We start from the raw sequence: 57,671 nt of genomic DNA on the forward strand, positions 1-57,671 counted from the left end.
CAAGAAGATCTACGACTCGATCGCCACCTTGCAGACGGACCTTGATGCGTGGCTCGACCAGTACAACAATGAACGAGAGCATCAGGGGCGCTGGTGTTACGGCAAGACGCCGATGCGCACTTTCCTCGATTCGCTCGATCTCGCCAAGGAGAAACTCATCCCCCATTGACGACTCGTACTTTGTCGGCCCGACTACCTGTCAGATCAAGTCCCGGCTAATACATTTGCAAGCAATTCGGCATGAGATAGGGTTTGCATCCGGATCTCCATTGAACGGGGCAAATAAAAACGAGTCATGCAGGAACGGTTTCCAGCACGTATTGCGTCCTGATCGCGTCCATCGAAGCCAGCACCTGCGCTTCGTTGCGGCCCTCGACGAGAAAGCGCCCGCCTTGCAGGTGCGTATAGCCGCCTCCGGTATCGGTCAACATCTCGCCCGCCGCGGGAACCAGCTCTCGATACAGCCCCGGCACGCGCCCGACGAGCGAGCGGGCAATCACCACTTTGCGCGGCAGCGGCGCTGGCCGCGGAATCGTCAGCCAGCCGCCGCTCGTCGCAACGTCTTGCCGCGGCGGCGGCGGATTGCCCAGCACGACGTCGACCCACAGCCGGAACAGATTCACGCCAAACACGCGGTGCACGACGTATGGCACGTCGGCGCCCGGCACGCGCGCACCGACTTCGAGAAATATCAATTCGCCATCCCGTTCGAACAATTCGAGATGAAATGCCGAGCCGCGCAGCCCGAGCGCTCGCACGCATGCCGCCGCGAACGCCCGGCACGCGGCCGTCACCGGCGATTCGGTCTGGATGACCGAGCCGAGCGGCACGCCGGATTCGAATTCGAGACACGACGAGATATAACGGCTCACCGACATGAACACGCTCTGCCCGAATGCATCGACCACGCCGTCCACGTGCAGAATGTCGCCGTCGATGTACTCCTCGATCTCGAATCCTCGAAGGTCGCGCGTCTGCACAACACGGCGCCACGCATCGATCGACTCCACTTTCAGCACGCCTTTACTCGATGCACCCCGCACGGGCTTCAAAATCAGCGGAAATCCCAATTCGAGCGCGCGCGCATCGTTATCGGTTGCGCCATCCGCGTCGCATGCAAACCACGCCGGCACGCGAATGCCCGCCGCTTGCAGCAGGCGCTTCATTTCGGTTTTGTCGCGAAACCGGTCGACGTCGCCGGGACGATGGCCCGGAATCTCGAAATGCGCTCTAGCGGCCGCCGCCACATCGAGCAAATACTCCGAGAATGCGAGCACGTGCGTAACCGGCCCGTGCAGGCTGATTACGCGTGCCACCTGTGCGATCACCTCGCCGATATCGTCGAAGCTCGCGACGGCATGCACGCGCCGCGCATCAGCCGTAGCCGGCACGCCGGTGCGGCCCTCGTCGTCGCACAAATAGCTGACGTCGCAATTCGGCGGAATGATCTCGTCGTATCGGCAAAGCTCGTGATCCCATTGCCGGGCGTTGCGGTACTGCGGCCATCGGTTCATCACCAGGACGTGAGGCTTCATCGCATCCTCGTCACATTTTTTCCGTGGTCGGAGCGTGCGTGGCGTATCCGCTCGAGCGCGTGTGCAGCTCGCCGGCAAGCAGATGCTCGCCTTGCTGAAGCGCATAGAGCGAGTTGAAAGCCTTCTGCGTGACCGGCATCGGGTAGACGCCCGCTTCGCAAAGCGCGACCGCATGGCGTTGCCCGCGCAGCAGATAAGTTCCCGCTTCGTTGTGCGCGGCATGCGGCCCGTAGTAGATGGGCAGCGCGTCGGCAGCGCGATAAGCGGGAATGAAGCAGCGGCGATACCGTGCCGAGCGGTTCGGATCGGACCGGTGCAGCACTTTGCAATGCAGAAATACGACCGTGCCCGCACCGCCGGCCGCCGTCATCTCCGGGTATTGCGCCGGCAAATGCGCCGGGTCGACCTTGCCGCGAAAATGGCCGTTTTCCGTGTGGTCGTAGATCGACGCGCGATGCGAGCCGGCCAGCACCCGCAGACACGCGTTATCCTCGGACGCGTCGTCCAGATAAATCAGGCACGCGATCAGCTTCGAATTCGTATGCGGGTAATAAGAAAAATCCTGATGCCATTCGACCGGCGAGCCGACGCGCGGCCCCTTCATGTTGAGCTTGCTGTGATGGAAGACGATATCGGGCCCAATCAGCGATTCGAGCCGATCGACGAGGCGCGGGTCTTCCTGTATCGCACGGAAAGCGTGATGCCGCTTGGATGGCTGCCAGATGCGCCGGATGACGGTCGGATCGCTGGGCTCCAGCTCCGCGACCTCGCGCAGATCGCTGGCGGAGCCGATAATCTCGTCGATCGCTGAACGCATCGAGGCGATTGCTTCGGCGTCCAACAAATCTCGAACGACGAGGAAACCGTTCTCGCCGAATGCGGCCACTTCTTCATCGGAAAGGTGAAAGGACATGTCAGCCCTCGCTGGGTAATCGAATTTGCCGGCGAATTTGCCGGTCTCTGCGGCGCATTGCTTGTTTGCCGGAACCCATCGTATAGCCGCGCCAATCGGGTAGACAGCTAGACAAAGGTATAGCGTGCCGCCCAGCGAGCGTGGGGCAACGCGCGTTGTCGTGCGTTGCCCGAGGCCCTCATCGTCCGAATCCTCTCCTCTTCATCTTCCCCGTTACCGCCCGGCCATCGCCCCCATCACGCCATCCCGACGAATCAGTCCGTGATAGAGCGCCGCCGCGAAATGCGCGACGAACGTCACGAAAAACAGATAGGCGAGCCATCGATGCGCGAGCCGCAGCCACGCGAACCACACGGGATCGGCCGGCACGATCGCCGGCAAACGCATGCCTTCGCCGAGCGTGACCGGATATCCGCCCGCCGACAGCATCGCCCAGCCGATCATCGGCATCGCGATCATCAGCGCGTACAGCACGAGATGCGACCCGTGTGCGGCGAACCTCTGCCACGCGGGCAAGTCAGCCGGCAATGCGGGCGGCCGCCTGCGCAACCGCACGGCGACGCGCATGCATGCGAGCACCAGCACCGCGATCCCGAGCGGCCGATGCAGCGCAACCAACGCCGCATACCGGTGCGACACCGACGCCACCATCCCCACGCCGATAAACAGCATCGCGACGATCATCGCGGCCATCACCCAATGCAGCAGGCGTGCGAGCGGACTGAACACAGGTTTCATCATCGTTTCTCCGGAAGGGGGCGCGCAGCGCCGGGCACTCCGGCTTGCTCGCCGGTGCGGCGCAAATAGGAATCCGCATACGCGGCCGAACGCGCGGCGAGCAGCGGATCGCCCGATACGCGGATACCATCGGGCAGGATCGTCGGGTCGTAATTGACGTCGCGGCACGGCCCGCTGTCCTGCGCCTGCGCGCGCTCGATCACGAGCGTGCCCGCGTCGATCGTCGCGCGCTCGTCGGGCCACGCGCGCGTCGCGTCGTCGACCGGATCGCCGGGCGCCGCCAGCGTGATCAGCAAACGCCAGCGCTGCGGGCCCGACGCCAGGCGTTGCAGCAGATCCCGCCGCAGTATGTCCGGATCGCCCGCGCGCACCGTATCGTCCGGCGCGCTCGGGCGGCGCGCATTGCCGCCGCCCTTATTGGCCATGCCGCCCGTATCGCCCGTGCCACCCGTATCGCTCGCGCCTGCCATCCGCTCCGGCACGACGCGCCAGCGCGCCGCATGCCGGCTGCCGTTTGCATCGATGAGATAAAACGCGTTCAGGCTGTAATACGTCTCGGTGATATAGCTCGCGCCCGGCCGCGCGCGCTTCACTCACGCACGGAACGCGGCCGTCTCCGGGTGCACGGCGAAGAATGCCGAGAGTTTCGCGGGATCGGGCTTGCCGGTGCGCGGATCGGGGCGGCTCGCGATCGTCTGCTCGTAGAATGCCTGCGGCGTCGCGACCGGGAACACCGGCATGCTGTTCATCCCAGTGCGCCACTGCTCGCCGTCCGGCGCGCTCAGGCGCAGCGCGAGGCTGCGAATCGGCACACTGCTGTCCGGCGCGTAGGGATTGCCGCCCGGCAGCGCGAAACGGCCAACGACAGGCGTGCGCACCGCCGCGAAAAACGGCGCTATCGAATACGCGCTCGCCGCGCCGTTGCCTTCAAAATAACCCGTCACGCATACGCCTTTCGCATGATTGCGCCGATACCCCGGGTGCAGGCCGCCATTGCGCTGCAACGCGTCCACGAGCCGCGCGGACGTGAGCCGCTGCGGCGCGAGCCAGCCGCCGACGTAGCCGAACGCCGCCACGCACGCCGTCACCGCGCCGCCGATCAGCATCCAGCGCCATCGGCCGCGCGCCGGCGCGCGCCGTGACGAAGAAGACGAGGAAGAATCCGTCATCGCATACGCTCCCGACCGCCAGGTCATGTGTCGAATGCGCGTAAGACGTCGCGCCGCCCGGTCTATTCCATCGAAATTTTTTTGTCAGGCAGCGGGAATAAACTGCGCCGGCCGGCGTCATACGCGACGAATCCACGCCCGAGCCGGCTTTTCGCCCGCCTGCCGCCTACCATGCCGCCTGCCGCCGACCTAGACGAACAACTGCGCGAACTCCTGCCGAGATTGCGCCGCTTCGCGCTCTGGCTGACCCGCGACGTCCACAGCGCCGACGATCTCGTGCAAGCCTCGCTCGAGCGCGCGCTGTCGCGCTGGTCGCAGCGCCGTGACGATACGGCACTGCGTAGCTGGCTCTTCACGATCCTGTACCGGCAATTTCTCGACGCGCGGCGCCGCGCGAAACGGCACGCGTGGCTGCTCGGCCGTCTCCATGAGGACGACGAACCGCAATGGCCGTCCGCCGAGCGCGAGGCAAGCGCCCGCGCGATGCTCACGGCCTTCGGCCGCCTCAGCGACGAGCAGCGCAGCCTGCTGCTGCTCGTCGCGGTCGAAGGCTTCAGCTACCAGGAAGTCGCCGATCTGCTCGGCGTGCCGATCGGCACCGTGATGTCGCGCCTGTCCCGAGCGCGCCAGGCGCTGCGCGGCCTGTGCGACGGCGAGCCCTCCGCTCCTTCGCTGCGATTGATGAAATGAAGCTCCCTCCCGACGAATACGACTTGCATGCCTATGTCGACGGCCGGCTCGACGAAGCCGAGCGCGCCGCCGTCGAGCGCTGTCTCGCGCGCGACCCGGAGCGCGCGGCGCAAGTGCGCCGCTGGCAACAGGACGCGCAGCGGCTGCGCGCGGCGCTCGCGGGTCTGCCGCCGCCGCCCGCGAACCCGGCGCTCGACCCCGCGGCGCTGCGCGCGCGCCGCGCCGAGCGCGCGCGGGCGCGCTTCGCGCTGGCGGCGTCGCTCGTGCTCTGCGTGGGGATCGGCACGCTCGGCGGCTGGCACGCGCATCGCTTGACGGGCACGCCCGCCGCGCCGATGAGCGATGCGCTCGAGGCTTACAAGCTGATGGTAGTCGAGCGCAGCGCGCGGATCGACTTCCCTTCACGCCGGCCGGCCGATCTGCAAGCGTGGCTCGAAGCGCACGTGGGCTCGGCCGTGAAACTGCCCGATCTGAGCGGCGCGGGTTTCCGGCCGGTCGGCGGCCGCCTGTTCGCGACCGAGCGCGGCGCGGCGGCGATGGTGCTGTACGAGGATGCGGACGGCCGAACGCTAAGCTTCTACGTGCGCCCGCCCGAATCGGCGCACCGGCTGCTCGCGGCCGGCCAGCGCATCGACGGCGGGCTGCTGGCGCGCTACGGATCGTCGCACGGTTTCAACTACGCGATCGTCGGGCGCGCGGGCAGCCTCGACGAAACCGCCGTGGCGCGCGCGCTCGACGCGCAGATCTGACCCGAAACCGCCCGCCGGCGCCCGTGCGCGCCGCCCGGCGATCATCGACAACCGGTACGGCATGGAGGACGTCGCCATTTCATTCGCCTTGAAATATTACACATAATGAAATATAAATAGATTTTGTGTAATCACCTTTTCACCTTTTTCGTTCCCGCGGCCACGCGGCAACCTGGCGCCCAATGCTGCAACCTCCCGCGAAACACCTGATCCTCGATTTACTCGTCGCGAAAAACGGCGAACCGCTGCAAGTGCGCGAGGCGATCATCGCGTGCCGGTTGTTCGGCCTGACCGAGAACAGCGTGCGCGTCGCGCTGGCGCGGCTCGCGGCCGAATCGCTGGTCGAAAGCACCGAGCGCGGCAGCTACCGGATCGGCTCGTCAGCCGCCGAGCTATCCGAGGAGCTGACCGCGTGGCGCACGGTCGAAACGCGGCTGCGGCGCTGGAGCGGCGCGTATCTGATGGTGTCGTGCCTGCCGCTCGGCCGCGTCGATCGCACCGCGCTCGCGCGCCGCGAGCGCGCGTTGCGCATGCTCGGCTTTCGCGAATGGGACCGCAGCCTCTATGTGCGTCCGGACAACATTGAAGCGAACGTCGATGCGGTGCGGCGGCGTCTCGTGAAGCTCGGCATGGAGACGTCGGCGGCCGTGTTCGTCGCGGGCGGGTTCGACGCCGAGCAGGAAGCGCGCATCCGCGCGCTCTGGGATGGCCACACGCTGACCGACACGTACCGCACGCTCGGCCAGCAGCTCAACGATTGGCTCGCGCGCGCGCCGGGGCTGGATCTCGATATCGCCGCGCGCGAAGCGTTCCTGCTCGGCGGCAGGGCCATCCGGCAGGTCGTGTTCGATCCGCTGCTGCCCGAGCCGTTCGTCGATTGCGACGCGCGCAGCGCGTTCATCGCCTGTACGCGCCGCTACGTTGCGACGGGACATCGAATCTGGCGGGCGCTGTTCGACAGCGAACGGCTGGAGCCGGCCGCGCCGCGCGATGCGCCGGCGCGCACCACGGCCGATGCGTTGTCCTAGCGCGCCACGCGCGAGGAGCCGCTGAAATGACAGACAAAACCCGTGCCCGCGAAGTCTTCAGCCACGAAGAGATCCGCTCGCTGACCGCCCGCTCGGATTGGCGCGGCGCATGGGCCGTCGGCTCGACGTGGGGCGTGATCGCGCTCGCTTTCGCTGGCCTCGCCTATGCGCGCGCGCATTTTGCGCCGTGGGGCTTCGCGCTCGCACTGGCGGCCGGCGTGACCGTCATCGCCGGACGCCAGCTTTGCCTGGGCATCCTGCAACACGACGCAGCACACGGCACGCTGTTCAGGACGCGCTGGGCCAACGACGTGCTCGCCGATTGGCTATGCGCACGCCCGGTGTGGAACGAACTGCGCAAATACCGTCCTTACCACCTGATGCATCACGCGGCCACGTCGTCGCGCGCCGATCCGGATCTGTCGTTGATCGCCGGCCTGCCGACGACGCGTGCATCGCTCGCGCGCAAGTTTTTGCGCGATATCTCCGGTGTCTCGGGCATCAAGTTCATGGCCGGGCGCGTGCTGATGGACGCGGGCGTGCTCAAGTGGTCGCTGACAAACGACGTCGAGCGTCTGCCGCAAGCGGGCCGGCGCGTGCGGGATTATCCGCTCGCGTTCGTCACGAACGCGGCCGGCATGCTCGCGACCAACGGCATCCTGTTCGGCGTGTTGTGGGCATGCGCTCATCCGTGGCTGTACGGTGTATGGGCGCTGTCGTACCTGACGCCGTTTCCGCTTTTCATCCGAATCCGCTCGATGGCCGAGCATGCGTGCGTCGAAACCTGCGACGATCCGCTGCGCAACACCCGCACGACCCGCGCCGGCTGGCTCGCACGCCTGACGGTCGCGCCGCTGCACGTGAATTACCATGCCGAACATCACTTGATGGCGTCCGTCCCATATTTTCGGCTCGCGCGCATGCATCGGCTGCTGCGCGAACGCGGCCGCGCCGCTCAGCCACCGTCGTACTGGCAAGTATTGAAGACGGTCAGCGCGAAGACCGCGCCGGTTTGACCCTCGGCCCCGTCCGGCGCGCCGCCCCGCCCGATTCGCCGCGTGCCAATGCAGTTTGAATTGATCCACAGCGCACTTCCTGTTCCGCGTCGGACAATTTCCGTCATAGTGAAATCCTGACCTCTTATTCGAGCAACCGATATGTCCGAGGAAAATCGCAACGGCCAGGTGGCCGAATTCGATTACATCGTGATCGGCGGCGGGTCGGCCGGTTGCGTCGTCACGCACCGGCTCGTCCATGCCGGGCATCGCGTCCTGCTGCTCGAGGCCGGCCCGCCCGACAATTCGTTCTTCGTCCAAACGCCCGCCACCTTTGTACGCGTGATCGGCACGAAACGAACCTGGGTCTACGAAACCGAGCCGCAACCGCACGCGGCCGGCCGCCGGATGTACGTGCCGCAGGGCCGCACGCTGGGCGGCGGCAGTTCGGTCAACGCAATGGTCTACATTCGCGGCACGCCCGCCGATTACGACGCGTGGCGCGACGCCGGCTGCGACGGCTGGGGCTGGGACGACGTCCTGCCGTTCTTTCGCCGCGCCGAACGCAACCAGCGGCTCGCGGGGCCGCTGCATGGCGTCGACGGCCCGCTGCACGTCAGCGACACGCGCTTTCGCCATCCGCTCAGCCTCGCATTCGTCAAGGGCGCGCAGGAATTCGGACTGCCCTACAACGACGATTTCAACGGCGCGTCCCAGGCAGGCGTGGGCTTTTATCAAACGACCACCTTCGACGGCCGGCGCGGCAGCACCGCGGCGACGTACCTTGCCGCCGTCAAGCACAGCCCGCGTCTGACGATCGAAACCGAAGCGTTCGTCACGCAAATCGTGTTCGACAGCGGCGCGGCGGCAGGCGTGCGCTACGTCGCGCACGATGGCAAAAAGCGGCTCGCCCGCGCGCGCGCGGAAATCGTGCTCAGCGCGGGCGCGCTCGCGAGCCCGAAGCTTCTGATGCTCTCCGGCATCGGCCCGGCCAGCCAGTTGCGGCAGCACGGCATTGCAGTCGTGCACGACGCCCCGCAGGTTGGGCTCAATTTCCAGGATCATCTCGAATTGTCGCTGTACGGCCGCACGCGCGAGCCCATCAGCCTCGCCGGTCAGGATCGCGGGCTCAACGCACTGCGTCACGGCCTTCAGTACACGTTGTTCCATACCGGCTTGCTGACGTCGAATGTCGTCGAAAGCGGCGGGTTCGCCGATACGGCGGGCAGCGGGCGCCCCGACGTGCAATTCCATGTGTTGCCTGTGCTTGTCGGCGATGTGGGACGCGAACCGCTTGCCGGGCATGGCATCTCGATCAATCCGTGCTTTCTGCGGCCCAAGTCGCGCGGCACCGTGCGGCTGCGCAGCGCCGATCCGCATGCGCCGATCCTGTTCGACGGCAATTTCCTCAGTCATCCGGACGATTATTCGACGCTGGTGCGCGGCTTCGAGATGGCGCGGGACATTCTGCGCATGCCGTCGATGACGAAAGTGATCGCGGGCGAGATGCTGCCAAGCCATGGCGGCCGCTTCGATCTCGACACCTATGTCCGCTCGCACGCAAAAACCGTCTATCACCCGTCCGGCACATGCCGCATGGGTGGCGATTCCGAATCGGTCGTCGATCCGCAACTGCGCGTGCGCGGCGTGCGCGGGCTGCGGATTTGCGACGCGTCGGTCATGCCGGCGCTGGTGTCCGGCAACACGAACGCGCCGACCATCATGATCGCCGAGCGCTGCGCGCAATTCATGCTCTCGCCCGCCGATACAGCGGCATCCGCGGGCGCGGGCCGCTCGGCGAGCCGACCTCCAAGCGAGGCGCACAGCGCCCCGATCGAGAACCAGCCGGCCGATTCGCTGCTTCGCGACCGGTCCCGCGCGCCATCCCACGGCCTATCGCAGACCGTCCGCCCGGACGATGCGCAACCCATTTGAGGAATCCCGCATGCGTACTCCCTATCAAATCGTCGCCGACCACTACGCCGCGTCCGACCGGCGCGATCCCGCCGGCATGATGGCCGACATCGCGCCAACGATCGCATGGACCGAGATGGCCGGCTTCCCTTGCGCAGGCACTTACCACAGCAGGGAAGAAATCGTGCGCAACGTGTTCGAGCGTCTCGGCAACGATTGGGATAACTACACGTTCAAGCTCGACGCGCTTCACGACGCCGGCGACACCGTGATCGGCATCGGCCGTTATTCGGGCATCTACAAGCAGACCGGTAAATCGTTCGAATGCCGCGTGGCGCACGTGTGGCGCGTCGAGGCCGGGCAGATCGTGGGCTTCGAGCAATTCACCGACACGCTGCTCGTCGCACAGGCAATGCAGCGCTGAGCGCGCCGCCACGCCGTTCGATTCGACATGAGGCTTTCATGAATCTGTCCGACCTTTCCACCCAATATCAACGTCGATCGGATTTTCTCGCGCGCCGCACGTTCGGCAACTGGATCGACGGCCGCTCCTCCGAGCCGCGCTCGGGCCGCTATCTGAGCGTCGTCGATCCCGCAACCGAGAAGACGATCGCACAGGCCGCCGCAAGCGATGCGCGCGACATCGACGCGGCCGTTGCCGCCGCGCGCCTTGCATTCGATTCGGGCGACTGGCCGCGGATGCGCCCCGCGAACCGCGAAAAGCTGCTATATCAATTCGCTGAACTGATCGAGCGCCATGCGGACGAACTCGCCGCAATCGAGACGCTCGAAACCGGCAAGCTGTTCGGCATCGCGCGCGCGATCGACGTGCAAGGTGGCGCCGAATTCGTCCGCTACATGGCGGGCTGGGCGACGAAGATCGAAGGCTCGACCCTCGACACGTCGATCGCCGTGCCGGCCGGCACCGAGTATTTCGCGTACACGCGGCGCGAAGCGCTTGGCGTCGTCGGCGCGATCGTGCCGTGGAATTTTCCGCTCGCCATCGCGCTGTGGAAAGTGGCGACAGCGCTCGCATGCGGCTGCACGGTCGTGCTCAAACCGTCGGAGGAAACGCCGCTCACCGCGCTGTACGCCGCCGAACTCGCGCAGCAGGCCGGCCTGCCGGCGGGCGTACTGAACGTCGTGACGGGCACGGGCGCGGATGCGGGCGCCGCGCTCGTCGCACATCCCGGCGTCGACAAAATCACGTTCACGGGATCGGTCGACGTCGGCAAGACCATCGGCCATGCGGCAGTCGACCGGCTGGCCCGCTTTACGCTGGAGCTGGGCGGCAAATCCCCGTTGATCGTTCTTGATGACGCGGACCCCGATGCCGCCGCGCGCGGCGCCGCACAAGGCATCTTCTTCAACCAGGGGCAAGTCTGCACGGCCGGCTCGCGCGTCTATGTGCAGAAGCGGCTCTACGAGCGCGTGGTCGCCGGCATCGCGGCCGCGGCCGAATCGATGAAGATCGGCTCGGGCTTCGATCCGGACGTGCAGATCGGCGCGCTCGTATCGAAACCGCACTTCGAGCGCGTGCTCGCTCACGTCGACGCGGCCCGCGAAGAAGGCGCAACGCTCGTCACGGGCGGCACGCGCGCGCTCGACAGCGGCTATTTCGTCAAGCCGACGGTGTTCGTCAATGCAACGCCATCGATGCGGATCGTGCGCGACGAAGTGTTCGGCCCGGTGGTGACCATCACGCCGTTCGATACTGTCGACGAAGCGCTGCGGCTCGCGAACGACACCGATTTCGGACTCGCGGCGAGCGTGTGGTCGCAAAACCTGTCGCTCGTGCATCGTATCGTGCCGCGCCTGAAGGCAGGCATCGTATGGGTCAACGCGCACAACATGCTCGACAGCAACCTGCCGTTCGGCGGCTTCAAGCAATCGGGCTACGGCCGCGAACTCGGCCGCGCGGCGCTTGAGCAGTTCACCGAACTGAAATCAGTGTGCATCGCGCATTGAGGCACCGCAACCGCGCGGCGCCAGCCTGCGCCGCGCGGTTGCCGAAACCCATCAGGCCGGCGCACGCTGCCGCACGAACTCGCGCGGCGTCATCCCGTAACGCTGCTTGAAACTGCGGCAGAAATGCGCACCGCTGCTGAAGCCCCAGCTAAGCGCGATCTCCAGGATCGCCGGCTTCGCCGTGCGTGTGGCGGCCAGCATTTCCCGGCAGCGTTCGAGCCGGCTCGACCAGATATAACGGTCGATCGTCACGCCTTCTTCCTCGAAGATCCGATGCAGATATCGCTTCGAGCAGCGCAGTTCGCGTGCGATCCGCTCGATCGACAAGTCGGCGTCGGCAAGGTGCCCGTGGATGTATTGCTTGACGCGCATGCGCAGCACGGCGGGCAGCGTCACGTGCGCGCCGTGCGCGTCGCGCTGCGCGGCGAGCGCCGAAACTAGGAGCCCCAGAATCGTTTCGGATAGCGCAATGCCTGTCGTTCCCGGCAGCGCAGGCAACTGCTCGGACAGCGACACGAGAAACGACGACAGCAGCGAAAACAGCCCTTTCAACTCGAACTCGTGCACGTTGGACGTGTGCAGGCCGGTGGGCGCGACGCCGCTCAACTGCTTGCGCGGAATCTGGATCACGAGTTGCTCGACGTGCGTGAGATTCGACAGACAATACGGCATGCGCGGATCGTACAAGCTCCAATCGCCTTCGCACAGCCGGACGAGCTTGCCGTGCTGCTCGATCTCGCTGGCGCCGCTCAATTGCAACAGCAGCTTGAAGTAGTCCGAACCATGATCGTGCAACGCCCCGGCGGGACGCACGATCCGGTGCGCGGGCGCGGAAATCCGGAACACGCGCATCGAGCCGACTTCGTATTGGCGAAGCTGCGCGTCGAACACGTCGTCGTCACAACATGCATCGAGTCCGCCGAAATAATGCGTGACGACCCGTCCCCAAGCCGGACCACGCGACGCGGGCACCTCGCCCGACGTCGTGAAGAATCTGCCATTCACTATGCGCTCCTTGTGGGAACGCGTGCAGCCATGCGGCAACCGGCGCCTGCGCCTTCCCGAATATAGTTAGCATATTAAATATATGCGGGCGGCAGCATCCGGTTTACTCCGGAATACGGCACCGGTTAATTGCGCTCGATTGCGCACCGGTTTGCGGCCACGCCTGGCCGGCTTAAAAGCGTGTCAACATGCCGATACGCGCGAGAAATTGTGAATGCGTGCTCGATTGCGCATCCGGCCCCATCACGCCGTTGATCCACGCATACGCGCCGGCGCCGCCGCCCGCATACTGATAAACGCCTTCGACATAGGCAGACGTGCGCTTGGACAACGCATACTGGACAGCCGTCGTGACCTGGTGGGCATAGTTGCGCTCGAGCTGCGCGTTGCCCTTCATGTACTCATAATTCGCGCCGATCGTCCATGGCGCGGCGACATAGCTCGCGCCGGCCTGGATCGCGTCAATCGCTGCGCCCGTCAACGTGTTGCGCGTATTCGTATAGAGCAGGTTCAGATCGAGCGACGACATCGTGTAGCGCGCCCCGAGCCCCCAGTTGCGAAGCCCGTCATGTCCATTGTTCATTTGAGGATATTTCACCTCGACATAGGCCGCGCCGAGCGATACCGCGCCCGCCTCGTACCGGATGCCCGCGCTTACCGTGCTGTTCGCCGACAATCCGCCGCCCGCCTGGTTGCCGAACCCGTACAGCGCACCGAACACGAGGCCGCCGAGGTTCGCGCTCGTGTACTTGACGGCGTTCGGTACACGAACCGAGCCCGCCATCCGGTCGAAGTCGAACGAGCCAGTCGGGTTATCAGGAATCCCAAGCTTGGCGAACGGCCCCTGGCGGAAGTTGTAGAGGCCACCGTAGCGGAACGCGCCGTCGAACGAGCCGAAGGTTAGCGTATCGGTCATGAAATCGTACTGCTGACCGAACGTGACGCTGCCGAGCCGATCGCTTTTCAAACCCACGAGCGCGGTGCGCGAAAACATCGAACCGGCCGCGGGCAACGCCGCACCGTTGCCGAGCATGTATTGCGATGTCAGCTCAAAGACTGCCGTCACGCCGCCGCCGAGCGCCCCGGTCCCCCTCAGGCTCCATAAATTCGGCACCGCGATGCCATCGTCGAAATACAGGCTGCGCTTGCCGGCCTTGTCCGATATAAAAGATACGCCCGCATCGACGAGGCCGGACAGCGTCACGCCGCCGCCGGATGCGTGCGCGCTCGTCATGACGGCCAGGCTGGCCGCCGTCATCGCATACTTTTTCATCGCCGTCTCCACCAGAAATATTGTTATGGGCCTCGCGCGGACGCTGCGGCGCCGATAGCCCGCGACGAGTGTGTGGCAGCAGGCGGCGCGCATCTTTTCCGAACGCGCACAAAAACTAGCCCGACGATGCACTCAATCGTCTGCTATACGCTCTGGAGAACGAATCGAGGAAAACGGGCGTGATATCGCACGATGCGGCAAAAGCCGCCCCACCGCCGCGCCAGCGGCGACGGTGCAACGGGATGACGGGTGGGATACCGGCGGGGACGGCGCGCGCCTCACGCTTGGCGCGTGACGTCCCGCATGCGGAACACCGAGCGATGCAGCGGTGCCGCGCGCGCGGCTAAAACGGCAACGTGCGAATGAAACGGCTGAAGTGCTTATGAGACGCCGTGTTCGTCCATCGCCGCGGACCAAAGATCGTCAACGGTGCGCACCCGCAGGTAGCGCACCGGATTCCCGGCCTGCTCCAGTGCCCGGAAATGCGCGGCGGCGCATTGGATCTTGCGCCGCTCGTTCGTATGCAAATCGCCGTCGGCAAGGCTGCCCTTCGTGTCCACCACGAAATAGAGCCGCGATGCCTCGCCGTCGCCGTCGCCGCCGGCCGCCGCCACTACCACCGCCCAATCTGGGTGATAGTTGCCAAGCGGCGTCGGGATCTTGAACCAGCCGGGCAGCTTCGCATACAGCTCGACTGCGCCGTCGCGTTCGAGCGCGTCGACGAATGCGAACTCGGCTGCCGAATCGCATCGCACGTCGGCGTGGATCGATTTCGCCACGTCGCATCGCAGGTCCTTCAGATAACCGGTCAACGGCTCGTCCTCGAACAGCGATAGCGCGTGCACGTGCCGCTCGCCGAGCAATTTATATTCGATACCGTCGACGAGCGCATCGCGCTTGCAACGCTCCAGCGTATCGGCAACGAGTTCGATGAAGCGCTGCGGATTGCGCGGAAATTCATCGAGCCTGCCGCTTTCGATCAACACCGCCGCAATCGTGCGTCGCGTGAGCTGCGTGCGGTCCTGCAGCTCCGTCAGCAGATCCGGCAGGGCGATGTCGCCCTCGTCGATCAAGATCGCGCCCGCATTCTCCGTCTCGATCGCCTCGATGCCCGCCGCCTCGATCGCAATATCGGCCTTGCGCCATTGCAGCCGCGCGCGTGCAACGCCGGGCGCGGCCCGCAGCGCGGCGACGCAACGTTCGATCAAGCGCGCGTTGTCGAAATTCACGCGGTAAGTCGTCCGGTATTGAATCCGCGCCCACAGTGCGCGAAACGCTTCCCCAAGATAAACGGCCTTGCCGTTTTGATCGCGACGCAACGCGATATCGCGACGCTCGTCGGCATTGCGCACGTCGAGCCGGCCCGCGAGCTTGCGCAGCATATCGACGATGAGCGTGCGCTGCGCGTCGAATTCGTCCGGCAGCGGCAATGCGCGCAGCTTGAGCGCGGCCCGCAACGTATCCTGCACCCTGCCGCGCGCATCGAGATAGCCCGCGCCCGCCAGATATGTCCACAGTGCGTTCGAGCGCTCGCTGCCGAGCGGCTGCACGCTGCCGTCCTCGGCCACCGCGGGCAGCGCGGCGAACTGATTCACGTCGACGATACCGAAACGAATGCCCGTATCGGCTTCGATTTCCTTTTGCAAATGCTCGGCAAACTGCTCGTAGCTTTCGCCCGCGATCACCGTCAGCGTATTGATGCCGAAGCCGCGCACCCGCTCGCCGCGCTGATTGACGGCCAGGCGCAGCCCGCGCCCGATCGTCTGCCGCCGTTCGCGCTCGCTGTGGATGTCGCGTAGCGTGCAGATCTGAAAGACGTTCGGATTATCCCAGCCCTCTTTGAGTGCCGAATGCGAGAAGATGAACTTCAGCGGCGTATCGAATGACAGCAGCCGCTCCTTGTCCTTCATGATGAGACCGTATGCGCGCTCGGCGTTCTCGCGGCTGCTGGCGGTCTTGTCGTTGGTATCGGTCCAGCCGCCCTTTTTGTCGATCGAGAAATAGCCGTCGTGCACGGCTTCGGCGGCGCTTGCGGGATCGATGCCGTCGAAGAGCGAGCGATACGCGGGCATTTGTGCCGCGCGGCGATACTCGTCTTCGAAAATCAGCGCGTAATCGCCCTTCTCTGGCTGGCCGTTCGCGTCGTACTTGCGATAGTTGGCCACCGAGTCGACAAAGAACAGCGACAGCACTTTCACGCCGAGCGGCCTCAAGCGCAGTTCCTTGTCGAGATGCTCGCGAATCGTGCGGCGGATCATCTCGCGCTGGATCGCCAGCGCCTGGACGTCGCCATATGAGTCACCGACCGACAAAAACGCCGTGCCGCCCGGATAGCGCAGCTCCAGATATTCGGCGCCTCTGGCAGCATGAATCTCGCCGATTCTGAAATTCGCGTAGACCGCGCGCCTCGCGGCCCGTTCGAGATCGTCGCCGTCGACGAGGGTGAGCGTCTGCCGCCGCACGCCGCCATCGGGCGTGGCTACATCGAGTTCGGCGCGCGCGGTGATCGCACCGCGCCGGTTGCTGATCGACAGCACGCGCACGAACGGCTTGTTGTGCGCGTCCTCCACGCTCGCCGACGCGATCTCGATCTGCTTGACGAGCCGGCGCTCGTAAGCGTCGATCGCATCGAGCCGGTACACCATCTGATACTTGTCGGCGTGCGTGGCCGAATAGCGCAGCGTGCAAAGCGGCTGCATCGCATCCAGCGCTTCCTTGCCGCGCCCCTCCAGGCCGCCGTCGACGCTTTGCGGCTCATCGACGATCACGATCGGCCGCGTCGCGCGAATCAGGTCGATCGGCTTTTCTCCGCCGGTCTTTTCGCTTTCCTTATAAAGTACGTTGACGTCCTTCTTGTTGATCGCGGCAACCGTGACGATCATGATCTGCACCGTTGACTTCGATGCGAAGCTGCGCACATCACCGAGCCTGGTCGAATCGTAGACGAAATAGTCAAACGGCACGCCGGCATACAGGCCGCTGAAATGCCGCTCGGTCATCTCGAGCGTCTTGTGCACGCCCTCCTTGATCGCCACCGACGGCACGACGATCACGAATTTCGTGAAATCGTAGCGCCGGTGCAGTTCGAAGATCGTGCGCAAGTAAACATAGGTCTTGCCCGTGCCCGTCTCCATTTCGACGGTGAAATCGTTCGAGCGCGGCGCACCGGACGGCGGCAAACCGTTGCGCGCCTGCACGTGCGCGAGATTGTCGGCCAGCGCGCGCGCATCGAGCGTCAAACGATTGCCCACACCGAGCGCCGACTCGGTCATCCCGAGCGACATTTGCAGCGTCGCGCGCCGCGGCGCGCGCGCCGCCGCCGTCACGCTGAACGCCGCATCGCACACTTGCTGGCCGCGAAACAGGCCGCATACCGCTTCGACCGCTTCGAGCTGATAGTCGAGATCCGACTCGAAATGCAACTGCATAATCAACCTTCGTGTTGTACGTCGTGGCCGCGTGCCTGTATCAGAGGCTGCGGATGCGTTTCACGCCATGCTGTTCGAGGATTGCCGACAGGTTCACCTTCGCGACATCGTCGACGAAGCTGCTGTCGCGAAACACGCAGGTCACGTCGCGGGCAAACAACGGGCCCGCGTCCATCGCGCCGATCAGCTCGCCGATGCCTTCGCCGAGCGCGTCGGTATCCGCGCGGGAAATCGGCGCGTCGAAGCACGCAACGACCGCATCGTCGATCAGATGAACCGTCTTGCCGGCGATCGTCCGCGTGTCGATGCGCGCGCACAGGTCCAGGCCGAGTTTCAGCATCAGTTCGGCCAGCAAATCTTCATCGGAGCGGTTCGGCTTCACATGCTCGACCGCCGCGAGCAGCGATTGCTGCACATCGTCGCTGTACGGGTCCCATTCGGCGACGTTCGTCGAATCCAGCTTGAACACGCGAAAGCCGAGATCGGCGCGCCTGCCCGGATATTCGGCCGCGATCAGCTTTGCCGCGCGCCGTATCCGCTCCTTGGTCAGCTCGGCAAGGTTCAGCGGCACGCCAAGCGCCGTGCAGAAATCGGCCGCGGCCTTTTGATCTTTGTTATCGGCATCGAGCGGCTCCGGCAACTGCACGAGCAGATAGCGGCGCTGGCCGCCGTCGGCCGCGTTGAGCGCCATCACCGCATGCGCCGTCGTGCCGGAGCCGCCGAAGAAGTCGACGATCAGATCGTCGCGCTGCGCGAACCAGTCGATGATCGACGCGGCGAATTCGACCGGCTTGGGCAAATCGAACGGAATCCCAAGCGATTTGAGCAACATGTCGTCCGAGCCGCCGAACGGCAGGATCGACGGCACGTTCTCGTGCATGTTCTCGTCGAGAAAATAAATTCGCTGCGGCTGCGTGGTTTCGTCGGTGCCGAATTCGATGAGCCCGTTGTCGAGCAGCGTCTGCATCGTCGCGGGCGGATTGCGCCAGCCGCGCTCGGGCACCGCGCACGGCTTGCCCGTGACCGGGTGCACGAGCGGCACGAAGTATTCGTCGGGGGCCTTCTTCTTGTTTGGCCACGCCATCGACACGAGCCGGTACACGCGGCCGTCCGCCGAGATCCGGTCATACATCGCCTCGCCGCCGGACAATGCCGTCTGCGACCTTACCCAGTTCCGGTACGCCGCGTTCGCGTCGTACCGGCTCGCCGCGCTCGCCACCGCGCCCGCCGCCGCGTCCAACATGCGCTGCGCGTTGCGCTTGGGCCGCTTGAGCGGCGAGCGGGCGAACAGCAACTGCGCGTTGCGAGCGAACAGCACGATCGATTCATGCTGGTACGCAATTCCGCGCGCATCGCCCTTCGGATTGCGTTTGTCCCACACCGCAACGCCCAGTTCGTTCTCCTCGCCGAAAATCTCGCGCATCACGAGCACAAGCGCGTGCAGCTCATGCTCGTCGATATGCACGACGATCGCGCCGTCTTCCGCCAGCAAATCGCGCGCTAGCTTCAGGCGCGGGTAGATCATGTTCAGCCAGTCGGTATGGAAACGGCCGTTCGCCTCGGTGTTGCTGCTGATCTTCGCGCCGCCCGTCGTCTGGCCGGTCAATTCGAGATAGTGGCGCAGGCTGTCGGCGAAATGGTCCGAATAGACGAAGTCCTTGCCCGTGTTGTACGGCGGATCGATATAGATCAGCTTGACCTTGCCTGCATAGCTCTTTTGCAGCAGCTTCAATACTTCGAGGTTGTCGCCCTCGATCATCAGATTGCGCGTCGAGGCCCAATCGACGCTTTCGCGCGGGCTGGGGCGCAGCGTGCCCGTCGAAGGCGTAAGCGCGAGCCGGCGAGCGCGGCGCTTGCCGTGCCAGTTCAGCCCGTATTTCTCGTCCGCGTCGCTCAGCGCGGGCGCGCCAACCAGCGCCGCGAGCGCGTCGAGATCGACCGCCGCGCCATCCGGCCCCTCGGTGACCACGTCCGGAAACAGCGCCTTCAGCCGCTCGACGTTTGCGGACACGAGATCCGCGGATTGCGCCTCCGGGCTCGCCGCATCGAGTTTTTGCATCGTCCTTCCCATCAATTGCTCGTCTTCGTGCCAGCGCGGCGGACGCGCGGCAAACAAAGAGCCCGGCTCGAGCCGGGCTGCCAAAGGCCGCATTATCTCGCAGGAGAACGAGCGGACGGAACAGGCGGGATGAAACGGATGGCGCTCGGGCGCGTCCGCGCATGCTTCGGAACGAATCAGAACCGAGTGCGGATGCCCGAGGTCAGCGCGATTGGATGGCGCGCGCCATGCGTCGGCGCGACGGAGTGCGGCCGCCGTGCAAGCGCAGGCAGTCGACCGCGAGATACACCTCGGTACGCTTGGACAAGCGATAGAACACCGCTCCGGACAACGTTGCCTTGTAGCCGCCGACGTCCCGCGTCACGCTGAAATCGCCGTGATTCGCATTCGGAATGTCACCGCCGCGGTGGAATACGGTGGGTGCCCGCGCATCTGCCGATGAGCGGCTTCGAAGCCAAGCGGCCGCTTGGCCGCGAGCGTGAGCGACACGGCTCACGCGCGATCCTGGCGCTAGCCGAGCGCACCATGATGGCCGCGATAGCGGATGCAGGCCGCGCGCATACGCCGCTCACGCACCCGCACCCGCATGCGGCCTGCACGCCGCGCGCTTCAAAAAAAACGCGCGGGCGCGTCACCACGCCCCGCGCGTTTCATGCTCGCGATGCTTACTTCATCGACGCCACGGAGGTCTTCACCGCCTTGTCGTAGAAAGTGGACAGCGCATTACGCAGCAACTTCCGGGTCGGATCGTCCGCATAACCCATATGGCCGGCCGGATAGAGAATCCGCGTATACATCTGGGCCATCTGCTGCGTCGGAACCGCCTGCGCGACCGATTGCATGTCCCAATCGACCTGGGCCGCCGGCACGACGGAATCGTAATAGCCCGCCGACGTCAGCACCTGCATGTGCGGGTTGATCATCATTTCGTCCGCGATGAAGATCGTCGCGTCCGGGAACGCCAGCTTCGAGCCGTCCGGATAGACCGTATTGTGATCCCACGCATCGGCGATCGTGCCCGTCAGGCCGTGGTATAGCGACGGCGTCTGATACTTCAGCGTGTTATACGCATACGACGCGAAGATCGGAGTGTACGCGGCCAGATCGTCCAGCGACGGATCGTAGGTCAAATAGCTGTCCGGCATGGGGAAGACCTTCGCGAGATTGCCCGCCAGCTGTTTGCGCAGATCGTAGTATCCCAACGTTTGGCCGGCAATCATGCCGGTGGCATCCAGCCAGCCGGTAACCGCCGCGAGCACGTCGGTAGCCGAGCTGACTGGCGTGTCGCCCTGGGTCGCGTTGTTGTAGATGACAGGCGTGTTGCCCGTCAGCGCCTGCAAGCGTGCGACCAGCGTGCCCGCCTTCGCGTACTGCGCGGCAGTGGGCACCGAGTTGTACGGATTGGGCGTGACCGAGCGCAGATCGTTGAACGTGAAGTTCTCGGATGCCTGGAACAGATCGGCCTCACTGAGCTGCGCCAGCGAAGGATCGGTGATCTTGCCGTAGTACTTGGCCGCCATCGTGATCGTCGGCAGCAAGAACGGCGGCAGCGGATCGCGGCGAGCCGGCTCGCCTTCATAGAAATTCAGCGCCGGCGCCTGCATCATCAGCCCGCTCAACTTGATTCCGTACTGATCCTGCAATGCATACGACAAAATGCCCGCGCGCGGGCCGCCGTAAGATTCGCCGTACACCATCAGCGGCGAGTTGCCCCGGTTGTTCGTGATCATGTAGCGGTTGATGAAGCCCGCCATGATATTGACGTCCGGGTTGACGCCCCAGAAATCCTGGTTCTTGCTGGGCGCGATGGCCTCCGAATAGCCCGTGCCGACCGGATCGACGAAGATCAGATCGCTCTTGTCCAGCAAGGTCTGCGGATTTTCGCCGAGCGTCACGTCGTTCGGCCCCGATACTTTCGAACCCTGCGCCGTGAAGACGCGCATCGGGCCGAACGAACCCATGTGCAGGAACGACGAAGGTGAGCCGGGGCCGCCGTTGAAAAACACCGTCACCGGCCGGCGCGCCGTGTTCTGGTTGTCGAGCGTGTACGCGGTATAGAAGATCGACGCCTGCGCGGCGTTGGTATTCGGGTCGCGCACGATCAAGTGGCCCGCCGTCGCGGTATAGGTCGTGTTGACGCCGTTGAGCTTGATGCGATGATGCGTGACCGCAGCGGCCTCGGTGGCCGTGGGCAGCGACGCGGTTGGGCTCGCGTCGTAAAGCGTGTTGTCGACGTAAGGCTGATCGGCGGGAAGCGGCGTCAGCGCCTGCTGCGTTGCCTGGCTGCCTTGGTTACCCTGATTGCCTTGGCTGTTCTGGTCGACCTGAACCGTGGCCGACGTAACCTCCGGCGCGATAGGCTTGGGCGCGGACGACGTGCCGGACGACGTGGCGGAACTGGTCACGCCCGCCGACGAGCCAGGCGACGAACCGTCTCCGCCGCACGCGCTCAATAGGAAGAGGGCCGCAACCGAGGACAGCACCGCCGCGCGCCCCGGCAAGGCAAATGGCGCATTCCGTCGTTTTGACGTACCGATCGATACAAACGATGTCATTTTCGAATACCCCTGTATAAAAACAACTCACAGGCAGCGCTCCGCCGAGGGCGGATTGCCCCAAGCCGAATGACTGGCCTGCCGTCGAGTTGTCAGCTTTTGACTGAAACAATTGGTTCGAATTAATTCGAAACATTCATCTATATTGAGATTTTCCGCCTCCTCCTATTTTTAAATCATTCATGAATAGCCGAGTGCCTGAAATCGAGAAGCCGTTATCCCGATATCCATTCTCGATCTTCAAATTGATTTCGCTTTAATAGGCATCGCACAAATCGATTTGCTGGCTTTTTCTTTCATTACGCATACGGCCAAACGCAACGTCTGGCAGGCTCGCTGGTGCATTGACCGTGGATTGGATTCCGAAAAACCTGCAATTCATTCAACCGAATTCGACTCAACCCCATCTCGAATCAATTTAGATGGCGCAGAGCCGGTTTCTTTGCAATATAGCGTAATGAAGCGTAAAGAGGCGCAAACCGGCACGCAAGCGATATCCAACATACTCAATATGTGAGATTTCCAACAATTTTTTTGAGATTTCTTAAAAATGCCCTGTAAATTTTATCGTCGATCTGCGTATATCGGCGGCGTTTGCAATAACGATTTACCCGCGTCGCGAATATGAAAGGCAATCAGCCGTGCATAGGCTGGATATTGTCGAAACGACGAAGCCGGAAAAACTAAACATTCCGATGGCTTTCTTTATTATTTCTTTTTCCTATCGATTTTCGGGCATGCCGGAAGGCGGCGCCCATCAGCCGCGCCGCGCCAGCTTGCCGATCGACGCTAACAAATCTGCCGCTATTCCAATACACGCATCGCGCAGCCGGTCAAATAAAAGCCGACACCCAAAACGCCATGCGTCATGAGGCTGTGCAAGCGCGCCAGCGGCGGGCGGCTCGCGGCAACGCCCGCGCCCATGCCCGGCTGCATCACGAAAAATGGTGCGGCGATGCTGCCGATGCCGACGATCAGCGCTGGCGCGAGCGTCGGCCGGCAAACCCAGTCTGGCCCCCCAGCCAACCAGCAGCACGGCCGCGACCCCGATGCCGATCAGATAATGGGCGAGCCAGCCGATCGCCCGCTCGCGCCGCACGCGCGGCGACAAGGCAATCGCATCATGAAAGAAGCGGCCGCGCGCCACATGCGCGAGCCAGCGGCCCACCAGGCCGTAATCCAATGGCGCCACGCCGAACCATCGCTGGCGCACGATGGCCCACAGGTCCGTTACCGCCGTCGCGCCGGCGCCAATCAGCAGCGCGCCGGCCGAATAAGCCGCGATATCAGACAGCGCGCACATCGGCCGCCTCCTGCGCCTGCGTCGACGTGGGCGCCGCCCGTGCGCTGACCAGCCAGCACGCGGCGGTAAAACGAACCTCGGCTTGATGGACGAACGGTTCGAACGCATCGCGAACGGCGGCGGCAACCCGCGTGCGCGTCAGTTCGTCCGCATCTTTCAGCGCGTGGGCAACCGGCCCGATCCGGCTCAGATAATCGACGAGATCTTTTTCGGCAAACGAACAGCCGGCATCGAGCGGCCGCACGTCGATCAAGGTCCAGCCGCCCGCTTTCAGCGTCGACGCAATCAGGCCGGAGTCGGCAAAGAGGAACGGCCCCGGCACGCCCGGCCGGCGTACCGGTAAATTGGGCAGCAGCGCGGCGGCGGCCCGTTCCGTCATGAACGGATTGTCGGCGGGATCGCGCCACGCCACGAACCAAAGCACGGCATCGTCCGTTGCCGCACGCCGGAGATTCGCGAACGCCTGCGCCGGATCGTCGAAAAACATCACGCCAAAGCGCGAAATGACCGTGTCGAAGCGGGCAGGTGCGAACGCATGGGTTTGCGCATCGGCGCAAACGAAGCTCGCGCGCGAGCCTTCGCGCTTGGCGCGGGCACAGGCGGCAACGATCATCGGCACCGACACGTCGATGCCAACGCAGCTCCCCGCGTCGCCCAACCGGCGCGCAACGGCGAGCGTCGTGCCACCGGTGCCACAGCCGACGTCGAGCACCCGGCGTGCGCCACTCACGCGCACTGCGTCGACAAGCAACGCCTCGAGCGGCGCGAACATCTGGTCGAGCACCGCCTGTGTCGACCCACGCGCGTCCGGTGCGGCCGTTCCAGAGCACGCGTTGCCCGTTTGGCCGCGAAGCGGCCGATTGCGTGACAGTCATGATGCTTTCACGCGCACCGTGCCAGGCGCCGTGCGGGCGCAACGCTCAGCGCAACCCCGCCGCCACCCGCCCGGCCACATCGATTCCCATATCGAACACCCGCCCGACGAACGGAATCAGATTCGGCGCCATCAGTTGCACGAGCAGCAGCCCAACCAGCATCGTCACCGGAAAGCCGACCTGGAACACACCGATCTGCGGCGCCGCGCGATTGAGGATGCCGAGCGCCAGGTTCGCGATCAGCAGCGCCGCGACGACGGGCAGGGCGAGCAGCAGCCCCATCTCGAAGATCGCCGCGCCGGACGCGGCGAGCGTTCGCCAGCCGGGCGCGCGCAGCAAATCGGCCGACACCGGCACGAGCCGGAATGAATCGACGAGCACCGCGAACACCTGCAGATGCCCGTCGAGCGCGACGAACGCGAGCATTGCGATCGCGCTCAGAAAACGCCCCACGACGGGCGTCGCGCCGCTCGCGTGCGGATCGAAGAACGTCGCGAAGCCGAGCCCCATCGACAGGCCGATGAAGTCGCCCGCCGCCTCGATCGCCGCGAACACGACCTGCATCGCAAAACCGAGCGCCACGCCGATCAGAAACTGATTGACGATGATTCCCACGCCCTGCGCGGAAAACAGGGTAACGGCCGGCATCGGCCCGAGCGTGGGCGAGATGGCCAGCGCGATGAAAGCCGCCAGCCCGATCTTCACGCGTGCAGGCGTCGCGCGATGGCCCGTGAGCGGCGCCGTCGCGACGAGCGCAAGCAGCCGCGCGAATGGCCACAGAAACGCCGTGAGCCAGCCGTTCAATTGCGCGTAAGTGACGGAAAACATCGGTCGGGATCACAACCGCGGGCAGCCGCGGCACCTTTAAAAAAGCGAAACGGACAAAGCGGACGCAAGCGCGCGGCGCCGGCGTCAATTCGCGCCGAGCGTCGCCACGCGCAGCAGAACCTCACGCAGATAATCGAGCATCGTCGACAGCATCCACGGGCCTGCGATCACCATCGTCGCCGCAACCGCGAGCAGCTTCGGGATAAACGACAGCGTCGCCTCGTTGATCTGCGTCGCGGCCTGGAACAAACTCACGACGAGGCCCACCGCGAGCGCGACGAGCAACAGCGGCGCGGCGAGCAAAAGGCCGACGTACATCGCTTGATGCGCGAGCGTCATCACGTTTTCCGGAGTCATCTCGATACGCCTCGCACGGTCACGCAAAACTCTGGGCAAGCGAGCCGATCAGCAGCTGCCAGCCGTCGACGAGCACGAACAGCATCAGCTTGAACGGCAGCGACACCGTCGCGGGCGACACCATCATCATCCCCATCGACATCAGCACGCTCGCCACGACCATATCGATGATGAGAAACGGAATGAAGATCGTGAAGCCGATTTGAAACCCCGTCTTCAACTCGCTCGTGACGAACGCGGGCACGAGCAGCGACAGCGGCACGTCTTGCGGACCTTGCATCGGCGCGGCTTTCGCAAGCTTCGCAAACAACGCGAGATCGGTCTCGCGCGTCTGCTTCAGCATGAACGTCTTGAACGGCGCCACGCCGCCGCGCACCGCCTGGTCCATCGGCAGCGTGCCTTCTGAGAACGGCTTATAGCCGTCGGCATAAGCCTTGTCGAGCACGGGCGACATCACGAACAGCGTCAGAAACAAAGCGAGGCCGACGAGCACCTGGTTCGGCGGCGTCGTCGCCGTGCCGAGCGCCTGCCGCAACAGCGACAGCACGATGATGATTCGCGTGAAGCTCGTCATCATCAGCAGCATCGCCGGCAGGAACGACAGCATCGTGAGCAGCAGCATCGTCTGCACGCTCAGCGAATAGGTGGTGCCGCCGTTCGGGCCGGGCGCCGCGTTGAACGCAGGCAGGCCCGCCGCCTGCGCGCAGGCGAGCGCGGGCGCGAGACCGATCGCGAGCGCGGGCAACCAGCGCGCGGCAGCGCGCAACAGATGGGTTTTCATCGGGTAATGGCGAAAATGTCGAAAAGCGCGGGGCGCGCGGCGCAACGAAAATGCGGCATCCCGGCAAACGCCGGGCCGCCGCGAATGTGCTGGCGCAAGCGTTCACACCGTGAAGGCAATCTCGTTGACAAAGAAAGCAGTAAACCGGATGAACGCCGGGAATGGTCGGCCCCGGCATGCGCCCGGCGACGCCAAGCGCGCCGGCGCTGGCGTTCGCTTCGCAAAGGAAGCGCCATGGGCAAAAGGAATTGCGTATGCGGTAAATACATCATCTTCAGCGGCTCCCGCCGCCCATCCGGAAACGCTTCTCGGCAACCTGCAGCAGCGCGTCGCGAAAACGCTGGCCGGATGCGCCGGCAAGGGGAGGGCAGTGCGGGGAGACGGATGCCGGGCTGACGGCGCTTCCGGCACTTCCATCCGAATCGGCCGATTCAACGCACGAGGCCGCGCCGAACGAAGACATGCCGGCAGCATCCACCGTGCGATCAGCCGCTCCACCGGCCGCCACGCCGCCAATTGCCGCGCCAGCCAGGTTCGCCGGCTGCGCGACGCCCGCCGGGCCCACTGCCGGCGCGGACAACGCATGCAAAAGCCGCACGTTGCCCGGCGCGACACCCAGCACGAGCGACGTATCGCCGATCGCGACGATCGTCACGCGCTCCTTGCCGCCAACCGCGACGCTCGCGACGATCTTCAACGCAGCGTCGCCACCGCGTGCCGGCTGAAAGCCGAAGCGGCGCGCGAGCCACGCGCAGCCGAACACGGCGCCGATCACCAGCGCGAGCGCAACGAGCGTTTGCAGCACCGCGCCGACGCCAAGCGACGGCGCAGCCGAACCCGCGACGACGCTCGAAGCGAACGGCGATGCATGATTCACCGCGTCGGGACCGGCGGCAAATGCGCGCGGTACGGTCGCGCCGAATATGCCGAATATGCCGAATATGCGTGCCGCAACGCGCGCAGCCGCGCGAGCGCAACGCCTCGCGAACGACGCGCGCCGAATGCGTGCACCGTCGGCCCATGCGTGCGTGCCGCCGTGCAATACTGCCCGCCGCCGTTGCGCCGCACAGGGTGCAACGGCGCTCACGGCGGCAAACGCAGCCATGTTCCGGCGCTTTCCGCCGCGCCATCGCAGCCCGGCGCCCGGTTTCACCGATTGAGCTTCCGGATGCGTTCGGATGGCGTGATGATATCGGTGAGCCGAATCCCGAACTTGTCGTTGACCACCACCACCTCGCCCTGCGCGATCAGGCAGCCGTTGACCAGCACATCCATCGGCTCGCCAGCGAGCCCGTCCAGTTCGACGACCGAGCCCTGTGCAAGCTGCAGCAGGTTGCGAATCGCAATCTTCGTGCGGCCGAGTTCGACCGTCATCTTGACCGGAATATCGAGAATCAGATCGATATCGTTGTGCGTCGGCGCCGCGCCCGCCTTCGACAGCGGCCGGAACACGCCCGCGCCGGTCGCACCGGCCCCGATCGGCTGCTGGTTCTGCTCGGCGAGCGCAGCCGCCCAGTCATCCATGCCGGCGTCCTCTTGCGGCGCATCCGCCACCGGCTCGCCGCCCGCTGTCGCCGCGGGCGGCGCGAACGCGTCGTCGTCCGCGCCGCCCGCCTCGGGCGTGGAGTTCAGCTCAGTCATATCCACCTTCCTTCATCGTATCGCTCGCGCCGATCATCTTCTGCACGCGCAGCGCGTATTGGCCATTGAAAATGCCGTACCCGCACTCCATCACCGGCACGCCGTCCACTCTCGCGGTGATCGTGTCCGCGATGTCGAGCGGCAGCACGTCGCCCGCACGCAGGTTGAGAATCTGCTCGAAGGTCGTCGGAATCTCGGCGAGATCCGCGCTCAGCTCGACCTCAGCCGCCTGCACCTGCTGCGACAGCACGCGCACCCAGCGGCGGTCCACCTCCAGCGCCTCGCCCTGGATCGGCGACGAAAGCACGTCGCGGATCGGCTCGATCATCGAGTACGGCATGCAGATGTGCAGCGTGCCGCCCGTCGGCCCGAATTCGATCGAGAACTGCGTGACGATCACGATCTCGTTGGGCGTCGCGACGTTCGCGAACTGCGTATGCATCTCCGAGCGCACGAATTCGAACTGCAGCGGCCGCACGCTCTTCCACGCGCTCGTGTAGTGCTCGAACACGAGATTCAGCAGCTTGCCGATGATTCGCTGCTCGGTTGCCGTGAAATCGCGGCCCTCGACGCGCGTGTGAAAACGCCCGTCGCCGCCGAACAGGTTGTCGACGACGAAGAACACCAGGTTCGGATCGAACACGAACAGCGACGTGCCGCGCAGCGGCTTCACGTGCACGAGGTTCAGGTTGGTCGGAATCGGCAGGTTGCGGGTGAATTCGCTGTACTTTTGCACTTTCACCTGGCTCACCGAGATCTCCGCGGTGCGCCGCATGAAATTGAAGATGCCGATGCGCAAAAGGCGCGCGAATCGATCGTTGATGATTTCGAGGCCGGGCATCCGGCCGCGCACGATCCGCTCCTGCGTCGCGATGTTGTACGGACGGATGCCCGACGTGTCCGCGGGCTCGTCGGCCGATTCGTCCTCGCCCGTCACGCCCTTCAAGAGTGCATCGACTTCATCCTGGGACATGAACTCTTCGTGGCCCATACGCGCTCCTTCGCCCGCGGCGTTACTGGACGACGAATTCGGTGAACAGCACGTCGTCGACGTGCACGCTCTGGTTACCCGGCTGGGTCGGCTGCTCGATCACGGTCTTCAGCTCGTCGGCGAGCGCGCGTTTGCCGGCGAGCGTCGCAAGCTCGTCCGGACGCTTGTTCGACAACGCGAGCAGGATCCGGCTGCGCAGCTCGGGCATGTGCCGGCTCAGGTGCTCCTGCGCCTTCGGATCGGTGAGCTTCAGCGACAAACCGACGCGCAGATAATGCTGGATGCCGTCGTCCGACTGCAGGTTCACGGTGAGCGGCTCGAGCGCGAAAAAGACCGGCACGGCAAGCGGCGCGGGCGCGCCGGGCCTGTCGTGGCGCACGCCGCCGTCCATCAGCACGAAATACGTGCCGGCCGCGGCCACCGCCGCCGCGCCGAATCCGATCAGCATGAGCAGCGCCACTCGCTTGAGCTTGCCGGACGAAGCCGGTTTGTCGGCGGACAGGTTTGCGGTCGTGATAGCCATGGCATGCGGGAAGACTTTAGGTAGCCTGCATTGTTCGGCATCGGCGGCCGGCGCGATGGGCGGAATAGAAGGGGGATTTGCGGTTATCTCGGCCGTTTGTCCGGCGAGAGGACGGCCGCGGCGTTCGCCAACGCGCACAGCCGAAACGGCGGGTGGCCGGGTGGCCGGGTGGCCGGGTGGCCGGGTGGTCAGGTGGTCAGGTGGTCAGGTGGTCAGGTGGTCAGGTGGTCAGGTGGTCAGGTGACCGAGTGACCGGGTGGGGCGGACGTGGCCGGCGTGACGGGCTCGGCTCAGATCGGCAAGTACGTCAGCAATGGCGCGATCAGCACCATCGCGACGCCCGCGATCATCATCGTGAGGCTCGACACGACGCCTTCCTCGCTGCCGATCTCGCGCGCCTTCGCCGTGCCGACCGCATGGGCGGCCGCGCCGAACAACGCACCGCGCGCGAGCCTGGAGCGCAGCGGCATGAGCGCGAGCACCAGCTCGCCGACGAGCATCCCGCAAATGCCGGTGGCGATCACGAAAAGCGCGCTCAGATCGCGCGGCGCGTGAATCCGGTCGGACACCGCAAGCGCGAACGGCGTCGATATCGAACGCGTGACGAGGCTGCGCTGCAACTCGGGCGACAGATGCAGCGCCTTCGCGAGCAGCAGCGAGCCGCACACCGCGGCAACAATGCCCACCACGACGCCGACCGACAGCGACAACCAGTGCCGCCGCATCAGCTCGCGGTATTCGTAGATCGGCACGGCGAATGCGATCGTCGCCGGGCCGAGCAGCCACATCAGCCAGCGCGTATCGCGCAAATAGACCGCGTAGGGAATGCCCGTCAGCGCGACGAACGCAACGAGCAACGCCGGCACGAACACGAGCGGTGAGAAAAACAAGGTCTTGCGATACGCATAAAGGCGCTTCGAGGCGAAATAAAGCGCGACCGTCAGCACGAAGCAACCGGCGGAAATCGCCGTGTTCGCGGGCTCGGCGAGCAGCGCGCAGGCGGGTGTCGTCATGATGTCGTCGAATGAAATGGAGCGCCGGACAACGGGCAGGGCGCTCAGCACCCCGCGCACGAGCGCGCGCGGCGGCGTTCGGCCCGCGTGCGCGAAAGCGCGAGCCGCCGCTCGAAGCCCGCCGCGATATCGACCGCGACAGCAACCGAGCCCATCACGAACACCGTGCCCGCGACGACGACGAGCGCCAGCCGCCAGCCGTCGTCGCGAAACAACCCGCCATATTGGACCGCCGCGACAGTCGCCGGGATAAAGAACAGCAGCATGTCGGACAGCAGCCAGTTCGCGCCGTCCTTCACCCAGCCGGGCGCGATACCGCCCGACAGCAGCAGGACGAGCAGCACCGCGAGCCCGACCACGCCTGACGGCACGGGCACGCCGAGCTTGCGGACGGCCCAGTCAGTCGCAGCCCACAACGCAGCGAGCGCGACGGTCTGCAGCACGATGCGCGCCGTGCGTTGCAGGCCCGCTGCGCGCGGCGCTGTCGCGGCCGGGCGTTTCGTCATGACGTCCTCCTGATCCCTTGCATTACCAAACGGAGTCAGTATAGGATTCACGCAGCCATAAATAAAATGACTTGATCTTATAAAAATCATTCCATTTCGGAATTCTTTGCCGAATTCCTTATCGAACTCGTGACTCGTGACGGCCCGTTCGCCGAAGGAGATATCGATGGAGCTGCGCGCGCTGCGTTATTTCATCGAGGTGGTCAGACAGCAGAGTTTCACGGTTGCGGCCGAGCAGATGCACGTCACCCAACCGACGATCAGCAAGATGGTGAAATCGCTCGAAGACGAGATCGGCTCGCCGCTGCTGCTGCGCGACGGCCGCCAGATGGTGCTGACCGATGCCGGCCGCATCGTGTTCCAGCGCGGCCAGGACGTGCTCGCCGCGCATGCGCAGCTGCAGGCCGAGCTGAACGACCTGGGCACGCTTGGGCGCGGCGAGCTGACGATCGGCATTCCGCCGCTGGGCGGCACGCTGTTCACACCGGCAATCGCCGAGTTCCGCGAACGCTATCCGAAGATCGAGCTGAAGCTGTTCGAGCAAGGCGCGCGGATGATCGAAGCCGCGCTCGTGTCGGGTGAGCTGGAGCTGGGCGGGGTGCTTGAGCCAGTCGATCCGGCCGTGTTCGACGTGCTGCCGATGGTGCGCGCGCCGCTATGGCTCGTCGCGCGCCGCGGCGCCCGCTGGGACGCCGCCGCGACAGTGCCGCTCGCCGATCTGGCAGGCGAGCCGTTCGTGTTCTACGCGGAAAGTCTCGCGCTGCACGACGCCGTGCTCGACGCATGCCGGCAGGCCGGCTTCGCACCGCAGGTCGTGAGCCGCAGCGGGCATTGGGATTTCATGGCCGCACTCGTGCAGGCGGGCGTCGGCATCGCGCTGCTGCCCGCACCATACTGCCGTCGGCTCGACGCCGCGCAGTTCACGTGCCGGCCGATCGTCGAGCCGGAAATCACCTGGGCGATCGCGATCGGCTGGCTGAAGAAAGGCTACTTGTCGCACGCGGCGCGCGCATGGCTGGACGTCGCGCGCGAGACGCTGCCCATCGATCCGGGCGACGATCTCGCGTTCGGCGGCTTGCGCATGCATCCGCGTTGAGATGCGCGGTGCGCGGTGCGGTGCGCGCTACACAGCGGCCGCCCGCGCCGGCGCGCCGCGTCAATGCCCCATCGCCACGCCCGCGCCCTTTTTCGGCTTGGTCACCCAGACGAGCGCGGCCAGCGCGACGAACGCAAGCGTCGACAGAAAAAAGAAATCGTTCGTCGCCATCATATAGCCCTGCTGCGTGACGATCTGGTTGATCTGCGCCGACGACACCTGGCCGGCGATACCGAGCTGCGCGAGCGCATCCTGATACGCCTGCGTGTTCTGCGCATAGACACTCACCGCCTCCGACAGCCTCGCGTGGTGATAAATCGCGTCGTTTTCCCAAAACGTCGTGCTGATCGCCGTGCCGATCGCGCCAGACAGCGTGCGCAGAAAATTCGACAACCCCGACGCGCTCGCGAGCCGCTCGTCGGGAATGCTCGACAGCGTGATCGTCGTCATCGGCACGAAGAAGCACGCGACGCCGATCCCCTGGACAAGCCGCGGCATGATCACCTGGCCGAACGACACGTCGAGCGTAAACGTCGCGTTCCAATACGACACGCCCGCGAACACGACGAACGCGAAGCACGCGATTATCCGCGCGTCGAGCCGCTGGATGTTGCGGCCGATGATCGGCGAGAGCACCAGCGCGAGCACCCCGACGGGCGCCGTGGCCAGGCCGGCGAGCCCGGCCGTGTAGCCCATCACGGTCTGCAGCCACAGCGGGAAGATCACGACGATGCCGAAGAACGTCATGAAGCCGAACGCGATGATCAGCACGCCGAGCGCGAAGTTGCGGTCCTTGAACAGCGACAGATCGACGACGGGCTCCTTTTCGGTCACCTCCCAAACGATCATGAACGCGAGCGAAATCACGGCAATCAGCGCGAGCGTCGTGATGAACGTCGAGTTGAACCAGTCGCGGTCCTTGCCGAGATCAAGCATCATCTGCAGGCTCCCGACGCCGAGCACGAGAAAGGTCAGCCCGATCCCGTCGATGCGCTGCTTGCTCGTCTTCGTTTCGCGGCCGCGAAGCAGGAAATACGCGCACGCGGCCGAGAACAAGCCGATCGGCAGGTTGATGTAGAAGATCCACGGCCACGTGTAGTTGTCGGTGATCCAGCCGCCCATCACCGGACCGAAGATCGGCGCGACAACCACCGTCATCGCCCATAAGCCGAGCGCGAGCCCGCGCTTCGCGCTCGGATAACTGCGCATCAGGATGGTCTGCGACAACGGCACCATCGGGCCGGACACCAGGCCCTGCAGCAGCCGGAATGCAATCAGCGATTCGAAATTCTCGGCGAAGCCGCACAGCGCCGAGGCGATCGTAAATGCCAGCACCGACAGCGTGAAGAGCCGCACCTCGCCGACGCGCCGCGCGAGCCAGCCGGTCAACGGCACCGCGATCGCGGAGGCGACCGAATACGACGAAATTACCCACGTGCCTTCGCTCGTTGCGACACCGAGGCTGCCCGAGATCGTCGGCACCGCGACGTTTGCGATCGACGTGTCGAGCACCTCCATGAACGTGCCAAAGGCGAGCCCGGCGGTCAAAAGCACGAGCGCGGCGCCCGAAAACGGCGCGGGCTCGGCAGTGGAAGGGGTGACGGGAACCGTCGCCATGCTGGCCTCCTAACGGGTTTCAATTGCCCCGGCGTCCTGCACATCGACCATGCTTCGGTCGATTATTTCAATCAATAAGTAAGTGACTTGTCAGCTTCTGCTCAGACAGATAAATATCCGACCAGCCCACCACGATCCTGTATCTTTTCCGGCGCAACCCGGCCCGTCAACCGCCAAGCGCCTGCGCGCCGGCAGTCTCGAGCGCGTTACCGCACGAATCGGCCTCAACCGATCCGTTCGCGATGAAGCGCTGCAGCAGGGCCGTCAGAAGTTCGAGTTCGTCTGCCGTAAAACCCTCGAGCTGCGCATTCAGCGTGGCTGCGATCGCGCCCGGCAATGCCTGCGCGGCTTGCGCGCCGCGCTCGGTCAACGCAAGCTCGATCACACGGCGGTCCGATTCGCTGCGCGCACGCGCGATGAAGCCCTTGCGTTCGAGCCGGTCGAGCATCCGCGTCATCGAGCCGCTGTCATACGACAGCTTGCGCGACAGCTCGAACGGCGTGCGCGCATAACCGCGCGCTAGCAACAGAATCACGCCGATCTGCTGCGCGGTCAGCTCGAGCGGGCCAAGCGCGCGATCCAGCCGCTCGATCAGCAACTGCCGCGCCTTCGTCAGATAAAAGCCGACGTTCGATTCAAGCTCGATGTGTTCTGGGTCGTAGAGGCCGCTCATGCTCGCCGGGACGCCTGCGTTGATAGCGTTTGCTGCAACAGTGCATTCCAAGGAAAGACGCCGCCAGTATCTTGAATATTGATTGCTTAGTCAATATTATTTCAGGCAATGAGTTACGCGCGATGCGCTGCCCGAGACGATGTTCTGACCGTTTGCTCACGCACCCGCGTTTCGGCGTGCGTACCGAGGATTGACCGCCATGCCGCCCCTGAAACGAGCCGCGCGCACATTGCGCCGCAACCTGACCGATACCGCTCGCCACACGCTTTGCAGCCCGCATCGCGGCTGGAAGATCGCGCTCTACGTGGCGATGCTGATCGTGCCCGGCGGCTCGCTCGCGGCGCTCGGGTTTGCATGGTTCGACCATCGCCGGCAGCACACGGCCCGCGGCAGCGCGCCGGCGGCATCCACCCGCGAGCCTTCGGCGCAGCTTTGTCTGCCCGCCGCGCATCATCAGCCGGTGCGCTGCCCGTAAGCCGGGCGGCAGGCGCGCGGCGCGTTTTACATTCGCGTTTACATCCGTAACGCGCGGTAATCCGTCCCCTTGAGCCGGTAACACATCCCGCGGCGCACCCGCTTTACCCTAGCGGCTGCGCAGTTGCGCATCGGTCAGTTACCATTTGGCCACGCCGCCGGCGTCACGGCCTGTTTATTCGAATCGCAAGCCGCAGGCCGCGTCGCCCGCTTGCCCGCCCAGGGCGGCAGCCTCGACAGGAATCCAAAGCATGCCGCATGTCCCCCGCCCATGTGCGCGCCGCGCGCTGAGCATGGCCGTCGCCGCCGCGACGGCCATGCTCAGCGCCGGCTGCGCGCTCGGGCCTGATTATCAGCGTCCCGCCGCCACGATCCCCGCCGCGTACAAGGAGGCGCCGCCCGGCTGGAAGGTGGCGCAGCCGGCCGATCGCGCAGACCGCGGCCCGTGGTGGACGATCTACGGCGATCCTCAACTCGACGCGTTGGTCGACAAGCTCAACGCATCGAATCAAACGGTTGCGCAATATGCGGCGGCGTACCGCCAGGCGCGCGCGCTCGTCGCGCAAGCGCGCGCGTCGTATTTCCCGACGCTCGGCGTAACGGCAAGCGGCTCACGTGCGGGCAGCGCGGCAACGACGAACTCGGCCGCGCGCAGCACCGTCGGCAATAACTACAACGTCGGCCTCGACGCATCGTGGGAACCGGACCTGTGGGGCAAGGTGAGCCGCACCGTCAGCGCGCAGAAGGCAAGCGAAGCAGCAGCAGCAGCCGATCTCGCGAACGCGCGGCTGTCCGCTCAGGCCACGCTTGCGCAAACCTACTTCCAATTGCGCACCGCCGATGCGACGCAGAAGCTGCTGGACGATACCGTCGCGTCATATCAGAAATCGCTGCAATTGACGGAAAACCAGTACGCGCAAGGCGTGGCCGCGCGCTCGGACGTGATCCAGGCGCAAACGCAATTGCAGTCGGCGCAAGCGAGCGCGATCGATAACGGTATTGCGCGCGCGCAATACGAGCACGCGATCGCGACGCTCATCGGCGAGCCCGCGTCGACGTTTTCGCTGCCGCCGCGGCCGCTCGCCGCCGAGCCGCCGGCCATGCCGATCGACGTGCCGTCGGCAATCCTCGAGCGGCGGCCCGACATTGCCGCCGCCGAGCGGCGCGCGGCCGCGGCGAACGAGCAGATCGGCGTCGCGATCGCCGCGTTCTTTCCGACGCTTACGCTGTCGGCGTCGGGCGGCTTTCAAAGCTCTGTGTGGTCGCAGCTTTTCACGCTGCCGGCGCGCTTCTGGTCGGTCGGGCCGCAACTCGCCGCGACGCTGTTCGACGCAGGCTTGCGCGCCGCGCAGACCGACGCCGCGCGCGCGACCTACGATCAGGACGTCGCCGCTTACCGGGCCGCCGTGCTGTCCGCGTTCCTGGATGTCGAGGACAACCTCGCGTCGCAACGCATCCTCGAGCAGGAGATCGGCGTGCAGCGACAAGCGGTCGACTCCGCTCAGCACGCGCTCGATATCGCGCTCAATCAATACAAGGCGGGCACGGTCGGCTATTTGAACGTGTTGACCGCGCAGACGACCGCGTTCAGCGCGCGGCAGAAGCTCACGACGATCACCGGGCAGCGGATGGTGTCGTCGGTCGGGCTCGTGAAAGCGCTCGGCGGCGGCTGGGACGTCTCGCAAATCGCCGGCGAGGCGGCACGCACGCCAGCGCCAGGATCGGCGCCGGCTGCGCCGGCGAACACGCGCGCGACATCGGCCGCTCCGCAGGCCGCGACGCAAGCGAACGCGCCTGCCGTCGCACAACGCTGACGCCGCCGGTTCGGCTTTGTCCGTGACCGTGCGGCACGGGCGGCCGGCACGACTCGACCCGCCGCTTGCGCCCACCCGAACGGCGCGGCTCCGCCGCCGCGCTCAGCGCGCGCCGTCCCCATAGACGAGCGACACCGAGCCGTCGCCAATCGGCCGGCCGAGCAGGTTCAGCAGGCCCGCGAGATTGTCGCGCTGCTCGGGCGTCGCGCTCGCGGTGCCGCGAAACGACGCGCCGGCCGTGCCGAAATTCCCTTGTCCCGACATCATCAGCGGCCCCTTCACCGTCGACAGATCGAGCGTCGAATTCGCGCCACCCGCCTGCAGCACGGCGCGGTACGATCCGAGCGGCTTCACGCGTGACAGGCGCGAACTCATGTCGGTGATCGTCACGGCGAGCTGGCCGAATGCGTCGTTGCCGATGAGCCGCCAATCGGTCCAATCGAGCCGCACGTCGCCTTGCAAGTCGAGCGTGTTGAACGGCGTGCCGAGGCCCGCGAGCAGCGACGCCGGCACAGCCATCGTGCCCGCCGACAACACTGCGCCACGCGGCGTCGCATCGAGCACGACAGTGTCGGGCATCGCATCGGTGTGGCGCAGCCGCATCCGCACGCGTCCCGTGAAAAGCGGCCAAAACCCGGTGCGCCATTCGATGCGCCCCGGCAGCAGCGTCGACGCGCTGCGATCCGTGCCGGGCGCGAGCAGCAGCGTCGCCGAGCCTTGCCAGAGCGAGCCGTCCGGATCGACGAGATTGACATGGCCGCCCGTCGCCTTCGCGAACTGCGGCGTTACCCACGCGGCGGGCAACAGCGCGATAAGCACAACGAGAATCGACAAGCCGCCGACGAGCGCCCACGGCAACAGGCGGCGAATACGCATGGCAACGGTCATCGGCGCGCGCATCCCCGCGTACCGGCATCATGAACGGCCCAGGACATGACGGTACTCACTTCGTCGACGCCGGCTGTAGCACGGCCGTCAGATCCACTTGGCCGTCGTCCTTCAACGCCGTGGCGTGCGCTTCGACAACTTGCGCCTTGAACTGATGGCGCACGTCGTCGAGCCACTGCGTCCACAAGGGAAACGATGCGTTCTTGAGCTGGATCTGCACGCCGCTGCCGACGAGTTGCGGCGGCCCCGCGACCGCGAGACCGTGGTCGGACAGCGACGACGCGAGCGCGTCCTTCAGCGCGAGGCCGGTCGGCGCGACCCCTTGCGCGGCGGCGGCGAGCGTGCGCGCCTCGTTGGCCTGCGCGTTCATCTGCGCGAGTTCGTGACGCATCGTCGGCAACTCGCGCTGAATGCGCGCGCGGCCTTCCTGCGCGGGCGACCACAGCACCGAATAGGCGATCGCGATCGCGAGCACCGCGCCGCCCCAGCCGAGCAACTGCTTCTCGCGCGTGGTGCGGGCATCCCAAAACTGGCTCAGCGCCTCGTTCCACTCCGTTTTCATGACCGGCTCCGAATCGTCCATTTACCCGTGCTGCTGTCGATTTCGCCCGTCAGGCCGTTGCGTGACAGACGCGGGCCGAAATCCGGATCGACCTTCGTTTCGGGCTTGAAGCCCACGTCGAGCCGGCGATCGTGATAATCGAGCGACGCGATGCCGTTCGGCGGCAACGGGCCGAGCGAACGGGCGAGGCCGCTCGCGAGCGACAGAAAATCGTTCGGCGACAGCTCGCCCGCCGCAATGCGCAGCTGGTCGAGCTGGCGCGTCATCTGCGCGGCCGGATCGAGCACGGTGGTCGTCTTCGGGAATGCCGTCAGAAGCGTCTCGGTGATCTGCGCGGACAGCGCGTCGCGCTCGCGCGCGAGCTTCCACCAATGCGCGTTCACACCGATCACCGCGACCACGAGCGAGGCGGCCGCGAGCGCGATCGGAACGCGTAGGCGCGTGAGCGTCGCGCGGTCGAAGCGCCACGGCGCGAATTCGAATTCGAACTGGCACAGATCGAAGCGCTCGTCGAGCGCGCGGCGCGCGAATGCGTCGAACGGCCAGATCGCGGCGCCCGGCACGAGCCGCTTGTCGTCGAGCGGGCGCGCCGACGCGAGCTGCGGCTCCGCGCCCGGCTCGCCGAGTTCGTACAGTTCGAGCGGCGTGCCGTTCGCAAGCGCTTCGAGCGTCGCGGCCACGGCGGGCAGCGGCGCGGCGAAGCCTTCGCCGAGCGCGCCGCGCGCAAGCGCCAGCTCGACGCGCGGCGCGGCGGCCGTCAGCGGCGCGGCATCGGCCGATTCCTCGGCGAGCGACGGCGCGCTCGCTGTCGTGGCCAGCCCGAGCACGAGCGCGACGATCGGTTCGTGCAATTGCGCGTCCAGCATGGGTTCGCCGGATACGGTGTTGTCCACGCTGGGCGGCGCGAGCGCCGAGCCCGCCGCGCCGGCGGCGGTGCCGAGCGCAGCGTCGTGCGCGACTGCCGCGGCGGCATGCTCGCGTGGCGCGCCTTGCACGGCATCGGCTTCGGCGCGCGCCGCCGCACGCTGCTGCTGCGGCACGCAGCGGGTCGCAGGCACCGCGCGCAAATGGCGATGGCCCGCCGCCGTAAACGCATCGACGATGAACCGGAACCACGCGCGATCGATCACCGCGAGCACGCGCCGCCCGTCGGCTGCCGCCGTCGGATCGACCGCGATATGGCAGCCCTGCGGGTCCTGGATCAACTGATCCTCGATAATGTTCGGCAGCGCCTGCTTGAGCTTCGGCCCCTTCAACGGCGGCACCGTCTGCTCGAGCAACAGCAAATCGCGCGCGGCGACGACGAGCACCGTCGTCGCCGCCTGCGGCAGCAACGCGAGCGACGCGCGGCCCGCGCGCTGCGCGTGACCACTCTTGTCGACGAGCGCAAACGGCAGCTCCGGCCATTGCCATTCCTGCAACGGCACGGCCGGCTCGCGCGGCGGCAATAGGACAATCAACGTGCTCAAGGGCTCATCTCCAGAGAATGGCGTTGTTATAACTGGTCACGAATGCGCACGATGCGCGTCGTATGCGTGGTCGGATCACGATACACGAGCGACGTGCGATCGATTGTCGCGCGATCGTGCTCGATACGGCCATGCACGAGGAAATAGCTGGAATTCACGTCGATCTGCGTCGAATCGACGTTCACGTTCGGTGCGCCCGCGCCGCGCAACGCAAGCTGCACTTCGCCGACGTTGCGGAAAAACACCGTCTCGCGCCGCGACACGAGCGCTTGTGCCGACGACACCGACATCCCCGGCACAAGCGCCGCGACCACCTCGGCCGGCGCGGTATTCAGGTTCACCGGTGTCGTCGTCGGCAGCACCGTGACGAACGGGCGCAGGCGCTCGACCATCTCGGGCGTCACGCCTTCGACGTCGAGCAACGAATCGATGCTCGTCATCACGAGCGGCGTGGGGCCGCGGCCGTCGCCGCCCGCGAGGCCCGGATCATCGGTGAAATTGCTGCCGCCGCCGCTATCGGGCATCGGCTCGGGCGCATTCGCGGCGCCGGGCAGCGTGGCGGTCTGGAAACGCGTGGCCGATTGCTTGAGCCCCGCACGCACGCGCCGCGCGATGATCTTGGCAAGCTGCTGGTCGAGGCCGAGGCTCGTCAACAGCCGCTGGAACGTCTGCACCTGCGACGCATTCAATTGCAGCGCGCCCGGCGTGGCCGCCGACACCAGATTGCGCAAATTGAACTTCGCCTGCGCATCCTCGATCGAGCCGGACAAATAGGTATCGGAAGTATCGGTCGCGTCGGTCACGCCGATCTTGCCGAGAAAATCCGACAGCTTCGTCTTCGCAATCGGCGCGGCCCAGATACCGCCGAGATACGTGACGCCCGGCGCCGTATCGCCTTCGGAGCGCAGCACCATCCGGGTCCAGTCGAGCGCGCCGCGCGCGATCCACTGCGCCTGCGCAAGCAGCCGCTGGTTCTCGATCCGGCGCACCTGCACCTGCTGGCGCCACAGCATCCCGGAGACGAGGATCGCCGACAGCGCGACGACGAGCAACGCGCTGATGATCGCGACTCCACGCTCGCGGACGCGAGCGGGCCGGCATACCGGCGCTGCCGCGTAGCGGCGCGCAGTCAGACGCACGACGAGGGCAAATGCGCGCATGCCGCTACTCCCCGACCAGAAAAACGCGCGTGATCGGCACATGCAGCGACGTTGCGCCGATGCTGACTTCAAGCCCCGTCACCGCGCGCGGCGGCGGAGCGTTGCCGAGCTGCGGCACCTTGATCGCATCGTTGTTCTGCGCGAGCGCGCTGTCTGCATCGGGCATGCTGGTCGTCCAGCCGACTTTCGGTACATAAAGGCGCGCATTGATCATGCCGACTCCGCGCATCAGCGGCACCGCGCTCCAGCCCTCGGTGTCGCCGCCTTGCAGCGTGCGGCGCAACGTGTCGGCATCGACGATCGGCGGCGACGCGTAGCGCACGACGCGGCCGCCGGAAATCCGGTAGCGCACAACCACGAGCCGCGGCGCAACGCCCGGCGCATCGAGCGCGCGCACGATCTGCAACGTATCGCCCGATACGCGCACGGCGGGCTGGCCCGCTTCGTCGTCGGTCGCGGCAAGGCGCGCGTCGATGCGCATCTGGTCGAACATCTGCGCGAACACGCGCTCGTCCTCCATCGCCGCCGACACCTTCTCGCGGCCGCGAATGATCTGATCGAGCCCGCGCCATGACAGGATTGCGATCACCGCGAGAATCGTGATCGCGATCATCATCTCGATCAGCGTGAAGCCGCGCTGCGCGGACGGCGCCCGCGCGCCAAACCCGGCGGCGAAGCAGGCAGGCCGAGCGCGGCCCCGGTCGCGAACCTGCCGCGGGCGGCCGTCCGGGCAAGCGCGGCGTTTAAAGCGAACGATTGGTTTCATTCGCGACCACCGTAACCATTTGCGCCAGCACGCCAACGCGGCCGTTCATCGACACCGCGATCTCGACGCGCCGGAAGACCGGATTCGGCGTCGCGCTCACACGCTGCGTACAGGTAAGCGCGACGTTGCCTTGCGAGCAATCGAAAGTCTGCGTGCCGATCTCGGGCCACGCGTGCGCGAGCCTGAGCTGCCCGAGCGCGTTGTCGGCGCTCCAGCCGGCAAGCAGGCGCGCGTGCAGATCGGTTTCGCTCGTCGCCATCGAGCCCACCGCGCGAATCGACGCCGCCAGCGCAACCGCGATGATCGCGAGCGCGACGAGCACTTCGATCATCGTGAAGCCGCGTGGCGCGAAACGCCGGGGCCGGGAATGCGCGCGGCCGCGCGCGGCTGCGCCGCAGCGCGCGTCACCGGCACGCGCCCGCGCGCGCAAAACGGGGGGGACGGGCGGACGCATCGTCAGCGCACCTCGTAGCGGCCATTGCCGGTGCCGACGATCGTCACGCTGCCGACCGCCGAGTAAAGCGTCACGCGCACCGGCATATCGACGCTTTCGGTGCCGAACACAACCCGGTCGGGATGGGTATCCGAGCCCGGATAATCGATCGCCGCGCCCGTCACGCCGCCGTCCCAATCGCGCGCGCGCAAAAGATCGTCGCGCAGCACGCGCCAGCCGTCGCCGATGCGCACGTCGAACACGAAGCCATGATCGGTCGGACGCCATGCAATCGGCCGCGCGCGCACCTGCGCCTCGTCGCCGGCCGTCTCGAACAGCATCGCGATGCGCTGCGCCTCCTCGCGCAGATCGGTACGCGGGTTGCGCCGCATCGTGATCGACGCGGCGCCGACGAGGATGCCTGCGATCACGAGCACCACCAGCATCTCGAGCAGCGTGAAGCCGCGCTGCGCGAACGCCGCCCGCGCGCCAAATCCGGCGGCCGGACGGGCGGGGCGCTCACACGCGCCCGCGCCACGCTGTGGGACGCAAGCGGAACACATGCCGGGTCGTGCGTACATCGGAAAGATCGCGCGTCGGGCGGGCAGGGCGTCAGCGGCTTACTGCCACGAGCCGATGTCGGTATCGTTGCCTTCGCCGCCTTCCTTGCCGTCGGCGCCGTAGCTGAACACGTCGATCTCGCCGTGCACGCCGGGGTTCAGATACTTGTAAGCATTGCCCCACGGATCGTTCGGCAAACGCTCGAGATAGCCGCCGTCCTTCCAGTTATTCGGGATCGGATCGGTCGTCGGCTTTTGGATCAGCGCGTTCAAACCCTGGTCCTGCGTCGGATAGCGGCCGTTGTCGAGGCGATACAGCTTGAGCGCCTGCATGATGGTGCCGATGTCCTGCTTGGCGGCAATCCGGCGCGCCTCGTCCGGGCGGCTCATGATCTTCGGCACGATCAGCGCCGCCAGAATGCCGAGAATCGCCACCACCACCATGATTTCGATCAGCGTGAAGCCGCGCTGACGGCGGGCTGCCTGCGAGCGGCGGGTAATCCACATTTGCATGAGTGCCTTCCTTTCCATTCAAAAAAGTGCGATGAGCGGACGATGCCCCAAGGAAGGGACCGCCTTCCGACGTATGCGGCACATGCCGCATACGCCCGCCCGCGTGAAGCCGCATTGTAAGGCGTGGCTCACTTCGGGCTTCCACTCAACGCAAATTTCATAATCCTCCGTACAATAGCGCGCATGAACGCGCTATCGATCCGGCTCCTTTCCCTCGCCCTGTTCGCGGCACTTTGCGCGACGGCCACTTATTGGGTCATCACGCTGTCCGCGCATCAGGCTCCGCTGCCTGCTGCCGCCGCCCGCGCGCCGGTGCGCACGGAAGACGCCGCAGCGCTGTTCGGCGGACAGCTCACCCGCAATCCGATACAGGACATCCATCTGTTCGGCATTCTCGCGCTGCGGCGCGGCGCGTCGGCGATTGTCGGCGTCGGCGGCGACGCGCCGCACGCGGTGTCGCTCGGCAACGAGATCGCGCAGGGCGCGAAGCTCGCCGAAGTGCGCGACCGTTCGATCATCGTCGAGCGCAACGGCGCACGCTCCGAAATCTTCCTGCCGACCAACACGCCGTCGCCCGCGATTTACGTCCGCTGATTCACGTCCGCTGATTGACATCCACTGACGCGCAACCCGCGACGCCGGGCCGTTCGACCGCATGACAGGCACGGTTGCCGCGCGCTGTCGCCTCGCTCGAACCCGGCTCGTTGCGTCGTTTCGCGCGGCTGCCGCATCCAACCGCGCCACGCCATTGCGGGCCGACTGCCCCAGCCGCCTCGCGCAACTTGCCGCGCGCTTCAAGCCGCCGCACTCCGCATTCGCATCCGCATCGCCTCGAGCCGCGCAACCGGCCACCTCCGCATCGGCCGCCGTGCTCGAAACTTGAACTCAGCACACCGGCCAAGCCGCACAGCCTGCGTTGCCTCACTGCACCATGTTGTTCAACTCGATGATCGGCAGCATCACCGCCAGCACGATCACGAGCACGATGCCGCCCATCGCCAGAATCAACAGCGGTTCGAGCAAGCTCGTCAAGAACATCGTCCGGCGTTCCAGCTCGCGCGATTCGCCTTCGGCCGCGCGATCGAGCATCGTCGTCACGTCGCCGGTCGCCTCGCCCGAACGGATCAAATGCACCAGCACCGGCGGGAACGTCTTCACGTTGTTGAGCGCGCGCGACAGCGCGGAGCCTTCGCGCACGCGCACGATCGCGTCGTCGATGTTGCCGCGCATCGCGCGGTTCGACAGCGTTTCGCCCGCGGCCTGCAGCGCGCGCAGAATCGGCACGCCGGCGGCGCTCAGAATGCCCAGCGTGCTCGCGAAGCGCACCGTGTTGTAGCCGCGCACCAGCTTGCCGGCAAGCGGAGCGGTCAACAGCCACCGGTCGAACGCGAGGCGCGGCCCGTCGCGCGACAGCGTCGTGCGCACCAGGTAGACAACGGCCGCGATCGCGAGCAGGATCGCCCACCACCAATGCCGAACGAAATCGGACAGCGCCATCATCACGATCGTCAGTATCGGCAATTGCTGCTTCGTACTCGCGAATACGTTGACGACCTGCGGCACCACGTAGCTCAACAAGAACGTGACGATGCCAAGCGCGATCAGCGTGACGATCGCCGGATACGTGAATGCGAGCAGGATTTTCTGCCGCAACGCGTTGCTCTGTTCGATGTAATCGGCAAGCCGCGACAGCACGATGCCGAGCTTGCCGGTATGCTCGCCGGCCGCGACAAGCGCACGGTAAATCTCCGGAAAATCGCGCGGATGCTCGGCGAGCGCGTTCGCGAGCGAATGGCCGCCGAGCACCTCGGCGCGGATCGCGGCCATCAATTCGCGAATGTAGTCGCGCTCGGCCTGCTCGGTCAGCACAGCAAGCGCTTCGTCGAGCGGCAACCCGGCGACGAGCAGGCTCGCGAGCTGACGCGTGAGAATTGCCTGCTCGCGCTGCGACAGCTTGCGCCCGAGCGCGAGGCGCTGGCTGCGCTCGCCGCGCGAGCGGCTCGCGGCCGGCTCGACGACGAGCGGAGTCAGCCCTTGCGTGCGCAGTTGTCCGCGCGCATTGCGCGCGCTGTCGGCTTCGACGACGCCCTTTTGCGCACGTCCCGACGCGTCGATCGCTTCGAAACGAAATGCCGGCATGACGCTACGCGCCTCCTGTCACCCGAAGCACTTCTTCGAGCGACGTCGCGCCCGAGGCAAGCCAGCGCTGCGCATCGTCGCGCAGCGTGCGCATTCCGCTCGCCCGGCTGGTGGCGAGAATCTCCGCGTCGGCCGCGTTGCGGTGGATCAGCGTGCGGATCGCGTCGTCCACCACTAACAGCTCGTAGACGCCGCGCCGGCCGGTATAGCCCGAGTGCCCGCATTTGTCGCATCCCACCGGATGCCAGACCGAGCGGCCGTCCTCGTGCCGCTCTTCCTTGCACGCGGGGCACAGCTGCCGCACCAGACGCTGCGCGAGCACGCCCAGCAGCGACGACGCCAGCAGATACGGCTCCACGCCCATGTCGGTCAGGCGCGTCACCGCCGAGGCCGCATCGTTCGTATGCAGCGTCGCGAGCACCAGGTGGCCGGTGAGCGACGCCTGCACCGCGATCTGCGCCGTTTCCAGATCGCGGATTTCGCCGATCATGATCACGTCCGGGTCTTGCCGCAAAATCGAGCGCAGCGCACGCGCGAACGTCATGCCGATCCGTTCGTTCACCTGCGTTTGCCCGATTCCGGACAAGTCGTACTCGATCGGATCCTCCACCGTCATGATGTTGGTCGTCGCCGTCTCGAGCCGCGACATCGACGCATACAGCGTCGTGGTCTTGCCCGAGCCTGTCGGGCCGGTCACCAGCACGATCCCGTGCGGCCGCGAAATCAGCTTGTCGAACTGGGTGAGCGTATCCCGTCCCATGCCGAGCGCTTCGAGGTTCAGCCGCTGCGCGTCTTTCTCGAGCAGACGCAGCACCGCCCGTTCGCCATGCCCGGTCGGCAGCGTCGACACCCGCACGTCCACCGGCCGCCCGCCCACGCGCAGCGTGATGCGGCCGTCCTGCGGCAGCCGCTTTTCCGCGATGTCGAGCTGCGCCATGATCTTGATGCGCGAAATCAACGCGCCATGCAGCGCCTTTTTCGGCCGCACCACGTCGCGCAACGTGCCATCCACCCGGAACCGCACCACCGACGCGTTCTCGAACGGCTCGATGTGAATGTCCGATGCCTGCTCGCGCGCGGCCTGCGTCAGGAGCGCGTTGATCATTCGGATGATCGGCGCATCGTCTTCCGATTCGAGCAGATCCTCGACCTCGGGAATGTCCTGCATCAGCCGCGACAGATCGACCTCGCCCTCCACCTCGCCGACGATTTGCGCCGCGCTGCCGTCCTGCCTTGCGTATGCTTGATTGATCGCGAGCGCGAGTTCGTCGGCCGGCACGCGCACGGCGGAGATGGCGCCGAAGTTGCGCGCAATCTCCGCGAGCGCCGCGGTGTTGGTGCGCTCGCTGATCCACACTTCGAGTGCGTCCGCGTGCTGATGCGCGACCAGGATCTGACCCGCCTTCGCGAACCCGTATGGCAGCAGCCGCGCGGCGAGCGGCGACGGCGCGACCCGTTCGCCGGACGCAGCGGCGGCGGCAGCGGCGGCGAGCGCTTCGGTCATGGCTGCGCTCCAGACGCTCCGGCCGGCGGATAAGCGTTCGAGGGCGCTGCATTGGCCGGCGCCGGGGCAGGGGCGGCCGCGCCGCTTCCCGGCTTCGGCGGCCACGCCTGCGAGCGCCGCATTTGGTCCAGATCGAACAGATTCATCGCCGGCGAGCCGCCCTGGCTCGGACCAAGCGGCATCGGCGGCGGCACCGGGTCGTCCTTGTCGCGGATCACGCGGTTATCCGATTTGTATGCGCCCGATACGCCTTGAATGTAGTCGTAGCGGTTTGCCGTCACCGCCTGCGCGGTATCGCGATCATTGATGATCACCGGGCGCAGGAACACCATCAGGTTCGTCTTTTTCCGCTGCTTGCTCTCCGAACGGAACAGTTGTCCGATCCACGGAATGTCACCGAGAAGCGGCACCTTGCTATTGGCAACCTGGTAACTGTCCTGCATCAGCCCGCCCAGCACGATGACCTCGCCGTTGTCCGCGAGAATCGTCGACTGGATCGAGCGCTTGGTGAAGGACGGGCCAGTCTGGGAATTTTGCGTCGTGGTGTCCACCGCCGAATCCTCGGTGTAAAGCTGCAGCTTGAGGATTCCGCCATCGGTGATCTGCGGCTTCACGTGCAGCGTCAAACCCACGTCGCGGCGATCATAAGTGTTGAATGCGCTGCTTGTATTGCCACTCGTGAGGTTCGAATACGAGCCCGTCGGAATCGGCACGTTCTCGCCAACGACGATTTTCGCCTCTTCGTTGTCGAGCGTAATCAGGTTCGGCGTCGACAGCACGTTCGCGTCGCTGACGCTGGCGAAGTATTGCAGCAGCGCCCCCAATCCCTGCACGCCGAACATGTTGTGCAGCCAGCCGATGTTGAGGCCCTGGTTAAGCTTGCCTAGATTGGCGCCTATCCCGGTTCCGGTTGCCGAGCCGCTGCTCAACACCCCTCCAGCGGTCAGATTGATGATGCTGTTGCCCGCCACCGTGCCGGCGTTGGCCGCGAGATTCGTCCCGGCGAGCAGCGCGCCGCTTGCAACCTGCCACTGAATCCCGAGTTGCCCGGCCGTATTCGAGTTCAGCTCGACGATCAGCGCCTCGATGTACACCTGCGCGCGACGCTGGTCGAGTTGGTCGATCACCGCACGCAGATTGCGGTACACCGGGTCCGACGCAGTGATGATCAGCGAGTTCGTCGCCGCATCCGCCTGGATCATCCCGCCTGGCTGGTTGTCGTCGCCCTTGTCCTTGTCGCCGCCCAGGAGCCCTGCATTGCCGATTCCACCGCTTGAACTCCCCATGCCGCCGCCGCTACCCGTCGATCCCGACGACAGCCCCGACGGCAGCGGCGGCGTGCCCGACGAACCCGTCGAGAAATTCGAGCCGCCCGACGACGAGCCGCTGTTCTGATTGAACGAATTCGCATCGTTCGAGCTTGCCGACGAGCCGCTGTCACCGCTCTTGCCGAGCATCCCGCGCAGCGTCTTCGCGAGCTTCACCGCATCCGCATTGCGCAGCGGCACCACGTGCATGTTGCCCGGCACGCCGCTTGGCGCGTCGAGCTGCTGCGCGAGCTTCTTGGCCGCCGCGAGCCGCGATTTGTTCGACGCGCGCAACAGCAGCGCATTGGTGCGCGGGTCCGCCTGCACCGTCACCTTCAATGTCGCGTCGGTATTGCCGATCGCGCCCGGATCGAGCAGCTTCGAGAGCTGCGTGGCCATGTCGATCGCGTTCGAATTCTTGAGCGGCACCACTGCCAACTGCGCGCCCGCCGCGCCGTCGACGCCCGAGATGATCTGCGCGATACGCCGCACGTTGTCGGCATAATCGGTGACGACGATCGTATTGTTGGCCGGGTAGGCGGTGATCGTGTTGTTCGGCGAGATCAGCGGCCGCAGCACCGGCAGCAAGTTGTTCGCCGATTCGTTACGCAACTCGAAGACCTGCGTGACCACCTGGTCGCCGCGCGCCTGCGGCGCATTGCCGATATAGGTAGGCACGCCTTGCAGTTTCGCGTCCGCCTCCGGCACGACCTTCAACACGCCGTGGTCCTGCACCAGAGAGAAACCCTGCATCCGCAACGCCGATTGCAGCGTCTTCAACGCCTGATCCTCGGGCACCGGACGCTCCGACACCAGGTTCAACTGCCCCTTGACACGCGGATCGACGATGATCGTCTTACCCGTGGCTGCGCCGATCGCCTTGGCGACCTGGTCGATGTCCGCATTGACGAAATTCAGCGTGACCTGAGCGTGAGCGGCCTGAGCGGCGACAATGCCGGCAACGATGAGCGCCGTTGCGACGCGTCGCAAAACAAAGCGAGTTCTTGTCATGGAGTGATGGATCAATGCCGGCGGCGGCCGTGTCCGACGGTATTACATAAGGTCGATATCAAAAGAGCAGACATTAGCAGTTTTTCATGTCCGAAATATCACATTCGACTGAGGGCTGTCTCACTTATGCCATAAAAACAATCGGGAGCACGCTCCGCATGGAAAATGTAAGGTATCTTGCCGGGCCGCATACGAAGCTTGAACCGAACAGGCATGTAGCCTGCGGCAAGGCCGTCTCGCAACTGCGGCGCAACCGGCCTGATAGCAGTCCGAACCAACAACGGCACGGGCGGTTACAGGCCGCACGGCTGCTTGTCACATCGACGCAACCCGTTGTGCGGATATGATACGGGCCGCCAGCAGGATGCCGGGCGAAAACCGCGTGCGGGTTTTCCCACCCCTCATTTCCGTCGCGACAATAAATATGTAAATAATACATATTATTTTTGAAAGAAAGCCGGTTCGCAGCCCGCATTGGTATTGTTGACGCAGACAATATCCCTGCACGGCCACTCCGCAGCCATGACGGTGTGGCGCCGGTTCCTTCCCATGAGCAACAAATCCAGTGCGAATCGCCTGTCTTCTTGAAGAGCCAATTGGCTTTTCGATTGTTCCAACCGCTGCCGGCAAAATTTCCGCCTCTCGAAATCACCATCTCTCGGCAATGGCTTTTCGTATCCAAGTCAAACCAGATGGACCTGTGAATTACTTCGCCAAAACCCTTCAATTATCCTGTGACCCACAACGCATTCCATTGGCAAACTCATCAATCACGGCAGACGTGGAATTTATCCCGCCTTGAAACGATGGAACGATCATCAAAATCCTGACCACGCACCATCCCGCATCAATCCGTCTGGCCCTGCAAATCCGCTATATCTTGCTTCCACACCTTATTACAGGCACATCAATATTACTGCCCAAGCGATGGAAAAACATAGCGAAAAATCACCCTTTGATATTTTAAAATGACCAATCCGATTACGTGAAATCCATTAAAAATCCATTTTAAAATAATACAAAAATTATACAATATCAATAAATTTAATCCAAATAAAATCAATTTTATTCACACGCATTTACCAATACCTAAAGTTAATCTTCGTTGAAATCGGAAAATGAAATTTTTTCAAAATATGCGAAAAAAATTTCCGCCACCCGAACAAACGGCAGGCAGCCCGCCGGGCGGCAGGTATGATACGATCCGAAAACGCTTCGCCCTTGCCAGGAAAAAGCAAATAGCCCCCTAGTTGGATACTAGTTGGCTCTTTTTAGCCTCTTTTCCCGAACTCTTATTTTTCGATAACGATGCGACCGCTCCTAGCCTCGGTATTTTTGTTCGGCGCATGGCTCGTCAGCGCGCCGGCTTATGCCGATTGCTACGACAGCGCCGCGCGATACCACCAAGTCAACCCGCTGATCCTGCGCGCGATCGCTTGGCAAGAGTCACACAACCGCCCGGACGCGCTCAACAAAAATACGAACGGTTCGATCGACTACGGCATCATGCAGATCAACTCGGTCCATCTGCCGGTGTTGTCCCGCTACGGAATCACGAAAGACACGCTGATGGAGCCGTGCAAGAACGTCTATATCGCCGCGTGGCATTTGCGCCGCATGATGAATAAGTACGGCAATACGTGGCAGGCGGTCGGGGCATACCACTCCGAGACCCCGTCGCTGCGCGACAAGTATGCGAAGCAGATCTTCGATATCCTGACTCAGTGGAAGCTGATCCCTTCGCAGCAAGCGCAGCGCTGAATGGGCAAAACCGAGTCGAACTGAGCGAATGCCAATCCGATCGGCAGGGCCGAAGCCATAATCCACCGCCACCTCGCGAATCCAGCCGTCAACATTTGATGCACAATGCGGCTTTTCCCGCCGCTTGCCCGCGCCGGCCACGGCGCCGGTGCCGCCCCGTTTTCATGGCGCGCGGCGGCTCGCTTTCCGCTTTTTCATGGGTGCGCACCGCAATGAACCAGCCGTTGCCCGTCACCGTGCTGTCCGGCTTTCTCGGCGCCGGCAAGACCACGTTGCTCAATCACATCCTCGCGAATCGCGCCGGCCTCAAGGTTGCCGTGATCGTCAACGATCTCGCCGCCGTCAACATCGACGCCACGCTCGTGCGCGATGCCGCCGCGCTGTCACACGTCGAGGAGCGCCTCGTCGAGATGTCGAATGGCTGCATTTGTTGCACGCTGCGCGACGACCTGCTCGTCGAAATCCGGCGCCTTGCAGCCGAAAACCGCTTTGACGCGATCCTGATCGAATCGACCGGCATTGCCGAGCCGATGCCGATCGCCGAGACATTCACGTTCGTAGACGACGACGGCTCGACGCTCGCCGATCTCGCCCGCCTGGACACGATGGTCACCGTCGTCGACGCCTTCAACTTCCTGCGTGATTACGCACGCGACGACGGGCTCGCCGAACGCGGCCTGGGCGCGACCGACGACGACGACCGCACGCTGGTCGAGTTGTTGATCGAGCAGATCGAGTTCTGCGACGTGCTCGTCGTCAACAAGGCCGATCTCGTCGACGCTAACGAGCTTGCGCGCCTGCAGTGCATTCTCGCGCGACTCAATCCGCGCGCGCGGCAGGTCGTCAGCCGCTTCGGCGACGTGCCGCTCACGGAAGTGATCGATACCGGACGCTTTGACTTCGAGGCAGCCGCCAATGCGCCGGGCTGGTTGACGTCGCTCGAACATCGCGATCACGAAGATAGCGAAGGCCATACGCATGCGCACAGCGAGGCCGACGAATACGGCATCGGCCACTTCGTCTATCGTGCCCGCCGGCCGTTCCACCCGCAGCGGTTCTGGGCGTTGCTGCATGAAACCTGGAACGGCGTGCTGCGCAGCAAAGGCTTTTTTTGGCTTGCGACACGCAATGACCTTGCCGGCTCGCTGTCGCAGGCGGGCGGCGTATGCCGGCACGGTCCGGCCGGGCACTGGTGGGCTGCGCAGGATCGCGCCGAATGGCCGGAGGCGGGCGACGAACTGTACGACGAGATTGCCGCCGACTGGCACGGCGATCTTGCCGACACGTCGATCGGCGATCGTCGGCAGGAACTCGTGCTGATCGGCGTGGGAATCGACGCGGCCGCATGGCGTGCGAAGTTCGACGCATGCCTGCTGACCGATGCCGAATATACGGCCGGCGAGCAGGCATGGATGGCCTATGCCGATCCATTCCCTGCATGGGACATCGACGACCACGATGATCATAACCATCATGATCACGACGACGATCACGGCCACGATGCTGAAATCGTGCATCGGCACTGATCGTCAAAGATTGAAAAAATGCGCAGGCAGCGTAGCAAAAAAGCTGCATCACAAAAGAAAAACCCGCTGATTACAGCGGGTTCTCGTTCGCGAACAGCTCGTCTCAGCGCTTGTTCACCGCGTCCTTGAACGCCTTGCCAGCCGTGAACTTGACCGTCTTGGCTGCCGGGATCTTGATGGTTTCGCCCGTCTTGGGATTGCGGCCAGTACGCGCAGCGCGCTTGCCCGAACCGAAGCTGCCGAAGCCGATCAGTTGAACTGCGTCGCCTTTCGACACAGCTTTCTTGATCACTTCGAGGAGCGTGTCCAGCGTTTCGCCGGTTTGAGCCTTGCTGGCGCCCGTTTGGGCGGCGACGGCGTCGATCAGTTCCTGTTTGTTCATTAAGGTTCCTTTCCAGGTTGGGTTGACACGTACAGCGCGAACGCGCCGATTATACGTGCGCGAACCGTGCCGTCTACACCGTCTACAGCGTGTGGCAACGGCACAGCGCAGAAGTACTGCGCCGCGCAACGCACCGCCGGGCGGGCCTTTCGGCCGCTCCGCGATACGGCGCTTGCTATGATAGCGCAGCGCAAACCCAATAACGACAAGGGTTTCAAAGAATTTCGAGCAAATTTTGACATACACGCCGCGCGCCGCGCGGTTTTCGAACTGCGCAAGTCGGCTTCGCCGCGGTTTGTCCGCGGCCGGCACGCCGCCCCGTTGGTTTTTGCCAACGCCAGGCGGGACAAGGCTTTGCGCGCCTTGCGCTTTCCATTTGTTTCGCATGCCAGACCGAATCGTTCCCGCTACGCTCGTCGTCCGCGAAGACGGCACCATCGTTTCGCCGCGGTACGGCGACATCTATCACAGCGCGGCCGGCGCGCTCGCGCAGGCCGACCACGTATTTCTGCGCGGCAACGGCCTGCCTCAACGTTGGCGCGGCCGGCAAGCTTTCACCATCGTCGAGACGGGTTTCGGCATCGGATGCAATTTTCTCGCGACCTGGGCCGCATGGCGCGACGATCCGTCACGCTGCGGGCGTCTTCACTTCGTATCAGTCGAGAAGCATCCGTTTGCGCGCGACGATCTGCGGCGTGCTACCGCGCATATCGTTGCGCATACAACCACTGAGCCGCTCGCCGACGCGCTCGCGAATGCGTGGCCCGCGCTTATGCCTGGCCTGCATCGGCTCGAATTCGACGATGGCCGCGTCACGCTCACGCTCGCGTTCGGCGACGCGCTCGACATGCTGCCGGCGCTCGTGCTGCGTGCGGATGCGTTTTATCTCGATGGCTTTGCACCGTCAAAAAACGCGGATTTATGGTCAGCCAGCATCTTCAAATCGCTGGCGCGGCTCGCCGACGAGCGCGCGACGTTCGCTACCTATACAAGCTCGAGCGCCGTCAGGCGCGCACTCGACGAAGCAGGCTTCGCGTGCCGGAAAGTCGCGGGCTTCGCCAGCAAGCGCGAGATGCTCGTCGGCGAATTCGCGCCGCGCTGGCGCGTGCGCCGTCACGAACCCCCTCGCGCATTCGCCGCCGGCACGCGCGACGCGCTCGTGATCGGCACCGGGCTTGCTGGTTGCGCGATTGCCGAGCGGCTCGCCGCACGCGGCTGGTGCGTGACACTCATCGACCGGCACGCCACGCTCGCCAGCGAGGCATCCGGCAATCCTGCCGGTGTATTCCACCCGATGATCGCGCGAGATGACAACCTCGCGGCCCGTTTGTCCCGCGCGGGCTTCTTCTATGCACTCACGCGCTGGCGCGCGCTCGAATGCGCGGGCCATACGTTCGCACACAGCAAAAGCGGGCTCGTGCAGCTTGCGTCGTCGGCCAACGAATTCGAGCGGATGTGCAACAGCATCGCCACGCTCGATGTGCGAGGCGAACTTGCATCGGCGTTGTCGCGCGACGATGCGCAAACGCTATTGCAAACGCGCGTCGATCATGGAGGCTGGTTTTTCCCGCAAGGCGGCTCGATCGATCCGGCAGCGCTTGCCATCGCGCAATGCGCCTCGGCACGAGCGCGAGTCGTCTGCGCTGACGTGGCGCGGCTTCAGCAAAGCGCGGATGGCCGCTGGCACGCGCTCGACACGGCCGGTGCGGCCCTCGCGCAGGCGAGCATCGCAATCGTCGCGAACGCCGCTGACGCCGCGCGCGTCGCCGGCCTTCGGCATGCGCCGACACAACGCGTGCGCGGCCAGCTCACGCTGCTGCCGGCCGGTATCGCGCCCGCCGTGCCGATACCCGTGATCGGCGACGGCTATGTCGTGCCACTGGCCAACGGTACGACGCTCACGGGCGCGACATATGAACCCGGCAACGCAGACCTGACCACAAACGACGCGAGCCATCGTGACAACTTGGCGCGGCTCGAGCGATTGCTGCCGGCCTTCTCCACGGCCGCCGCACCCGGCAAGCTCGCCGGCCGCGTCGGCTTTCGCTGCGTTGCAAGCGACCGGCTGCCGTTCATCGGCGAGCTTGCCGACGAGGCGGCGGCCAGCCTGAATGCCGCTGCACTGACAGGCGCGCAGCTTCGCGACGTGCCGCGCGCCACGGGCTTGTATGGCGCTTTCGGCTACGGCTCGCGCGGGCTCGTCTGGGCAGCCCTCGGCGCGGAATTGATCGCTTCACAAATCGAAGGGGAACCGTGGCCGCTCGAACGCGAACTCGCCGAGGCCATCGACCCGGCCCGTTTCCTGCTCCGCGCATTACGGCACGGGCGGTTATAGGCACGACCATTTGATCACCGCCACACGGGCTGCGCACAGGCGGGCAATCAAGTTATCCACCCACTCATGTGGATAACTTGGTGAAATAAATACTCAATTGCTGTGCAATCGATGTGGACGTAAACGGGGTAACTCGGCACAGCCACACAGAAACCGAAAAGTTGTTCATCGAAACACTGTGTGGACAAACAGGCTGCACAGTCGGTTATACGAAATGCAAGCCGATGATCTGCTTATGTAAACCTGGGTTATCCACAGAAATTTGCCGGGTTTGTTAACTTCTACTACATATATATACAGGTAAACCACAATCCTTAAGACTGCCCCCGCTTGCGCGCTTATGCGAGTGCACCAAATCCGGACCGGACTGCAACAGCTGTGGCACAATCGGTCACCTTCACGCAGGTCATGGCGTTTTGCCACGCTTGCATCAACGGAACGGTCGGCGCGAATCCGAATCTGATAGTCGAGCGCGCTTTCCATTCACACACGCCAGGCCGACCCCAGATCGGCCCAGGCCCGACTGAGCGTCACGCTGCTATCAGCGGCGCGGGCTTACCCCATGTCCTGCCGGTCGTCCGGAACAACGAACAACCGGGCAACCGCATTCAGCGCGCATTATTCGCTCGACTCGCTCGATCCGCGTCGCCGGAGGAGGTTGCCTTCCAAAGGAGAAGTCACCACGATGAAGTCAGCGTTCTCGTTTCTACCCAATTGGCCGCTCGCCCCGGATGCGGTTTTCTGGGCCGGTATCGCGCTTTTCGCGGCGGGCCTGTGTGGCGAACTTTGCTATCGCGCGTGGCGCTTGCCGCGGATCACCGGTTATGCGGTGATCGGGCTTATCGCCGGCTCATTCGGCTTCGGTGTGATCGACGCGAGCACCGACGACACGTTGCGGCTGCTGATCAATGTCGCGTTGGGATTATTGTTGTTTGAACTCGGCAGCCGTCTCGATCTGCGCTGGATCCGCCGTAATCCGTGGTTGATCGCATCGAGCCTTGCGGAGGCCACGCTTACGTTCGTGCTCGTGCTTGCGGTGTTGTTACTGCTTAAGGTGCCCGGGATGATCGCGATCGTGGTCGCCGCGATCGCGATCTCGACATCACCCGCGATGGTGATCCAGTTGAAGACGGAACTGCGCGCGGAAGGGCAGGTGTCGCAGCGGCTTATCACGTTGTCGGCGCTGAACAGCGTTTATGCAGTGGTCCTGACGAAACTCGTCACGAGTTGGCTGCATCAGGAAGCCTACGGCAACGTATTCGCAACGATCCTGCAGCCGATCTATTTGCTCGCCGGCTCGCTTATCGTCGCGTATCTGTTTGCGCGCGCATGCAATTTCCTGTTCAGGCACGTTACGTCGACGATGCGCGACGAGCACTCGTTCGTCGCCCTGTTCGGGCTCGTCGTGCTCGCGATCGCGGTCGCGCAGGCGCTGAAACTGTCGACCATGCTGACACTGCTGCTTGCCGGCATCATCGTGAAGAATCTCGAAGCACGGCCGCAGCTTTGGCCCGAGCATTTCGGTACCGCCGGCTGGCTGCTGACCGTCATCCTGTTCGTGCTGACGCTCACGTCGTTCGAATGGCACGACGTGGTGGCGGGAGGTGCCATCGCGGCCGCGCTGATCGTGACGCGCTTCGTCGCGAAACTCGTCGGCGTGCTCGTGTTCGCCAAGCCAAGCGGACTCGGCGTCAAGCAGGGTGTCGCGCTCGGTTTTTCGCTCGTGCCGATGTCCGCGCTCGCGTACCTGCTCGTCGACGATACTTATCAGCTCTACCCGAATTTCGATCCGCTGCTGCGCGCGGTCATCATGTGCACGATCGTCGTGTTGCAACTGGTGGGGCCGCTTTTCGTCTATCGCAGTTTGTCGGCCGTCGGCGAGCGGCGCGATACCAATTGATCCGCGCCGCGCGTTTTTTTGCTTCGTTATCCGGAACTCGTCATGGCACTAGAAACCTTCGTCAATTCCGAACCGTTCACGTTCGGCGTCGAGCTTGAAATCCAGATCGTCAATACGCACAACTACGATCTGACAAAAGCTTCGTCTGATCTGATGCGGCTCATCAAGGACGCGAAGTTTCCCGGCAACATCACGCCCGAGATCACCGAAAGCATGATCGAACTGTCGACCGGCGTATGCCGGTCGCACGATCAGGCACTCAGCGAGCTGCACGCGATTCGCGACACGCTCGTCAGCGCGGCCGACCAGCTCAACGTCGGCCTGTGCGGCGGCGGCACGCACGCGTTCCAGCAGTGGAGCGAGCGACAGATCTTCGACGCGCCGCGCTTTCAATACATCTCCGAGCTGTACGGCTATCTCGCAAAACAGTTCACGGTGTTTGGCCAGCACGTGCACATCGGCTGCCCGGATGCCGACAGCGCGCTGTTCCTACTGCACTCGATGTCGCGTTTCATTCCGCACTTCATCGCGCTATCGGCATCGTCGCCGTATGTGCAGAACGTCGACACCGGTTTTCATTCTGCACGCCTGAATTCCGTATTCGCGTTCCCGCTATCGGGCCGCGCGCCGTTCGTGCTGTCGTGGAGCGACTTCGAGGAATACTTCACGAAGATGGTCAACACCGGCGTCGTCAACAGCATGAAGGATTTCTACTGGGACATCCGCCCGAAGCCCGGTTACGGAACAATTGAAGTTCGCGTGATGGACACGCCGCTGTCCGTCGACCGCGCTGCTGCGATCGCATGCTATATCCAAACGCTCGCACGCTATTTGCTGCTCGACCGGCCGCTCAAGCTTTCCGAAGACGACTATCTCGTCTATACGTTCAACCGTTTCGAAGCGTGCCGGTTCGGGCTCGACGGCACCTGCGTCAACCCGCAAAC

General features: G+C 64.8%; 49 protein-coding genes and 5 pseudogenes (1 of these 54 running past the window's edge). 19 read left to right on the forward strand and 35 right to left on the reverse strand.

Annotation, left to right across the window (positions count from 1 at the left end):
- Nucleotides 1-169 (forward strand): annotated as a pseudogene (locus tag WS68_RS28365) (IS481 family transposase); the annotation flags it as partial.
- A 124-nt stretch (nt 170-293) separates the two neighbouring features.
- Here WS68_RS28365 and WS68_RS14090 read toward each other — a convergent pair.
- The 4 genes and pseudogenes from WS68_RS14090 to WS68_RS14105 form a co-directional block, all read right to left on the reverse strand.
- Entirely contained in the window at nt 294-1,535 is a 1,242-nt protein-coding gene (locus tag WS68_RS14090) for an ATP-grasp domain-containing protein (protein ID WP_059571410.1), read from the reverse strand.
- A gap of 10 nt (nt 1,536-1,545) precedes the next feature.
- Nucleotides 1,546-2,448, reverse strand: a complete 903-nt coding sequence (locus WS68_RS14095; protein WP_059571411.1) for a phytanoyl-CoA dioxygenase family protein — start codon at nt 2,446-2,448, stop codon at nt 1,546-1,548.
- Nucleotides 2,449-2,661: 213 nt separating this feature from the next.
- Entirely contained in the window at nt 2,662-3,189 is a 528-nt protein-coding gene (locus tag WS68_RS14100; protein WP_059571412.1) for a cytochrome b, read from the reverse strand.
- Nucleotides 3,186-4,355 (reverse strand): annotated as a pseudogene (locus WS68_RS14105) (catalase family peroxidase). Before WS68_RS14105 ends, WS68_RS14100 begins: the two are co-directional and overlap by 4 nt.
- 171 nt (nt 4,356-4,526) lie before the next feature.
- Between WS68_RS14105 and WS68_RS14110 the strand changes: the two are divergent.
- The 7 genes and pseudogenes from WS68_RS14110 (at nt 4,527) to WS68_RS14140 (ending at nt 11,699) form a co-directional block, all read left to right on the forward strand.
- Nucleotides 4,527-5,045, forward strand: a complete 519-nt coding sequence (locus tag WS68_RS14110) for an RNA polymerase sigma factor (RefSeq protein WP_059571565.1) — start codon at nt 4,527-4,529, stop codon at nt 5,043-5,045.
- On the forward strand, nt 5,042-5,794 hold the full coding sequence (locus WS68_RS14115; protein ID WP_059571413.1) for an anti-sigma factor family protein: 753 nt from the start codon (nt 5,042-5,044) through the stop codon (nt 5,792-5,794). Before WS68_RS14110 ends, WS68_RS14115 begins: the two co-directional genes overlap by 4 nt.
- A 182-nt stretch (nt 5,795-5,976) precedes the next feature.
- Nucleotides 5,977-6,822, forward strand: coding sequence for a PaaX family transcriptional regulator C-terminal domain-containing protein (locus WS68_RS14120; RefSeq protein WP_059571414.1), 846 nt, complete (start codon nt 5,977-5,979; stop codon nt 6,820-6,822).
- 26 nt (nt 6,823-6,848) lie between these two features.
- Nucleotides 6,849-7,838 (forward strand): fatty acid desaturase family protein, encoded by a 990-nt coding sequence (locus WS68_RS14125; RefSeq protein WP_059571415.1) that lies wholly within the window; start codon nt 6,849-6,851, stop codon nt 7,836-7,838.
- A gap of 141 nt (nt 7,839-7,979) precedes the next feature.
- Nucleotides 7,980-9,644, forward strand: a pseudogene (locus tag WS68_RS14130) (GMC family oxidoreductase); the annotation flags it as partial.
- Between the two features lie 118 nt (nt 9,645-9,762).
- Complete coding sequence (locus WS68_RS14135) at nt 9,763-10,155, forward strand: nuclear transport factor 2 family protein (protein ID WP_059571416.1); 393 nt, start codon at nt 9,763-9,765, stop codon at nt 10,153-10,155.
- A 38-nt stretch (nt 10,156-10,193) separates the two neighbouring features.
- Nucleotides 10,194-11,699, forward strand: coding sequence for an aldehyde dehydrogenase family protein (locus WS68_RS14140; protein WP_059571417.1), 1,506 nt, complete (start codon nt 10,194-10,196; stop codon nt 11,697-11,699).
- Between the two features lie 51 nt (nt 11,700-11,750).
- Here WS68_RS14140 and WS68_RS14145 read toward each other — a convergent pair whose 3' ends face one another.
- From WS68_RS14145 to WS68_RS14170, 6 genes are all read right to left on the reverse strand, one after another.
- Complete coding sequence (locus tag WS68_RS14145) at nt 11,751-12,707, reverse strand: helix-turn-helix domain-containing protein (protein WP_059571566.1); 957 nt, start codon at nt 12,705-12,707, stop codon at nt 11,751-11,753.
- Nucleotides 12,708-12,876: 169 nt separating this feature from the next.
- Complete coding sequence (locus WS68_RS14150; protein WP_059571418.1) at nt 12,877-13,977, reverse strand: porin; 1,101 nt, start codon at nt 13,975-13,977, stop codon at nt 12,877-12,879.
- A gap of 380 nt (nt 13,978-14,357) precedes the next feature.
- Nucleotides 14,358-17,405: a type III restriction-modification system endonuclease gene (locus tag WS68_RS14155; protein ID WP_059571419.1), complete on the reverse strand. Its 3,048-nt coding sequence runs from the start codon at nt 17,403-17,405 to the stop codon at nt 14,358-14,360.
- Nucleotides 17,406-17,445: 40 nt separating this feature from the next.
- Entirely contained in the window at nt 17,446-19,464 is a 2,019-nt protein-coding gene (locus tag WS68_RS14160; RefSeq protein WP_059571420.1) for a site-specific DNA-methyltransferase, read from the reverse strand.
- A gap of 202 nt (nt 19,465-19,666) precedes the next feature.
- A complete protein-coding gene (locus tag WS68_RS27660) occupies nt 19,667-19,828 on the reverse strand; it encodes a hypothetical protein (RefSeq protein WP_156429507.1) in 162 nt (53 codons plus the stop codon).
- Nucleotides 19,829-20,129: 301 nt separating this feature from the next.
- Nucleotides 20,130-21,869, reverse strand: coding sequence for a S10 family serine carboxypeptidase-like protein (locus WS68_RS14170; protein WP_197419606.1), 1,740 nt, complete (start codon nt 21,867-21,869; stop codon nt 20,130-20,132).
- A gap of 430 nt (nt 21,870-22,299) precedes the next feature.
- Between WS68_RS14170 and WS68_RS28370 the strand changes: the two genes are divergently transcribed.
- Nucleotides 22,300-22,536 (forward strand): hypothetical protein, encoded by a 237-nt coding sequence (locus WS68_RS28370; RefSeq protein WP_197419607.1) that lies wholly within the window; start codon nt 22,300-22,302, stop codon nt 22,534-22,536.
- 287 nt (nt 22,537-22,823) lie between these two features.
- On the opposite strand, the pseudogene WS68_RS14175 reads toward WS68_RS28370, so the two are convergent.
- The 11 genes and pseudogenes from WS68_RS14175 to WS68_RS14225 all read right to left on the reverse strand — a co-directional run bounded on the left by WS68_RS14175 (nt 22,824) and on the right by WS68_RS14225 (nt 30,837).
- Nucleotides 22,824-23,313 (reverse strand): annotated as a pseudogene (locus WS68_RS14175) (DUF2938 domain-containing protein).
- Nucleotides 23,306-24,197 (reverse strand): annotated as a pseudogene (locus tag WS68_RS14180) (class I SAM-dependent methyltransferase). The pseudogenes WS68_RS14175 and WS68_RS14180 overlap by 8 nt, the downstream one beginning before the upstream one ends.
- Before the next feature lie 45 nt (nt 24,198-24,242).
- Nucleotides 24,243-25,025 (reverse strand): flagellar biosynthetic protein FliR, encoded by a 783-nt coding sequence (fliR, locus tag WS68_RS14185; RefSeq protein WP_059571423.1) that lies wholly within the window; start codon nt 25,023-25,025, stop codon nt 24,243-24,245.
- An 84-nt stretch (nt 25,026-25,109) separates the two neighbouring features.
- Complete coding sequence (fliQ, locus tag WS68_RS14190; protein WP_059571424.1) at nt 25,110-25,382, reverse strand: flagellar biosynthesis protein FliQ; 273 nt, start codon at nt 25,380-25,382, stop codon at nt 25,110-25,112.
- A gap of 19 nt (nt 25,383-25,401) precedes the next feature.
- The gene (gene fliP / locus WS68_RS14195; RefSeq protein ID WP_059571425.1) at nt 25,402-26,163 is read right to left on the reverse strand and encodes a flagellar type III secretion system pore protein FliP; all 762 of its coding nucleotides are present in this window, start codon (nt 26,161-26,163) and stop codon (nt 25,402-25,404) included.
- Nucleotides 26,164-26,437: 274 nt separating this feature from the next.
- Entirely contained in the window at nt 26,438-27,205 is a 768-nt protein-coding gene (fliO, locus tag WS68_RS29370; RefSeq protein WP_442857168.1) for a flagellar biosynthetic protein FliO, read from the reverse strand.
- Between the two features lie 107 nt (nt 27,206-27,312).
- Nucleotides 27,313-27,804 (reverse strand): flagellar motor switch protein FliN, encoded by a 492-nt coding sequence (gene fliN / locus WS68_RS14205; RefSeq protein ID WP_059571426.1) that lies wholly within the window; start codon nt 27,802-27,804, stop codon nt 27,313-27,315.
- A complete protein-coding gene (gene fliM / locus WS68_RS14210) occupies nt 27,797-28,795 on the reverse strand; it encodes a flagellar motor switch protein FliM (RefSeq protein WP_059571427.1) in 999 nt (332 codons plus the stop codon). Before fliM ends, fliN begins: the two co-directional genes overlap by 8 nt.
- Nucleotides 28,796-28,817: 22 nt before the next feature.
- Nucleotides 28,818-29,318 (reverse strand): flagellar basal body-associated protein FliL, encoded by a 501-nt coding sequence (gene fliL / locus WS68_RS14215; RefSeq protein ID WP_059571428.1) that lies wholly within the window; start codon nt 29,316-29,318, stop codon nt 28,818-28,820.
- 290 nt (nt 29,319-29,608) lie between these two features.
- Nucleotides 29,609-30,331, reverse strand: a complete 723-nt coding sequence (locus tag WS68_RS14220) for an LrgB family protein (RefSeq protein WP_059571568.1) — start codon at nt 30,329-30,331, stop codon at nt 29,609-29,611.
- Nucleotides 30,332-30,375: 44 nt separating this feature from the next.
- Nucleotides 30,376-30,837: a CidA/LrgA family protein gene (locus WS68_RS14225; protein WP_059571429.1), complete on the reverse strand. Its 462-nt coding sequence runs from the start codon at nt 30,835-30,837 to the stop codon at nt 30,376-30,378.
- Between the two features lie 166 nt (nt 30,838-31,003).
- On the opposite strand from WS68_RS14225, the gene WS68_RS14230 reads away from it, so the two are divergent.
- The gene (locus WS68_RS14230; RefSeq protein WP_059571430.1) at nt 31,004-31,933 is read left to right on the forward strand and encodes a LysR family transcriptional regulator; all 930 of its coding nucleotides are present in this window, start codon (nt 31,004-31,006) and stop codon (nt 31,931-31,933) included.
- Nucleotides 31,934-31,993: 60 nt separating this feature from the next.
- Here the strand turns inward: WS68_RS14230 and WS68_RS14235 are convergent, their stop codons facing one another.
- A complete protein-coding gene (locus tag WS68_RS14235) occupies nt 31,994-33,550 on the reverse strand; it encodes a DHA2 family efflux MFS transporter permease subunit (RefSeq protein ID WP_059571431.1) in 1,557 nt (518 codons plus the stop codon).
- Nucleotides 33,551-33,716: 166 nt separating this feature from the next.
- Nucleotides 33,717-34,223, reverse strand: coding sequence for a MarR family winged helix-turn-helix transcriptional regulator (locus WS68_RS14240; protein ID WP_059571432.1), 507 nt, complete (start codon nt 34,221-34,223; stop codon nt 33,717-33,719).
- A 199-nt stretch (nt 34,224-34,422) separates the two neighbouring features.
- Between WS68_RS14240 and WS68_RS14245 the strand changes: the two genes are divergently transcribed.
- Both WS68_RS14245 and WS68_RS14250 read left to right on the forward strand, forming a co-directional pair.
- Nucleotides 34,423-34,698: a hypothetical protein gene (locus tag WS68_RS14245; protein ID WP_059571433.1), complete on the forward strand. Its 276-nt coding sequence runs from the start codon at nt 34,423-34,425 to the stop codon at nt 34,696-34,698.
- A 250-nt stretch (nt 34,699-34,948) separates the two neighbouring features.
- On the forward strand, nt 34,949-36,511 hold the full coding sequence (locus tag WS68_RS14250) for an efflux transporter outer membrane subunit (protein ID WP_059571434.1): 1,563 nt from the start codon (nt 34,949-34,951) through the stop codon (nt 36,509-36,511).
- 102 nt (nt 36,512-36,613) lie between these two features.
- Here the strand turns inward: WS68_RS14250 and WS68_RS14255 are convergent, their stop codons facing one another.
- From WS68_RS14255 to gspG, 8 genes are read right to left on the reverse strand one after another with little or no spacing between them, the layout of a single operon-like run.
- Nucleotides 36,614-37,411 (reverse strand): type II secretion system protein N, encoded by a 798-nt coding sequence (locus tag WS68_RS14255; protein ID WP_082710041.1) that lies wholly within the window; start codon nt 37,409-37,411, stop codon nt 36,614-36,616.
- Between the two features lie 43 nt (nt 37,412-37,454).
- A complete protein-coding gene (gene gspM, locus WS68_RS14260; RefSeq protein ID WP_059571570.1) occupies nt 37,455-37,961 on the reverse strand; it encodes a type II secretion system protein GspM in 507 nt (168 codons plus the stop codon).
- Nucleotides 37,958-39,430: a type II secretion system protein GspL gene (gene gspL / locus WS68_RS14265; protein WP_059571435.1), complete on the reverse strand. Its 1,473-nt coding sequence runs from the start codon at nt 39,428-39,430 to the stop codon at nt 37,958-37,960. Before gspL ends, gspM begins: the two co-directional genes overlap by 4 nt.
- 26 nt (nt 39,431-39,456) lie before the next feature.
- A complete protein-coding gene (gspK, locus tag WS68_RS14270; protein WP_082710042.1) occupies nt 39,457-40,590 on the reverse strand; it encodes a type II secretion system minor pseudopilin GspK in 1,134 nt (377 codons plus the stop codon).
- Between the two features lie 4 nt (nt 40,591-40,594).
- On the reverse strand, nt 40,595-41,356 hold the full coding sequence (locus WS68_RS14275) for a PulJ/GspJ family protein (protein WP_059571436.1): 762 nt from the start codon (nt 41,354-41,356) through the stop codon (nt 40,595-40,597).
- A complete protein-coding gene (gspI, locus tag WS68_RS14280) occupies nt 41,334-41,816 on the reverse strand; it encodes a type II secretion system minor pseudopilin GspI (protein ID WP_197419615.1) in 483 nt (160 codons plus the stop codon). The genes WS68_RS14275 and gspI overlap by 23 nt, the downstream gene beginning before the upstream one ends.
- Nucleotides 41,813-42,379, reverse strand: a complete 567-nt coding sequence (locus WS68_RS14285; protein WP_059571437.1) for a GspH/FimT family pseudopilin — start codon at nt 42,377-42,379, stop codon at nt 41,813-41,815. The genes gspI and WS68_RS14285 overlap by 4 nt, the downstream gene beginning before the upstream one ends.
- A gap of 30 nt (nt 42,380-42,409) precedes the next feature.
- Entirely contained in the window at nt 42,410-42,862 is a 453-nt protein-coding gene (gene gspG, locus WS68_RS14290; RefSeq protein ID WP_059517071.1) for a type II secretion system major pseudopilin GspG, read from the reverse strand.
- A 183-nt stretch (nt 42,863-43,045) separates the two neighbouring features.
- Here gspG and WS68_RS14295 point away from each other — a divergent pair, with 183 nt between their 5' ends.
- Nucleotides 43,046-43,456 carry a hypothetical protein gene (locus WS68_RS14295; RefSeq protein ID WP_059571438.1) on the forward strand — a complete coding sequence of 137 codons (411 nt, stop codon included), beginning with the start codon at nt 43,046-43,048 and terminating at the stop codon, nt 43,454-43,456.
- Nucleotides 43,457-43,783: 327 nt separating this feature from the next.
- On the opposite strand, the gene gspF is transcribed toward WS68_RS14295, so the two are convergent.
- From gspF to gspD, 3 genes are read right to left on the reverse strand one after another with little or no spacing between them, the layout of a single operon-like run.
- On the reverse strand, nt 43,784-45,001 hold the full coding sequence (gene gspF, locus WS68_RS14305) for a type II secretion system inner membrane protein GspF (RefSeq protein ID WP_059571440.1): 1,218 nt from the start codon (nt 44,999-45,001) through the stop codon (nt 43,784-43,786).
- 4 nt (nt 45,002-45,005) lie between these two features.
- Nucleotides 45,006-46,505: a type II secretion system ATPase GspE gene (gene gspE / locus WS68_RS14310; protein WP_059571573.1), complete on the reverse strand. Its 1,500-nt coding sequence runs from the start codon at nt 46,503-46,505 to the stop codon at nt 45,006-45,008.
- Nucleotides 46,502-48,823: a type II secretion system secretin GspD gene (gene gspD / locus WS68_RS14315; protein ID WP_082710044.1), complete on the reverse strand. Its 2,322-nt coding sequence runs from the start codon at nt 48,821-48,823 to the stop codon at nt 46,502-46,504. The genes gspE and gspD overlap by 4 nt, the downstream gene beginning before the upstream one ends.
- 798 nt (nt 48,824-49,621) lie before the next feature.
- Between gspD and WS68_RS28945 the strand changes: the two genes are divergently transcribed.
- From WS68_RS28945 to WS68_RS14325, 3 genes are all read left to right on the forward strand, one after another.
- Nucleotides 49,622-49,795, forward strand: a complete 174-nt coding sequence (locus WS68_RS28945; RefSeq protein WP_156429511.1) for a hypothetical protein — start codon at nt 49,622-49,624, stop codon at nt 49,793-49,795.
- A 330-nt stretch (nt 49,796-50,125) separates the two neighbouring features.
- On the forward strand, nt 50,126-50,584 hold the full coding sequence (locus tag WS68_RS14320; protein WP_156429512.1) for a lytic transglycosylase domain-containing protein: 459 nt from the start codon (nt 50,126-50,128) through the stop codon (nt 50,582-50,584).
- Between the two features lie 212 nt (nt 50,585-50,796).
- Nucleotides 50,797-52,110 carry a GTP-binding protein gene (locus WS68_RS14325; RefSeq protein ID WP_059571574.1) on the forward strand — a complete coding sequence of 438 codons (1,314 nt, stop codon included), beginning with the start codon at nt 50,797-50,799 and terminating at the stop codon, nt 52,108-52,110.
- Between the two features lie 103 nt (nt 52,111-52,213).
- Here WS68_RS14325 and WS68_RS14330 read toward each other — a convergent pair whose 3' ends face one another.
- Nucleotides 52,214-52,492, reverse strand: coding sequence for an HU family DNA-binding protein (locus WS68_RS14330; RefSeq protein ID WP_006401505.1), 279 nt, complete (start codon nt 52,490-52,492; stop codon nt 52,214-52,216).
- A 385-nt stretch (nt 52,493-52,877) separates the two neighbouring features.
- Here WS68_RS14330 and mnmC point away from each other — a divergent pair, with 385 nt between their 5' ends.
- The 3 genes from mnmC to WS68_RS14345 form a co-directional block, all read left to right on the forward strand.
- On the forward strand, nt 52,878-54,827 hold the full coding sequence (mnmC, locus tag WS68_RS14335) for a bifunctional tRNA (5-methylaminomethyl-2-thiouridine)(34)-methyltransferase MnmD/FAD-dependent 5-carboxymethylaminomethyl-2-thiouridine(34) oxidoreductase MnmC (protein ID WP_059571443.1): 1,950 nt from the start codon (nt 52,878-52,880) through the stop codon (nt 54,825-54,827).
- A 685-nt stretch (nt 54,828-55,512) separates the two neighbouring features.
- A complete protein-coding gene (locus tag WS68_RS14340) occupies nt 55,513-56,727 on the forward strand; it encodes a cation:proton antiporter (RefSeq protein WP_059571444.1) in 1,215 nt (404 codons plus the stop codon).
- A 42-nt stretch (nt 56,728-56,769) separates the two neighbouring features.
- Nucleotides 56,770-57,671: the 5' portion of a YbdK family carboxylate-amine ligase gene (locus WS68_RS14345; RefSeq protein WP_059571445.1), read on the forward strand. The gene runs 214 nt beyond the window's last position; the window shows 902 of its 1,116 coding nt (coding positions 1-902); its start codon is at nt 56,770-56,772; its stop codon lies off the right edge, out of view.

The organism is Burkholderia sp. TSV86, from assembly GCF_001522865.1.
In the GTDB taxonomy this organism is placed as follows: domain Bacteria; phylum Pseudomonadota; class Gammaproteobacteria; order Burkholderiales; family Burkholderiaceae; genus Burkholderia.

Excerpts from the sequence above, each read along its gene's own strand:
- WS68_RS14295 (WP_059571438.1), top strand. The coding sequence starts at position 43,046 with ATGAACGCGCTATCGATCCGGCTCCTTTCCCTCGCCCTGTTCGCGGCA.
- WS68_RS14325 (WP_059571574.1), top strand. The coding sequence starts at position 50,797 with ATGAACCAGCCGTTGCCCGTCACCGTGCTGTCCGGCTTTCTCGGCGCC.
- mnmC (WP_059571443.1), top strand. The coding sequence starts at position 52,878 with ATGCCAGACCGAATCGTTCCCGCTACGCTCGTCGTCCGCGAAGACGGC.
- WS68_RS14135 (WP_059571416.1), top strand. The coding sequence starts at position 9,763 with ATGCGTACTCCCTATCAAATCGTCGCCGACCACTACGCCGCGTCCGAC.
- WS68_RS14235 (WP_059571431.1), bottom strand. The coding sequence starts at position 33,550 with ATGGCGACGGTTCCCGTCACCCCTTCCACTGCCGAGCCCGCGCCGTTT.
- WS68_RS14230 (WP_059571430.1), top strand. The coding sequence starts at position 31,004 with ATGGAGCTGCGCGCGCTGCGTTATTTCATCGAGGTGGTCAGACAGCAG.
- WS68_RS14155 (WP_059571419.1), bottom strand. The coding sequence starts at position 17,405 with ATGCAGTTGCATTTCGAGTCGGATCTCGACTATCAGCTCGAAGCGGTC.
- WS68_RS14150 (WP_059571418.1), bottom strand. The coding sequence starts at position 13,977 with ATGAAAAAGTATGCGATGACGGCGGCCAGCCTGGCCGTCATGACGAGC.
- fliL (WP_059571428.1), bottom strand. The coding sequence starts at position 29,318 with ATGGCTATCACGACCGCAAACCTGTCCGCCGACAAACCGGCTTCGTCC.
- WS68_RS14115 (WP_059571413.1), top strand. The coding sequence starts at position 5,042 with ATGAAGCTCCCTCCCGACGAATACGACTTGCATGCCTATGTCGACGGC.
- WS68_RS14330 (WP_006401505.1), bottom strand. The coding sequence starts at position 52,492 with ATGAACAAACAGGAACTGATCGACGCCGTCGCCGCCCAAACGGGCGCC.
- fliN (WP_059571426.1), bottom strand. The coding sequence starts at position 27,804 with ATGACTGAGCTGAACTCCACGCCCGAGGCGGGCGGCGCGGACGACGAC.
- fliR (WP_059571423.1), bottom strand. The coding sequence starts at position 25,025 with ATGTTTTCCGTCACTTACGCGCAATTGAACGGCTGGCTCACGGCGTTT.
- WS68_RS14225 (WP_059571429.1), bottom strand. The coding sequence starts at position 30,837 with ATGACGAAACGCCCGGCCGCGACAGCGCCGCGCGCAGCGGGCCTGCAA.
- gspD (WP_082710044.1), bottom strand. The coding sequence starts at position 48,823 with ATGACAAGAACTCGCTTTGTTTTGCGACGCGTCGCAACGGCGCTCATC.
- WS68_RS14120 (WP_059571414.1), top strand. The coding sequence starts at position 5,977 with ATGCTGCAACCTCCCGCGAAACACCTGATCCTCGATTTACTCGTCGCG.
- WS68_RS14340 (WP_059571444.1), top strand. The coding sequence starts at position 55,513 with ATGAAGTCAGCGTTCTCGTTTCTACCCAATTGGCCGCTCGCCCCGGAT.
- WS68_RS14160 (WP_059571420.1), bottom strand. The coding sequence starts at position 19,464 with ATGCAAAAACTCGATGCGGCGAGCCCGGAGGCGCAATCCGCGGATCTC.
- WS68_RS14090 (WP_059571410.1), bottom strand. The coding sequence starts at position 1,535 with ATGAAGCCTCACGTCCTGGTGATGAACCGATGGCCGCAGTACCGCAAC.
- fliM (WP_059571427.1), bottom strand. The coding sequence starts at position 28,795 with ATGGGCCACGAAGAGTTCATGTCCCAGGATGAAGTCGATGCACTCTTG.
- WS68_RS14125 (WP_059571415.1), top strand. The coding sequence starts at position 6,849 with ATGACAGACAAAACCCGTGCCCGCGAAGTCTTCAGCCACGAAGAGATC.
- gspM (WP_059571570.1), bottom strand. The coding sequence starts at position 37,961 with ATGAAAACGGAGTGGAACGAGGCGCTGAGCCAGTTTTGGGATGCCCGC.
- fliP (WP_059571425.1), bottom strand. The coding sequence starts at position 26,163 with ATGAAAACCCATCTGTTGCGCGCTGCCGCGCGCTGGTTGCCCGCGCTC.
- fliQ (WP_059571424.1), bottom strand. The coding sequence starts at position 25,382 with ATGACTCCGGAAAACGTGATGACGCTCGCGCATCAAGCGATGTACGTC.
- gspG (WP_059517071.1), bottom strand. The coding sequence starts at position 42,862 with ATGCAAATGTGGATTACCCGCCGCTCGCAGGCAGCCCGCCGTCAGCGC.
- WS68_RS14140 (WP_059571417.1), top strand. The coding sequence starts at position 10,194 with ATGAATCTGTCCGACCTTTCCACCCAATATCAACGTCGATCGGATTTT.
- WS68_RS14275 (WP_059571436.1), bottom strand. The coding sequence starts at position 41,356 with ATGAAACCAATCGTTCGCTTTAAACGCCGCGCTTGCCCGGACGGCCGC.
- gspF (WP_059571440.1), bottom strand. The coding sequence starts at position 45,001 with ATGCCGGCATTTCGTTTCGAAGCGATCGACGCGTCGGGACGTGCGCAA.
- WS68_RS14220 (WP_059571568.1), bottom strand. The coding sequence starts at position 30,331 with ATGACGACACCCGCCTGCGCGCTGCTCGCCGAGCCCGCGAACACGGCG.
- WS68_RS14100 (WP_059571412.1), bottom strand. The coding sequence starts at position 3,189 with ATGATGAAACCTGTGTTCAGTCCGCTCGCACGCCTGCTGCATTGGGTG.
- WS68_RS14240 (WP_059571432.1), bottom strand. The coding sequence starts at position 34,223 with ATGAGCGGCCTCTACGACCCAGAACACATCGAGCTTGAATCGAACGTC.
- WS68_RS14110 (WP_059571565.1), top strand. The coding sequence starts at position 4,527 with ATGCCGCCTGCCGCCGACCTAGACGAACAACTGCGCGAACTCCTGCCG.
- WS68_RS14095 (WP_059571411.1), bottom strand. The coding sequence starts at position 2,448 with ATGTCCTTTCACCTTTCCGATGAAGAAGTGGCCGCATTCGGCGAGAAC.
- WS68_RS14250 (WP_059571434.1), top strand. The coding sequence starts at position 34,949 with ATGCCGCATGTCCCCCGCCCATGTGCGCGCCGCGCGCTGAGCATGGCC.
- WS68_RS14255 (WP_082710041.1), bottom strand. The coding sequence starts at position 37,411 with ATGCGCGCGCCGATGACCGTTGCCATGCGTATTCGCCGCCTGTTGCCG.
- gspE (WP_059571573.1), bottom strand. The coding sequence starts at position 46,505 with ATGACCGAAGCGCTCGCCGCCGCTGCCGCCGCCGCTGCGTCCGGCGAA.
- gspK (WP_082710042.1), bottom strand. The coding sequence starts at position 40,590 with ATGCGCGCATTTGCCCTCGTCGTGCGTCTGACTGCGCGCCGCTACGCG.
- WS68_RS14245 (WP_059571433.1), top strand. The coding sequence starts at position 34,423 with ATGCCGCCCCTGAAACGAGCCGCGCGCACATTGCGCCGCAACCTGACC.